Source organism: Fulvivirga marina (assembly GCF_016775155.1).
GTDB lineage: Bacteria > Bacteroidota > Bacteroidia > Cytophagales > Cyclobacteriaceae > Fulvivirga > Fulvivirga marina.
The window spans coordinates 306,419-360,732 of the sequence record NZ_JAEUGD010000058.1 but is presented as its reverse complement, the minus strand read 5'-3'; the positions used below and the strand labels follow the sequence as shown (position 1 = coordinate 360,732).

The following is a 54,314-nucleotide window of genomic DNA, read 5'->3' as shown; positions in this document are numbered from 1 at the left end:
TGTTGAAATACCACCCTTCATTTACGTGATGCCTAATCCCAACCATGGGAGACATTGTTTGGTGGGTAGTTTGACTGGGGTGGTCGCCTCCAAAAGAGTAACGGAGGCTTCCAAAGGTTCCCTCAGCACGCTTGGTAACCGTGCGAAGAGCGCAATAGCATAAGGGAGCTTGACTGTGAGGCCAACAAGCCGAGCAGGGACGAAAGTCGGGTATAGTGATCCGGTGGTTCCGCATGGAAGGGCCATCGCTCAAAGGATAAAAGGTACTCTGGGGATAACAGGCTGATCTCCCCCAAGAGCTCACATCGACGGGGAGGTTTGGCACCTCGATGTCGGCTCGTCACATCCTGGGGCTGGAGAAGGTCCCAAGGGTTGGGCTGTTCGCCCATTAAAGTGGCACGCGAGCTGGGTTCAGAACGTCGTGAGACAGTTCGGTCCCTATCTGTTGTGGGCGTAAGAAATTTGAGAGGATCTGTCCTTAGTACGAGAGGACCGGGATGGACTGACCTCTGGTGTACCGGTTGTAGTGCCCACTGCACCGCCGGGTAGCTATGTCAGGAAGGGATAAGCGCTGAAAGCATCTAAGCACGAAACCCACCTCAAGATGAGATTTCTTTATAAGGAACGTTATAGACGATGACGTTGATAGGCTGCAGGTGTAAAGACAGAGATGTCAAAGCTGAGCAGTACTAATTACCCGTAAACTTTCTCTAGGGCCTATGCCCGTCATTCTTTCACAACAATATGTCAAGATATTAAACTGGTTATAAAGTAGCCGGTAAAGATTTTATGGTGACTACAGCGTAGGGGTCCACCTCTTTCCATTCCGAACAGAGAAGTTAAGCCCTACAGCGCCGATGGTACTGCAATAACATGTGGGAGAGTAGGTCGTCGCCAGATTTTATCAATGAAACCCTGTTCATTATGAACAGGGTTTTTTGTTTTATAGACCTTACATATATTTCTCTTCTGCTTTTAAGGCATTTTATATTACTTTGCGGAAAACAACAAATTTTGTGAGAAAAACAGCATTAGTAATAACCATCGGAATAGTCTTATTTATAGCAGGTTATCTCTTCTATGAGAAATGGTATGGCAGTGAATCTACAAGTTTATGGAATAATGTGCCTAACAATGCAGTGTTAGTGTTTGAGTCTAAAAACGTGGTAGAGTCTTGGAATGATCTGCTTGAAACTTCGTTATGGAATTCGTTGAAATCAATAGAGTCATTTGAAAATATTAAAAATGATCTTATAATTCTTGACAGTATTGAATCTGGTAGTGTTGCAAGCCTTTTGCAGCAGAATAGTCTAATATCAATGCATGTTACAAAGAAAAATGATTTTGATTTTATTTTTTACATAGATTTTAGTCTGGAAAAAAATCAAAGAGTAGCCACTAAATTGTTAGACTACTTTAAGGATAATACGGATGTTCGGTTTTCAGAAAGAATTTATCAGGACTATAATATCTCTGAGCTAACGCTTGATAACCATACCTTCACTTATTTTATTAATAAAAATGTTTTCATTGGAAGTTTTACATCTTTTTTGGTCGAGGATGTCGTGCGTTTGGTGAACGACGGATATAAGAGTGGTTTTAAAGCAAATAATGTTCAGCTGTACGACATGCCTAAACTGGCCAATGATGATGGTAACATTTATATTAATATGGAAACCGCTTCGCTGTGGCTGAGTTCTTTTATGAGCGCCGAGCACAGAAAATCACTTAAGGAGTTGGGAGTTTTTGGGCAAGCTTCTTTTTTTGACTTAGATATTTCTGACACAGGGGTTTTGTTGAATGGGTTCACTAGTTATGATACTAAGTCTGATTTTTTATCTACATTCAACACACAAATACCTGTAAGGGGAGATCTTAAATATTATATACCCAATAGAGCTTCGGCTGTTTATCGCTTTGGAATTTCTGATGGAGGTAAGTGGAATAATGAACTTGTTAATTATTGGAAGAACAATAAGCCTGGCTTTTTATCAAGGCGGAGTAAGTTTGAGCAGCAGTATGGTTTCACTTTTTCAAAACTGTATAGTTGGATTGAAAATAACCTCGCTTTGGTTAAACTCGAAGCTTTTAGAGGCACTGGTGAGGAGAAACTGGTCTTTATACAGGCGAGCGATGCTCAAGAGGCATTAAATCAATTCAATACTTTTTCAGAATCCCTTGCTGAGGCTAATGGAGACTCTGTATATGTGGAGCGCTTTTCGACTTATGAAATTAGGGAGCTTCAGGTTAGTGACTTTCCTAAATTTACTTTTGGCCCACTATTCGGTGGGTTTGAAGAATGTTACTTCATGCTTTTGGGCGACTACATTGTTATAGGTAACAGTATGTTAACTCTAAAGAGTCTTATAGAGGATATTGAAAATGAAAATACATGGGGACGCTCAGTAGTATTCAATAAATTTTTAGAAAGTAATCTGGAAGAATCAAATGTGTCCGTTACTTTCAATACCAGACGTATTTGGGAAAATCTTATTAACGAGTTAGATCCGGAATGGAAGAATTTTGCACTTAAATACGCGAATCAAATTAAAGGATTTGACCTGGGGTCTATCCAGTTTAGTAAATTGGATGAAAGCTTTTATACGAGTGTGGCTATTCAATACGAAGAGCAGCTTGTTATTAAGGAGAAGCAATCATATGAGGCACTTAAAAGTGCGACATTGAATAATAAAGTCATTACGAAGCCCTATGTGGTGAAAAATCATGTGAATGGAAACCTCGAGGTTGCCGTACAAGATTCTGCTTATAACTTTACATTAATCTCCCAGGATGGAAGTGTGCAGTGGAGCGATTCATTGGGACAACCCATGATATCAGATATTGAGCAAATTGATTACTATAAAAACGGAAAGCTTCAGTATTTCTTTGCGACAAGATCTGCTTTGCATATCATAGACAGGTTGGGAAATTATATTGATGGATACCCGGTGGCAGTTGACGCCAATCTTAAGTTTGCATCAGTGGTTGATTATGACAAGAGTAAAAGGTACAGGTTTTTCCTTGCAGATGAGCGTGGAAATCTTTTTCTGTATAATAAGGAAGGTGTAAGTCTGGAAGGTTGGAACCCTAGAGTACTTACAGGTAAATTGGCCTCAGCACCTTTTCACATCCGGGTTAGGGGAAAGGATTGTATGGTGGCTATTCAGCAAGATGGTATAGTAAATGCCATGAATCGAAGAGGGGAGATGATGCCAGGATTTCCTCTACAACTTGATGCTCGTATTAAGACCAGCCCTTTTATTAATATGGGATCAGATCTTGATAAAACTGTAATTACTATACTTAGTAGGGAGGGAAGGCTAATACATTTTAATCTGAATGGAAAAGTTCTAAGTACGGAGCAACTTTACAAGCCTACAAAGGATACAAGGTTTCAACTTATTCCTGATGCATTGGGTAAGCACTATATAATCTCAAGGCAGGATATGGCCAGGCTTGTTTTGCTTGCACCTGACAACGAGGAGATTTTGGCCAAAGATTACCTAAGCTCAGACCACTTGAATGTTCAGTACTATGACTTAAGTTCAGATCACAAAATTTACGCTGTAACAGATGTAACGCAGAGCTTCACTTATATTTATAACAAAGAGGGACAACTAGTTAACTCAAGGCCTTTTGATAGTGAACAGGAGATAGCACTTATTTATTTTGATTCTACCAAAAAGTATCATGTATATACTATTTCCGGAGATACATTTAAATTGATAACATTCTAACCATCTGAGATGAAAATTTCGACTACTTTTTGCTTATTGATTTTTCTTGTTTTTAATTCAGTGTATGCTCAAAAAGGCTCCACTGATACCCTAGAGTATAGCTTAGCCACTCCCTATCATACGATCCTTACACACTTAGGCTATCTACAAGATGATAACTATCATGCAGCTATAGCAGCTAGATCACTTCACCCTGAACATGTGGAAGGAGACAGGGCTGAGGACTTGGCTATCATGCTTAAACAGGTATTGGATGGTAGGGGGATTATGATCAATTTGGATGAAGTTCCCAGGAAGAGTGACTATGTGGATACGGTTACAAATAAGCGGCGATATTATTTAACGAAGCAGTATCCTGATCTTTATGTTGAAAAAGTAGGTAAGAGATGGTACTTCTCAGGTAAAACCATTAAAAATATACCCAAATGGCATAAAGAGGTGTACCCTTTTGGTACGGATAAGCTTTTGAAGCTCTTACCTTCACTGGGTACAACTAAGGTCTTAGGACTTTATGTCTGGCAGCTAATAGGTGTACTTATTCTAATTCTTTTGTCATTCCTGCTGCATAAGTTATTTACCTTCATTTTTGAAAAGCTAATTATACAACTGCTCTTGAAGTTAGGTTACCAAAAGCTGGCAGATGAAGTGGTCATACCTATTGCTAAACCTATTAGCTTTTTAGTGATATTTCCATTCCTTATTATTTTAGTGCCGGTTTTACAGCTGCCGATCACTATGAGTGAGTATGTTATACTCACGCTGAGGGCGGTTTGGCCGGTCTTTGCTATTGTGTTTTTTTATAGGCTTGTAGATATAATAAGTATCTACCTGAGTAAACTGGCAGATAAGACAGAGAGTACCCTTGATGATCAACTTGTACCCTTGTTGAGGAAAGTGTTGAAGACCTTTGTAGTTGTGGTAGGGGGGTTATTTATTCTTGATAATCTAGAATTTGATATAACGGGATTGATAGCTGGGTTATCTATTGGTGGTTTAGCGTTTGCATTGGCCGCTCAAGATACGATAAAGAACTTCTTCGGATCATTGATGATATTTGTGGATAGACCCTTTCAGGTTGGTGATTGGATAACTTCAGGAGATGTGGACGGATCTGTTGAAGAAGTTGGCTTTCGTTCAACTAGAATAAGAACATTCAGAAATTCTTTAATGTATATTCCTAATGGAGTCATTACTAATCAGATGATTGATAACCATGGTTTGCGTGTATACCGCAGGTTTATGACAACAATTGCTTTAACCTATGATACACCTCCTGACCTTATTGAGATATTCGTTGATGGTCTAAAACAAATAGTAAAAAACCACCCATTTACGAGAAAGGATTATTATGAAATCCATTTGAATGATATGGGAGACTCATCGTTGAATGTATTGTTTTACATATTTTTTCAGGTACCTACGTGGACTGAAGAACTGAGAGCAAGACATGAGATACTACTTGATATCATCAGGTTGGCGGAACGAATAGGAGTGAATTTTGCATTCCCAACTCAAACGTTGCACGTAGAGACTTTTCCTGAGAAAAAGGGGAATTCACCTGAGTATACTAAGAGTACTACTGAGCTTAAAAAGACAGTTGAGGACTTTTTGACTTCTAAAAAATCAAAAAGCTAAAGAGAAGTAAAAAACTCTTCAATTGCAGCATAAACTTTTTCGAGCTCGTCATTGCTTATAACATAGGGAGGAATAATATAAATAAGGTTGCCTAGAGGTCTTAGCAATATATTTCGTTCCAGAAAGAACGGGTATAACTGATTCCTCATTTCGCTGAAATAAGAGCTGTCATTCTCAGTCTCAAATTCAATGGCCAATATGGTTCCTAAGGAACGTATGTCTTTTAACTTAGACGTATGTTCATGTTTTTGCTTAAAACGTTCATGTTGGCTTGTAATACGCTGGATATTATCCTGACATTCTTGCTTCATCAGAAGTTCAAAGCTGGCATTTGCAGAGGCACAGGCAATTGGATTGGCTGTAAAAGAGTGGCCATGCAGGAATGTTTTATACAAGTCTTTAGACATATAAGCATCAACAATTGCATTGGTACATGATGTTACACCAAGAGCCATAGTTCCTCCGGTTAGTCCTTTGGAAAGGCAGATGATATCCGGCTTATATTTTAAATAATCTGAAGCGAATAACTTTCCTGTTCTTCCAAAACCAGTCATCACTTCGTCCGCAATACATATTACACTGTTGTTCTGCGCGTACTGTATCATTTGGTCAAGAAGAGTGGCGTCATAAATACGCATCCCGGAGGCTCCCTGTATGATAGGTTCAAAGATGAATGAGGCAAACTCATTTGAGTCTATCAAATTTTTGAACCTTTCAAGTACCGAAGCTTTATTTGCTTCTGTAGGAAAGTCCACAAACTCTACTTCAAAAAGGTGTTCAGTAAACGGTTTGGTGAAATCACTTCGTTCTCCTACAGACATGGAGCCGAATGTATCTCCGTGATAAGCTCCATCAATGGCAATTACTCTTTTTTTATTAAGCCCTTGGTTATACCAAAACTGAAAAGCCATCTTTAATGCAACTTCAATTGAAGTACTGCCATTGTCTGAATAGAAGATTTTTGACTGATTTTTAGGTAAAATAGATAGAAGGTTTTCGGCAAGGCTTATGGCTGGTTTATGAGTGAAACCTGCAAAAATTACATGTTCTAGTGTCTTGGCCTGCTCAGAAACTTTTTCCGCAATAAATGGGTGAGCATGGCCGTGGATATTGACCCACCAGGAAGAATTAGCATCGATGATTTTCCTGCCATCCTCGGTGTGGAGATACACGCCGCTGGCTGATGTTACGCAGAGGGGATCTGCAACGCCAAGTAAAGGCGTGAAAGGGTGCCAAATGTACTCTTTATCTTTATCCAGCCAATTCATTCCAATTTGCCTTAAGTTCTTTTGCGTATTCATTAACAATTTCTTTGGTGATCTTTTTTTCATTTTTAATATGCAGAATACATTTTACTCCAGCATAATTCTCAATGATCCTTTGAGTTTCCAGGTTTTCAGGACCATTAAAAATTATCCCCTTCAGTGGGTAGCCCCGTGATTTTATAAACTCCAAGGATAGCAGGCTGTGGTTAATACTTCCCAGATAGATATTGCTTACCAAAACTATCTCAGCCCTAAAGTGCGGGATCATGTCAGCTACCATTTCGTTATCGTTAATAGGCACCATAAGACCCCCGGCGCCTTCAATAATAAGAGGTTGATTTGTGTTGGGTAAACTTAATTGATCTATGTGGATATCTACCCCATCAATTTTAGCTGCTGCATGGGGTGACATGGGTGATTTTAAAAAATACTGCTCAGGGTGGATTACTTTCTCAGAAGAAACCAACCCTTTAACGGTATTGCTGTCTGTTGGCCTTCCTGCCTGAATAGGTTTCCAGTAATCAGCATCCAGAGCTTCTACCAAAATAGCTGAGGCCAGTGTTTTTCCGCTGTCAGTTCCAATAGCTGTTACAAAATATTTCATATCAGAGCTGCTAAGCTATGGATCAATCCTGAAATATCATCGTCAGAATTGAAAGTATGAAGACATATCCTCAATCTTTCTTCGCCAGACTTTACAGTAGGAGATAAAATAGGGCGTACATCATATCCTGATGATTGAAGATTGCTAGCAGCCGCTTTAACCCTGTCAATACCGGGAATGATTATGGCCTGAATTGGGTGGTTGCAGGCAGGTCTTTTTAATTGGTCGCCTATCTCTGCTGTAAATAACTTATTGAATAGTTGAATGCGATTTTCAGCTGTTTTTTGAAGATCCTCATGTTTTGCTAAATAGGTAAATGCACCGCTGATGGACAATATGCTATGGGGTGATAGTGCAGTAGTATAAATAAATGGCCTTGAAAAATTTATCAGGTATTCGGCTAAATATGAGTTGCAAACTACGCAAGCTCCATGTATACCCATGGCTTTGCCGAAGGTGTAAATACGTATTAAAATATCCTTTTCCAGACCAAGTTTTACAGCAAGACCACTACCAGATTTTCCTATCAACCCAGTGGTGTGTGCTTCATCAAGAATAATGTGCGAGCCGTACTTCTCTGCTATACCTACAAGTTCTTCCAACGGGCAAAAGTCACCATCCATAGAATATACTGATTCTACAACTATAAAGACATTACCTTCAGAAGAGCGTACCTTTAGCTCTAGGTCTTCAAGATTATTATGTTTGAAGCTTAATCTTTTGGCCAGACTCAGTCTCGCTCCATCTTTGATACTGGCATGAGAAAGTTCATCATAAATGATGGTATCACCACGTTGTGGAATACTTGATAATGCTGCGATATTTGCATTATATCCTGAATTGAAGATTAAAGCTTTTTCTGATCTAAATATCGTACATAGCTGTGTTTCGGTTGTTTCTATCAGAACGGAATTGCCAGACAGCAAACGCGACCCTGTAGACCCGTTTCGATGGGCATTTTCATTTAGAGAATTTATTAATAAAGCCAATTCTCCTGATCTTGCAAGTCCCAGGTAGTCATTGGAGGTAAAGTCAGTAAGATTTCCGGTTAAGGAAAGGGCTCTGTAGGATAAACTTTGTTTTCTTATCTCAAGCTGTCTGTTAAGCCTGTCTTTTAAATTCATACAAACTTTAAATTAACACCTAAGTGTATAGAATTTTATAGCATGTTGAGGTTAAAGTCACTAATATATATTAGAAATTACCCAAATAAAGAAGTAATTAATATACTAGAGGATTGAAATGTGGTGTATATGGAAGTACTATAAACTAATCTTTGTCGAAGTTTTTAAGGAGACACTTTACTGAACTTTTAACAGGCTAGTAAAGTGCCTTGTGTAATTCCTCTATTTCGAAAGTGTTATTTTTTGCTTCTCATTTTTTCAAGTTGATCCCACATTTCATTGGGTACTTCTTCTAACGTATTGAATTCGCCAGCTCCTTTGATCCATTCACCCCCATCAATAGTCACTACTTCTCCATTGACATATGACGAGTAATCCGACATGAGATAGGCTGCAAGGTTAGCAAGTTCCTGATGTTCTCCGAAGCGGCCAAGAGGGATTCTTTTTAAAGGATCAATCTTTTCAGCAACTTCACCAGGGAAAAGCCTTTTCCATGCACCTTCCGTTGGGAATGGTCCAGGAGCAATGGCATTTGAGCGGATCTTGTATTTTGCCCATTCAGCAGCAAGAGAGCGAGTCAGTGCCAATACACCAGCTTTAGCACATGAAGAAGGAACTACAAAGCCTGAGCCTGTCCAGGCATACGTGGTTACTATATTCAGGAAAGTTCCAGGTTGTTTCTTATTGATCCAGTTTTTGCCAGTAGCAAGTGTGAAATTGTAAGTTCCCCTTAGTACTATATCCACCACAATATCAAAAGCTCGGTGAGAAAGCCTTTCAGTAGGGCTAATGAAATTTCCTGCAGCATTATTCAATACGCCATGAACTTGCCCAAATTCTTTTTCAGCTATTTGCAGTACATCTTCAATTTCTTCATACTTCCTGATATCACATGCAATGGGTAAGACCTTACCTCCAGTTTCCTGTTCAAGTTCTTTAGCAGCTTTTTCAAGTACATCCATTTTTCTGCTGGATATCACCAAGTTAGCCCCCAGCTCAAGAAAATATTTACCCATAGATCGTCCTAGACCTGTTCCTCCTCCGGTTACTATTATTGTTTTACCCTTTAAAGCATTTTCTTTGAGCATTCCTTCCATAGCATATATATTTTTGATAAGATCTTAAAGATAGAGATTCCTGAAAAAATATAAATAGATTTGAAATTATATCCTCAGATTATTTGAGCTAACAGAAATATAGTAAACAATGATGAAATATTTAGTAGCATTTTTTATTCTGATTATGGTCTCAGCCTGTGTAACTCAGAAGAAATATGACGACTTGCTGTCGGAGAAGATTCAACTCGAATCGGATTTGGCCAATTGTAAAGATAGTCTTGAATCTGCCGATGGCTCTTTGAAGAGGTTAGATAAAAGTGTTAATAAACTAAGGACAGATACAACAGTACTTGGGCAGAAAATTAGACAAACTGAAAGTGTTTTATCTGGTTTGAACAGGGAGCATGATCAGCTGGAAACATATTATAACAATCTATTAAACAACAGTGGTAAATTGACCCGAGATCTGGCACAACAGCAGGAACGCTTACTTGCTTTGAAGGAAAACCTTGAGCAAACCAAAAGGGTTAATGAAAGCTTGAGTACAGACTTGTCAGAAAGAGAACGAAAAGTAAAAGAACTGGAATCAATTCTGAAAAATAAGGATAAAGCGGTTCAGGAGCTAAAAAAGAAAATTACCAGTGCACTCTTAAGCTTTAAAGAAAATGACCTTACAGTAGAGGTTAAAAATGGGAAAGTATATGTTTCGCTGGCTGAACAATTATTGTTCCAGTCAGGAAGTACCGTTATAGATAAGAAAGGAGTGATGGCGCTTCAGCAGCTAGCTAAAGCATTAAAAGATCAGAACGATATACATATTATGGTAGAAGGACATACTGATGATGTTCCTATCTCCAGAACAAGTCAGTATATGAAGGATAATTGGGATTTAAGTGTTTTGAGGGCTACATCGATAATTAGAATTTTAACTGAGGCGGGAGTGGCATCAAATCAGGTAACAGCAGCAGGAAGAGGTGAGTTTTCACCTGTAGGAATTAATGATGATGCTCAAGGAAGACAAAAGAATCGCCGGACTGAAATAATTATAACTCCTGATCTTGATGAGCTCTTTAGGATATTGGAAACTAACTAGGTTAATAAAAGAGGGGCAATTTGAGCCCCTCTATTTTTTAATTGTTTCGTCTTACAAAAGTACCGTTGTTATGGCTACGTCCATGCTCAGATCTGCCGTTATATTTTCTATGTCCATTACCGTGCCCGCGTTCGTTGTAGCTCTTTTCTTCGTGATAGGAGCCTCTTCTTTCTCTGTAGTGATCATTATTTGATCGGGAGTCGTATCGTCCAGAACGGTAATTTTCGTGCTTGTGATATGAATCGCCTTTGTATACAACATGAGTTTTATGTTTATGACTCTTTCCGTGCCCGTGCCCATGTCCGTGTCCATGCCCATGCCCATGCCCATTAGGACGGTTTACATATACTACGTGATTGTGTCCATGGTGACTGTGGCTATTACAGTTTCTGTAATGCGAGCGATAGTAACTGTTATGATATCCGCAATGGTTACTGCAAACATGTTCGTACAAAGGGTAGTAGTCATGATGGGCACTTCTAATGATGTGCCCATCATGCCTTACATTAACCTCAACAAAGATATCACCTCTTTGGAGAATAACATCGAAGAATAACCCGCCACCTCTTCTTATCTGGGTTGCGTGTACTACATCGTACCCGTAATAATCATGACTGATAACTCTTGTTACGCGAACGGGTACATCCCAGCTATGAGTAACTCCAAACGATGCTGTAAAGTGTTGTGCCTCGCCCTTCAATGAAACCACAACAATGAATGTTAAAATTAGTAATATCTTTTTCATGGCACTTAATTTTTGGTTATGTCAGTGAATTATCAAGGATAGTGCCAATTTTTAGTTAATGATTATAAATTACTGATAATCAATTAATTGATGGTGTGTTTTTAAGGATGATTAATTTTTGAGTTCGAAGAGTTTCATTATTACTGATTTGAAGAAAATAAACTCCAGCGGGAATTCCATAGGTGTCGAGTATGGTTTTTCTCGTTTCACTTTTAGGGATGTAGTACTTTCTAACTGTTTTGCCTGAAGTATTTGTAAGCATAAGGCTGGATGCATCGCTTTTACTTTCGTAAATAAAGTAATTGCCGGTGATTGGGTTTGGGTATACCTTGGAGTCGCAGTTGCTCCTTATATTCTTTAGAGTGATGATTTTAGATGGATCCTGTTTGCCGTCAAGATCAATACTTTGCAATTGATAATATAGTTTGCCACAAGGTGCATTTTCAATAGTATAGCTATAATAATTAACCTCTTGTTGTTTTAATTTTTTTGGTACTTCACCTATTTTGTACATAGACTTGGTACTACCTATTCCTTGATAGATTTCAAAATGGCTGTTGTTAATTTCTTCAGATGTTTCCCAATAAAGAGTAACTCTGTCATTTGCCATGGAAGCAGTGAAGTCAAGTAAATTGATAGGCAATGGACCATTAGAGTAGATTAATGTGATTTCATAGGATATGCCTTGGTCAAGTTCATTCCTGTCCCCATAAGCTGTAGCAGTTACCGTATGTTCTCCAAGGGTGGGGACATATGATTTGTGGTTATTATTTCCTATTGAGTAATTGGTGTTTATTTTATCCTCATTTAGGGAGATGAAGTTGTGGTTGTCATTAAGGCTGAACCTTACACTTGCTCTTGAGTTTAGATTACTTGTGGTTGCAACTATATCCAGAAGGGTGGCATCGTAGCTATCAAGATTTACCACTTGGTTATTAGTTATTGGTCCCAGGTCCGTATTTCCATTGTATAGCCGGAGTTCAGTGATTGAAGGAGAAGACCCAATACTACTGAGCACAGTATACTGCACCTGATCACTATTTATATTACCTTCATCATCTGTTACCGTGAGTTCAATAGTGTAGATGCCAGGGGAACTGAAGTTTGCGGTAATATCAGGTTGTCCGCTATTAAGCGTTGGGACAGGACCACTAATGTCCCAGTTGTACGTTTCTATGGTCCCGTTTGGATCATAGGCAAAGCTTCTTATGGTTAAGGAGTGTGATGGACTTACAAACGTTTTGTTGGGTCCAATATGAACTAATGGAGTATAATCAGTAGATATATTCCTTTTTAATGCCAGTAACCATTCATAAATGTTGTAGCCACTAGTAAGGTTGTAAACCTGGTCCCAACCATTGTGTCCTTTCGATGTGAGGATGGTTATGTGTGCAGGAATATATGGCTTATCATTACAACTATTCATCTCATCTATAATAGTTTGAGAGCCTTTGCGGTCAGTTCCCCCTGTAGGAGGGATCGTTCCGTCTACCTCACCATGGAAGGCCCATACTGCTAGCTCATCAAGTGTACAGATGTTTTCTATAGGAGCATTGCCACTAAAGGGTACAATACCAGCCATCCTGTCTGGGTAGGCCAATACGTAGTCCCATAAACCTTTAGCGCCAAGGCTTATGCCGCTACCAAATATCCTACTTTCATCTATATTGTAGTTGCTGATGATATGATCAATAACATTATTGATCATATCTGTATTCCATTCATACTCATTATTATCTGAATTACTACAGCTCCCCTCCTTTTTTACATGTGGAGCAACTATGATCATAGGAATGTCATTAAAAAAATTGTTATCTCTTATAGCACCCGGCAACCCTTTCCCCCGGGAACAAGATATATCCGGGCCGATGGCCTGAGCTCCGTGCAGGTATACCAAAAGTGGATAAGCCTGAGAATCATTATAGCTAGGGGGAGTGAAGATGAGGTATTCTACTGTGTCTGCAGACCCAACACCCATAGTTATGGCATAGGACGAAATGTATGCCAGGGTTAATAGTATGGTTAATTTAACAAATAACTGCATAATCGTAGTTGATTCATTTTTATAGGTTGATTATGCCAATGTTTAAGTAAGGTTGTTGAAAGTTTACCTGCTATAAGGTTAGTAAATGTAACTAATTTAATATGAAAAAAAGGTTTTATTTCGGGTTATCGCTTTGCGTTAAATGCATTTTTGCTTTTAAATATATACTAAAATAATTTTTGTGATTATTTAGAAATAACTTATATGATTGAGCTTTTGTTCCATATTTTTGAGGAATGTATCTTCTTCATTTATAGTATGTTATTGGTGTTGTATTAGTTGTGCGATATAGATTCTATGAGCATTTGATATAAATGAGAAGAAAAGAGTAGAGAAAGAGAATTTAGAGAGATAAAATATATATTGCACCTCTTGAATTTAATAAGTGTAGTTATTGTAATATTTTTGATAAAAAATGAATAAAATCTAATGACTTTAGATTTTTCACGTATTTTCTTGAATAAATATTCAGAACTAAGCACAACCTTTTTTATATTTAAAATAGCGCTAACCTTTGTGCAGAGTTGGTTTTTTTGTTCGATGAAGAGACTTATCATTATTATAGCCCTTTCTTTGTCATCCATTCCCAGCGTGGTTGGTCAGAATATTTCACAAATTGACAGTCTCTATTCTGCACTAAAAAGAGTAAAGGGAGTTGAACAAATAGATATCTATAATGCCCTTGCCTGGGAGTATAGAAAGTCGCACCCGGATAGCACCGTTTACTTCAGCAATAAAGCTATTGGTTTAACTAAAATATTAAAGTTTGAAGGGAAAATAGCTAAGTCTCTTAACTACATCGGTGTAGCTTACCATTACAAAGGAGATCAAGTTAAATCTTTCGATTATTACAACCTTGCAGTAGAGGCTGCCATCAGACATAATGATTCATCGCAATATGCGCACTCACTCAATAACCTTGGTCGCTTGTTTTCAACCCAAGGTGATTTTGTTAAATCATATGATTATTATTTTACTGCTCTCGAAATATTCGAAAGACTAAATGATAAGGAGGGGCTAAGTTATTGTTATAAGAGTTTGTCAGAGCTTTATCAGACGCAGAATAACTATAAAAAAGCATTGGAAATGTCGCAGAAGGCACTTGAAATAAGGCTTGGGACAGATAATATTCCCGGACAGGTTTCCATGTTGTTGGAGATGGCTCAAATTCAAGAGCATAATAAAAATTACGAAAAAGCTTTTGATTATTACCTTCAGGCAAAGGTAAAAGCAGAGTCCATTGATGACTTTATAAATATTGCCAATATAAACATTGGGATATCTCATCTTTATTACATTCAACATAAGTTTCCGGAAGCTTTAATTTTTGCCCAAAAGGCTTCAAATATGGCAGGGAATACAGGTAACCTTAACCTTTTGAGTAGAATTGATACCCAGCTTGGTAAAGTATATTTTATTGAAGAGAATTTCGACAAGGCAAGGCATTACTTTAGCAAGGTGCTGGAAACGGCTTCAAGATCCCGGGAACTGATGATTCAATTGGATGCTTATTATTACCTGGCGGAGATTTGTGAACAAAAGGGTGACGTTAATTGCGCCTATGAAAATTTTCAGCGGTATGCAGAAGTAAAGCAGGCATTGAATAATGCAGAGATGGCTCGCGCAATAGAGCGGTCAGAAGCGAGGCTGGAAATAGAGAAAAGGGATAAGGAGAATGAGTTATTACTTGCCAATCAGGCAAGGGATCAGGCAGTGATTGACCGGCAGCGAACTTATAATGTAACACTGGTAGTAATCGTTGTTGCTATCTTTGCTCTTGTCATCAATTTATGGGTTACAAGTAGAAAGAGACGGAGGGCTAATGAGAAGTTGCATCAAAAAAATATTCATATAGCCAGGCAGCAAGAGGAGATCCGCGAGCAGAATGATATGATTAATGCTCAAAACAAAGTTTTGCATAAGCATAATCAGGATTTGGCTGAGCTTAATAATGAGAAAGATACATTGATGAATATTGTGGCTCATGACCTTAAATCTCCATTTAATAGAATTAAGGGAATAGGAGAGTTGCTTTTACTTTCAGGTCTTACTGCGGAGCAAAGAAATTATGTGAAATTGTTAAAGAGTATTTCGCAGAGCGGTATTGATCTGATAAGAGATTTGCTTGATGTTAATGCTTTTGAGTTTGATAAACGAAAACCGGAGATATCAAAAGTTGATATATATAGCCTTCTTCTGGATAAGGTGAAAGGTTTTTATGCCGATGCTAAGTCAAAGCAGATAGAACTGCGCCTGGAAGGTGGTGAATCGCAAATATTCATCAATTCAGATAAAGTTTATTTGTCAAGAGTTCTGGATAACTTGATCTCCAATGCTATTAAATTTTCGGACCCGGGTAACCCTGTTATTTTAAGTGTGGGTAGAACTGAAAATTATACATTTATTTCTGTTAAGGATTTTGGGCAGGGGTTTACCGAGGAAGATAAACAGAATATTTATAAGAAATTCACAAAGCTTAGCGCTCAACCTACTGCAGGGGAAAGTTCCAATGGCCTTGGACTTGCGATTGTAAAAACCTTGGTTGATAGACTGGAGGCAGAAATTGAGTTAAAAACTGAAATAGATAAGGGGAGCGAGTTTATCATAAAATTTCCTTCAAAAATTACTGTTCCTTTAGATAAGATTACTTTATAATTTTTTAAGCCTTGTTAAACCTTTTTGCTTTCTAAGCATCAAAGGAATATTAACTTAAATGTTACAATTATGAAAAAAGTAATTTTATTCTCCTCAGTATTTATGCTGTTTCATTTTGCCGTTATTGCTCAAACTAGTACAGGTAGAGTGAATAACAGGCAGATGGTTCAACAAACAAGAATAGCTGAAGGAAGAGCTTCAGGTGAGTTAACAAGGGGAGAAGTTAGAACTCTTAAGGCAGAACAACGGCATATTAGGAAGGTGGAGAGGCGAGTAAAGGCAGATGGAGTAGTAACCACTGAAGAGAAGCTAAGACTTCATAGTATGCAAAATAGGGCTAACCGTAACATACGCAAACAGAAGAATGATTCTCAAGGTAGACTAGACTAGATACTTATTGAGTTAGTAAAAACTCTCTTAACCTCTTCAATACGGTTAAGAGAGTTTTTAAGTAATAACTACTTTTCTAAGGCAGCTTTGAGGTCGGCAATAAGGTCATCAGCATCTTCAATACCAACACTCAACCTAATTAGCGAATCGAGCAATCCGATTTTGATCCTTTCTTCTCTCGGAATACTTGCATGAGTCATGGTAGCAGGGTGGTTAACCAATGATTCTACTCCTCCCAAAGATTCTGCAAGAGTAAAGTAATGAAAGCTTTCCAGGATTTTAAACGCCTCTTCTTTACTGTCTCCTTTTAGCGTGAAAGAAATCATCCCTCCAAAATCGCGCATTTGTTCTTTTGCTATTTGGTGATTAGGATGATTTTCCAAACCGGGCCAGTAAAGCTTATCTACTCGGGGGTGATCTTTTAAGAAATCAGCGATTTTTCGACCATTTTCTGAATGTCTCTGCATTCTAAGGTGCAAAGTTTTTATTCCGCGAAGTACAAGGAAACAATCCTGAGGGCCGGGAGTTGCTCCACTACTGTTCTGGATAAAGGCCAGATCGTCATTTAATTTTTGATCTTTAACTACAAGAGCTCCCATAACTACGTCAGAGTGGCCACCCAGATACTTTGTTACTGAATGCATAACAATATCAGCACCTAAATCTAATGGATTTTGTAAATAAGGTGTTGCGAAAGTATTATCAACTGCCAGTAATGTGTTGTGCTTTTTTGCAATTTCAGAGGCACCCTTTATATCAATGATATTCATCATTGGGTTGGTAGGTGTTTCCAGCCAAATCAATTTTGTGTTACTATTGATGTGTTCTTCAATTTCACTAACATTTTCCATACCTACGAAATGGAATTTTATTCCAAACTTGGAAAATATCTTTGTGAATAACCTGTAGGTTCCTCCATAAAGGTCATTAGCAGCGACAACTTCATCACCTGGGTTTAATAGCTTTATAACTGCGTCAATCGCAGCAAGACCAGAGGAAAAACATAGGCCGTATTTTCCGTTTTCCAACTCTGCAAGACTTTTTTGTAGGGCATCACGTGTTGGGTTTTGTGTTCTTGAATACTCATAGCCTTTGTGATCTCCCGGGGAGGCTTGAACATAAGTTGAGGTTTGATAAACCGGTGTCATAATAGCGCCAGTTGTAGGGTCCGGCTCTACTCCGGCGTGTATGGCTTTGGTTCCAAATTTCATATGAATAGTGATTTTAGGTTTTCTAAACTTAGTATTTATAATGTATTGGGTTGCTAAAATAGGTCATTAATAGGACAAGCTATTCCTATACAGCATAAATTTTCAGGATTGTAAGGGCAGGACGAAAATGGTTATTTAGTTTGCCAGTAATTCTTTATATTCTCTTTCCAGTTAGCTTTGTCATTAATATAAAGCAATGTATTAATAAGCATTTTATCTTCAGCGGTCGAGTGTTCCAGGCTTTCAAGAGCCTTGCGAATGATCTCATAGAGAGAGGGCCTGAAAGTATCACCTTCTTTGTTGGCAAGAGCATGTAGTTCTGCAATAATATCCTCTTTTGAGACTTGCTCTTTCATTGCTTTTAACGCGGGTTTAGCAGTCGGGGATTCTTCTTCTTGTTTATCAGAATCTTTCTTTCTTTTTTTTGGGCTGATCTCTTCAGGGTTGACAAAAGAAGTGGATTCCTGCTTAAGAAATGCATCAATATCCTTCAAAGGGTTTTTTCTCTTTGCCATTTTATAGTTGTTTTATTATCGCATTGGCTATTTTAAGATACTCTTTTTCTGCCAAAATTGTACTGAAATTGACGAATAGATTCTTTTGAGGAACAGCAATTTCCAATATATGTGCATCCAGGTTGTTCAAAGCCTCTTGTATAGTCTTGTGTTTTGTTAGGCTATGGATCCGGTTAGGAAGTACCATTATCTTCAGGTTCTTGTTAAGTTCTTTTGCAGGAGAAAGGTCAGCCACTGTTTGATAGGTTACTAACAGGTCATTTTGAGTTAAACTTGTAGGCACTATCACTGCGTCACTTACCAGGCAAAGCTTTTTGATGCCCTCGTCTGTAGGTTTACCAGCACTGTCTACAATAATGTAATCGAAGTCATTTTGGGAACGTAACGTTTCAATTTCTTCCGCGATACGGTAATCTTCAGAGCCCATAAGCTCAAATAATGATTTTTCTTTGGCCCCGGCTTTGTAAACCTCCATTTTACGTAAAGTATTCAGAGTGTAGTTTGTGTCGGTTTCAACCAGAGCAGTCTTGTGGCCCAGGCTATGGAGCATTGTTGATAAATTAATGGCATTTGTGGTTTTGCCGGTACCCCCTTTTCTGCTGATAAATGATATTACTTTTGTCATCGCATTAAAAATATAAATAGCGTATCTCAAAAACAAATCATCACTCTTAATAGCAGCAGGATTACTGCTGGTTTATGGAAATTTGTATATTGGTGCCCCCTAAACAAGGTATTATGAAAGTAGTAAAATATATTTTTGGCGTACTTGCCAGTTTAATCGTACTTATTGCAGTTTTTCTTTTGTTTTACTTCAATCACCAAAAGCCTGAATATCAAGGTGAATATGAGTTTGAAGCATTGGAGAAACCCGTTAAGGTTTATTTTGATACATATGGTACCCCACATATTTATGCAGCTAATAATAGGGATGCTTATAAAGCTTTAGGCTATGTACATGCGCAGGATCGCCTTTGGCAAATGGAATTGATGAGGAGAGTAGCTTCAGGGAGACTTGCCGAGATTTTTGGTAAAAAACTGCTTGAAACAGACAAGTTTTTTCGTACGGTAGGGATCCATGAGTACTCCAAGAAAAATGTGGCAGAACTAAAAGAGAGGAAAGGTAAAATATTACCCCTGGCTGAGGCTTACCTTGAGGGAATCAATGAATTTCTTGAAGGAGGAAAAACTCCCATAGAGTTTGCCGTTTTAGGAATCGATAAAGTTCCTTTTACGCTTGAAGATATCTATAATATTGCTGGTTATATGTCCTTTAGTTTTGCTAATGCACAGAAAACGGATCCGGTAGTAACAGCATTTGCTAATATGGGGGTGTCATATCTAAAAGCATTTGATCTTGATTCCACGGTTGACTCAGAGAAAATTAAAAGTTATACAGGCGGCTCTGATTATGTGGCTATTGCAGGTCATGTAAATGATGTGCTCAATCAAATGCCTCTGGCTCCATTTATAGGGAGTAATAGTTGGGTGTTATCCCCAGAAAAGTCAGAAACTGGTAGGGTTGTGTTAAGTAATGATCCGCATATTGGATTTTCACAGCCAGCCGTATGGTATGAGGCCCATCTTTCAACACCAGATATTAATTATTTTGGATATCACATTGCTGGGGTACCATTTGCATTCCTTATTCACAATGATTCTGTCGCTAATGGGTTGACGATGTTTGAAAATGATGACATGGATTTTTATAGGGAAAGGGTAAATAAAGAGCAGAGTGACCAATATTGGGCAATTGATCATTGGGAAAACTTTGAGGTACGAAAAGAACTCATAAAGGTTAAGGATACAATCGATATGGAAATAGAAGTGAGGAGTTCAAGGCATGGGCCGGTGATTAATGATGTAGTGGCTGGAGTATCGAAAGATCAACCAATTGCAATGTGGTGGGTTTACTATCAGTTTTCTAATCATCTGCTAGATGCAGCTCACGAAATGGCCATTGCAAAGAATATTGATGATATGCGAGCTGCTGGTGCTAAGATACATGCTCCAGGTCTTAACTTAATGTATGGGGATGCCCAGGGAAATATAGCTTGGTGGGCAGTGGGGCGATTACCTAAGCGCCCTGCGCATGTGAATTCCAAAACTATTCTAGATGGTTCTACAGGTAAGGATGACCCGCTGGGGTACTATAATTTTGAAGCAAATCCTCAAGCTGAAAACCCACCATGGGGTTATGTGTATAGTGCTAATAACCAATCTATAATGAATGTTAAAGGAAGGAATATATTATACCCTGGTTATTATCTTCCTGATACACGTGCAGCCAGAATTGTGGAAGTGTTAGAGGGCGAAAGAAGAATTTCCAGAAGTGAGCTGAAGTCCTTGTTTATGGATTCTAAATATATGGGTATACAACCCATGAAAGAGTTGTTGGTGAGCGAGTTGATTCAGTCGGATTTTAATGAAAAGGAAAGAGAGGCGCTAGAGCATTTTTCGAGCTGGAGTGGTTATCATGATCTCGAAACACTAGGAGCTGCTATTTTTTATCCTTGGATGATTAATATCTATGAGCTGGCAATGAAAGATGATTTGGAAAAGGCTTTTGAAGGTCGAGGTGACAAACTGTTTAATTCATTTATGTCAACTTATCTGATGAAAAGAAGCATGCCGGTTTTTATTTCGGCTAAAGAATCTCCCTGGTGGGATAATGCTCTTACTGAAGACGTGGTTGAAGATAGAAAAGATGTAGTGACGGTTGCATTTAGGGAGACGGTAAAGTATCTGTCAGAGAGGTTCGGTGATAAGCCTGAAAATTGGACATGGGGTCAGGTTCATACTGTAGAACATAATCATCCTTTAGGAGCTGTTAATCTACTGAAGCCTATTTTTAATGTGGGTCCGTTTCATCTTAGTGGGTCTGAAATGGTTGTGAATAACTTGGGATTCCCTTATAATAAGGAGAAATTATTTAACACAAGTTTTGGTCCCTCAACACGAAGAATAATCGATTTTTCGGAGATAGATAATAGTGAAAGTATATTGCCAACAGGACAGTCGGGGGTGCCTTTTAGTAAGTATTACGACGATCAGACTCAAATGTACATTGAAGGTAAATGGAGACCTGTATACTTGTCGGAAGAGAAGATTAAAGCCAACTCAACAGTTTTGATACTGAGACCTAAGAAAAAATAAACGAGGAGAATAAATATAAATAAAGGAATGACGAAAAAAGTATATTACCTCTCTACTTGTGATACATGTAAACGTATAATCAAAGAGTTAGGTATAGGTGAAGATTTTGAATATCAGGATATAAAAAAAGAAAAAATCACGGAAGCGCAGATTGAAGAAATGAAGGTTCTATCAGGCTCTTATGAGTCATTGTTTAGTAAGGTAGCCAGAAAGTATAAAGAGTTGAATTTAAAAGAAAAGAGCTTGCGTGAAGATGATTACAAGCAATATATTCTGGATGAGTATACATTTCTGAAAAGACCTGTCTTCATCATAGGTGATCATATTTTTGTTGGCAATTCAAAAAAGAATGTGGAGGCGGTGAAAGCCCATATTTCAGGCGACCAAAAATAGTGAAGAAAAAGAGGTTGTATCAAAGGAATAAACGTATTCGGGGGCTATCTGAGAAAAATCTCATATACAAAAAAAATGAGGCCGTTTAAATTACTTTTGAAACGGCCTCAGTTTTTTGGAATATCCAGCTAAAGCTTATATGCTAGCGTCCATATCAAATTTCTCAAGATAGTCAGCAACTCTTCTTACCACCATGCCTCCCAGAGAACCATCAACCACTCTGTGATCATAGCTATGAGACAAGAACATCTTGTGTCTTATTGCAATAGCATCACCATTAGGAGTTTCAATTACGGCAGGTTTTTTTACGATAGCACCTAATGCCATAATACCCACCTGAGGCTGCATGATTATTGGCGTACCCATTACATTGCCAAATGAACCAACGTTCGATATCGTAAATGTTCCACCAGATAATTCATCAGGAGTAAGCTTGTTTTCACGTGCTCTTCGAGCAAGGTCATTTACCTTCTTAGCAAGTCCTGTAATATTATATTGATCCGCATTCCTGATTACCGGTACAATCAGGTTGCCACTTGGTAGTGCTACAGCCATACCAATGTTAATATCCCTCTTTTTAATAATCCTGTCACCGTCAACCTGAACGTTGATCATAGGATAATCTTTAATTGCTTTAGCAACGGCTTCAATGAAGATTGGAGTAAAAGTGAGGTTGTCGCCCTCTCTTTGTTTGAATTCGTTTTTCTTTCTGTTTCTCCAGAACACAACGTTTGTTACATCGGCTTCAACAAATGAGGTGACATGGGGCGATATGCGTTTGGAATCAACCATTCGGTCGGCAATCATTTTACGCATGCGGTCCATCTCAATGATCTCGTCGCCAGCACTAATGGAAACATTGACTTTTTGAGGAGGCCTTGAAGTTGCTGTTTCAGCGACAGTCTGAACTTGAGTCTGCTCTTGCTGAGCAGGCTCTGACCCTCTGGTTTTAACGTAAGAAAGGATGTCGTTTTTTGTGACCCTTCCTTCTTTACCAGTACCAGGAACTCTTTCAAGTTCAGTCATCGTAATACCCTCTTCTTTAGCGATATTTTTAACAAGTGGAGAATAGAACCTGCCGGAAACAGGTTCCGCCATTTTTATAGCACCATTGGATGAGTGCGAATCAGCAGTAACGGGTTCAGCTTTAGGTTTTTCCTCTTTGGTTGCAGGAGCGGATTCTGATGGTGCAGATTCGTCACCTTCTGTTGCAATAATGGCAATAGGTTTACCTACCTCTACAACATCACCATCCTTTGCCAAAATTTCTTTAAGCACACCGGCATGAGTTGATGGTACTTCAGTATCTACTTTATCAGTAGCTACTTCAAGTACGGATTCATCTTGTTCAATGGTGTCACCTTCCTGCTTGAGCCATGTAAGCACAGTGGCTTCCATAATACTTTCGCCCATTTTGGGCATAATTAGTTCTACTAGTGCCATTTATCTTGTTAGGTTTCGACTTTCCGTCCTTAAAATTAACCGCAAATTTAGCATTTTACTGCTTTATCTCAATCGATTTCGATAAACTTATCCTGATCAGGTTTAATAATGCCACTGCAGTAGCCTGTATGTTGATTTCTCTGTCTTTCCATAACTGTAATTTACGAGTTATTGTTTGTTCCCCATCAGCATAAGCGATCCAGACTGTACCTACTGGTTTATCTGGAGAACCACCTCCCGGACCAGCTATTCCACTAGTGGCAACCCCTATATCGGCATTAAACTTTTTTCGTACTAGGTTAGCCATTTCGTATACCGTTTGCTCACTTACCGCTCCATGATCCAGTAGGGTCTGTTCGCTTACTCCTAAGATGTTAATTTTTAAACTATTGTGATATGGAACAACTGAGCCTTGATAATACTCAGAGCTGCCAGCTACGCGGGTGATCTTGTGAGACACATAGCCACCCGTACAGCTTTCTGCAAGGGCAATTGTTTTGCTTTGATCGAAAAGCATTTTGCCAACAACTTCTTCAATTTGATCATTGTCATAGCCGTAGATGTATTTACCTACATATGTTCTCAAACTTTCGATTAACTCGTCAACCTCAGTTATTAATTCATCAATATTGTCCCCAATTGCAGTTAATCTTAGTTTTACCTGTCCCATGCTGGGGAGGTAGGCCAATTTTATATGGGAAGGTAGGCTGTTTTCCCAGTCCCTTATCATTTCAGCTAACCATGATTCACCAATTCCAATAGTCTTTACTATTTTGTGAAATATTATATCTGTTTGAAAAATTTGTTGAAGTTGAGGGATAACGGTATCAACCATCATTTTTTTCATCTCGTGAGGTACTCCTGGCATAGATACAAAGACCTTCCCATTTCTTTCAAACCACATCCCGGGAGCTGAACCCAGTTTATTGCTTATCATATCGCAGCATACAGGTAAAGCGGCTTGCATTTTATTAACTTCTGTTAACTCCAGTCCCTTGCTCTTGAAAAGGCTAGATACTTCTTGAAGAGCAGCTTCGTTCATGGCTATTTCGCAACTGAAGTGTTCTGCTAAACACGGTTTGGTTAGATCATCATTCGTAGGGCCCAGACCTCCGGTTATCAGTACAATGTCCGCTCTGGCTTCTGCTTCTTTTAATGCAGTTAAAATGTCTTCTCTGGAGTCACTGACTGTAGTCTTTCTAATGGTTTTAATTCCAACTTTATCGAGCTCAGCACTCATCCATTGAGAGTTTGTGTCCAGTAGTTGACCATAAAGTATCTCATCTCCAATGGTCAGTATCTCAGCTTTTGATTTACTCATAAAGTGTTTAACGGGAGTTTGCTTATTTGTTTACTAAAATAGGTAAAAATGAATGAAGGGGTTGCGAAAGCTGGGCATGTTAGCATTTTATTAACGAATATCTTTTCTTAAATTGGGTTTAAAACTAACTAAAACCACATTGAAAAAATTTATAATAACTACCGTTCTGGCTGCAATGTTCGTGGCTTGTACTTCGTCCCAAATAAATAAAACGATTGGAGATATAAATAAGGCCTTGGGAGAGGAGTCACTCTCTACAGATCAGGTTGTGGCTGGTCTTAAGGAAGCCTTGATAAAAGGAATAACTACGGGTTCATCAGAAGCTTCTAAAGTTGATGGCTATTTTAAAAACCCTAAGATCAAAATCCCTTTCCCTCCGGATGTGCAACGGGTCGAAGAAAAACTCCGACAGATTGGTTTAGGGAGTGAGGTGGATAAGTTTGTTATGACGCTGAATAGAGGGGCTGAGGATGCTGCTAAGGAAGCTAAACCAATCTTTGTAAACGCCATAAAATCAATGACCATCCAGGATGCATGGGGGATATTAAAAGGGGAGGAAAATGCTGCCACACAGTATTTAATCAGAACTACATCATCTCAGTTGAAAGCAAAATTTAAGCCTGTCATTAAAAACTCACTGGATAAAGTAAATGCAACCAAGTATTATGGAGATATAGTAACTACCTATAATAAAGTGCCTTTCGTTGAAAAGGTAAATCCGGACCTTGATGACTACGCTACCGATAAAGCCATAGAAGGGTTATTCTTACTTATAGCCCAGGAAGAGGGGAAGATCCGTAAGGATCCATTGTCGAGAACTACTGAGTTGTTGAAAAAAGTTTTTGCTGCTCAGGATTAAGTCGTAATTACACTTGTAAAACAAACGTACCTAGGGAATAGGCTGGTGTACGTTTGATATATCACATCGCGTACTATTTATATTTTTGTTAATAATATTAATATAATATTACGTCCTGTCTTTTGTTATTGATATTGCTTATTGCTCTGATTTTTAGCGTGTTAAGTAATTACTGTGCTGAGTTTTTGGACGCTAGAGGCATTTTGAGGGAGCTTACGTGGGGTTACCTTTGAAGTGTTAAGGCTTATAAAATGTATGGAATTAAGTTGATACTCTTATATCAAAATAAATTCCATAATAAAATTATTACATTTGTTTTTCAGGAAAACCGACTGAAACCCATGCAGATTGCTTTTGAAAAGATCAATAAAAATTCATTGGTGGCTTTAACCTTAATTTATTGTAATTTCCTAATGCAGTGATGATGGAGGTTAGAAATCTAACGCATCTATTACAAGCGTAGGTTTGTCAAAGGGCGATAGGTATGGGGACGGTGCCGTAGTTTCTGATAATCTTTTAATGCTATAGAATCATATCCCTGAAGGGAAAATAGCAACAAACGTTCAATTAATTAAGAAATAAAGAAATGATAAAATTTTCATTGCTCTTGAGTTTTTGCTTTTTAATTTTTTTTAAAGCCTTTGCAGGTGCGCCAGTTGTAAGTTCAACGACACCATCGGAGGGAGCGAAAATACCGGTAAGAGCAAATGAAATAACAATAACCTATGATCAGTTCCTGAGGAACTTGGACGATAGTGATCTTGATGATAATAATGTTGATGCTTTGATCACAGTAACTCGTAATGGGCAGGTTATTAATTCTGGGTTTGATGTGACAATTACTTCTAAAAAAGTGTTTTCTATATCCTTCACCGGGCTTCTCTCTCCAAATGCAAATTATAGCATAACAGTTGATCCGGTGGAAAATGGTTCTGATGAGGCTAGTGCAGTTTTTGCACTCGATTTTACTACAGGGGGCTTAGCTAGTATAGACAATATTACTGCGTCCAACAAAGTATGTGTGGGGGGGACGGCTAATTTGGGTACTATTGTAATCAGGGAAGGGTTTGAAGGAAATTTTTATGGTGAAAACGGACAAAACTCACATCAGGATTTAAAATTGACTTTGCCCAATGGGTTCAGCTTTGATTCGAGTAGTGGTAGTATAACTGTTAATGATGGGGGGGCTTCGAATATAGTTGTTGATGGTACTTCTTTTGGTTATGAAAATTTTGGTGGAGTGGATGTTTTATTTATTGGCTTCAAGCATGGTGATGTTTCAGGCTCTGACTTTTTAGATATAATTAAACTATCAGGAATTAAAGTGAATGTTGCGGGAAATGTTGCTCCTGGTACTTATGATATTACATTAGCGAATGTTGACTTCTCATACCCTGGTCTGGCTGTTAATGACGTTGTCGGTACCATTACGGTTAGAGCGAATGAAACAATAAGTCTCAGTCATAATGGCGCCGGTAATGCATCATCAGTAACCATATGCTCTGGTGATGAAGTGGTTTTTATGCCATCTGGAGGGAATGCACCATATAAGTTTTATAAAGAGGGCAGTGTGACCGAGTTAGCTACTGGGACATCGTATAATACTACTACTTTACAGGATGGAGATAAGATATATGTAGTATCCTCAGGTAGTAATACTACATGTCCGGGCACCAGTTCTAGTGTTACAGTCACTGTTACTTCAAGTACACCTCCTGTTATAACCTTGACTGATCTTGTAACTAGCCAAACCAGTACTGTTCAAGATGGTCAAACATTTGCTATACCAGTTACAGCAGTTGGGATGGGGCTGTCTTCAAATCAGACAGGTGTTTTTTCTGGTATTGGGGTGAGTTCTAATGAGTTTTTGACCAATAATGTAAATAAAAAGCCGGGCCTTTATCAGGTAACTTTTACAAATCAGCAAGACTGCAAACCTGATGTTGTGTTTACTTTTGAGGTTTTTGATAACTCAAGAAACCAAATTTTAGGTCTTCAAAATAATGGGATTTGCTACGATGCAATGAACCCTATTTCAATTGGATGGTTAGGGGAAGGTGTTGAAGGTAATTTGGTGAGTATTAGTTCATTCCCAAATATTCTTACAGGAACTTTAAATGCTGATTATAACGGAGGGCTGTCTAGTGGTTATTTTATTGACCCGAATATGGTCCGTAATGTACTGCAGGTTGGAGACCCAGTAGTAATGAATATTGTGTATCAGGATAATGGTGGTATTAATCAGAGTGTGGAACAAACTATTGATGTTCAAGGGATTCCTGAACTGGAAATTGTGTTGGCCGGAGAGTTGCCTTTGGAAGAAAGTTATTGTGAAAATGCATCTTCTATTAAAATTGTGGGAAACCCTTTAGGTACCAATGATGTAGTAAAAACTTTTAGTATTTTGGACTTAAGCCAATCTACGAATATTAGTGATGCAGTAACTCTAACAGATCTCACTTTATTTTTTAATCCTTCAGATGCACCGAACGGAACATCAGCACAGAATATTCTTACACATAACAATAATAAAGGATACGTACTTGTATATGAATATGTGAGTGAGTATGGTTGTGTTGCAGAGATGACTGATACAATACAAGTTGTGCCTTTGCCTGAGCCTCTTTCACCCAATCCTTTACAATTTGATTTTTGCATGGGTGATGATATGGGGTTTATAAAAGTGGCTAAACCCGATACGGTAGACATTGCCTGGTATAATAGCCAGGGTTTTTTGTTGGCAGTTGCCGACAGCCTGAACCCAGGGGTTAATACTTCGTTTCCTGATGTTTTTGATTTTTCCGTAAGGCCACAAAACGCTGATATTGGGTGTGTTGGGCCACCCACTGATCTTTCGGTTAGGGTTGGGGAATTTCCTACAGCCGATTTTACATCTTTTAGTAATTGTTCGGTGGATAATAAAGTAACTTTTAATAGTTCGAAGTCCCTTGGGGGATCTGCACTTAAAGATAGCATACAAAGTATTTATTGGAACTTTCATGATCCAGACGTTTTTAACCAGGTTGATGAGGATGAAATAAGTCATGAATTTCCGGGAGGTGGTGTGTATGAGGTATCGCTGGTAGTGGAAACGGCTTTGGGATGTACTGATAGTGTAAGTCAATTTGTGTCTGTATTTGAAATCATGGATGCTGCTATTAATAATAAAGTTTATTTAGAAACATTTAACCTTGGTGGAGGAGGCTGGATATCTACCAGCGAAAACAATAACGCTAATGGGGCAGCGATTAATAGTAGTTGGCAGCTAACCCAGGTAAATGGTAGTCAAGGCTGGGTAACAGCCAATGATTCAACAGGTGTCTTTAACGATAACGAGGATTCTTGGGTTGAAAGCCCATGTTTCAATTTAGATAATTGGGACAAACCTAAAATAGATATGGATATTCGTTATTTTACGGATAGGTTTGAAGGGACGACTTTACAATATACTATTAGTGATAGTGCAGTGGCAAGTCAGGAAATTCAATGGCAGACCTTAGGTCAAATCGATGGAGGGATAAATTGGTTCAATTCAGCAGGAATAGCTGCTGCACCAGGCGGTCAGACTATTGGATGGGAAGGTGGTACCGGAGAATGGAAAAAATCAATAATATCTTTGGATGCTGTTAAGGAAAAAGCTGGGGGTAAGCCAGTGAGGTTTCGTATGGCGTTTGCAAGTTTGGAGCTAGGGGATGGACGGGAGAATAATTATGATGGCTTCGCCTTTGATAATTTTGCTATCTGGGAAAGGAATAGAGTTGTTGTTTTAGAACATTTTACCAATGTAAACGCAGTAGGTAATGAATCAGAGAATCATTATATAAATGATTTTGCAAATGCTCGTCCCTTAGATGCGGTGAAAATTGAATATCATACTTCTTACCCAGCCTCGGATCCCATTTATTTATTGAATAAATCTGATCACAGTGCTCATGCTCTTGAGTACGGAGTGAATGATGTTCCTCGGACCGTCATGGATGGTATATATGGGGTGAAATTTAGAAATGATCCATTCAGTGTAGATGAATGGGGGAAGGCAGAATATGCTAAACGTACTATTATTGATGCACCCTTTAATCTGGTAATTTCAGATACCTTAATTGCCACTGGTTCTAGCCAGGGAAGAGATGATGGAGGTTTGAAAATTGATGTTGAGATCACTAAAAATCCAACGTCCGATACTATTTCTGCTCCACTTGTCTTGGAAATCGGGATACTTCAAAAAAATCTTGAAGCTAATGGTAACACATATCATAATGTGTTAAGAAAGCTTCTGCCGGATGCTTCAGGCACTTACCTTTATGGAGAGTGGTTACCTAATGATTTATCTCGTACAGAAACAGTCACGGAATATTGGACTCCTGATTTTACGTACAATACAACGGATACATTTTTGATCGTGGCTTACATTCATGATACTCACCTATCGAAGACCAGAACTAAAGAGATTTATCAGGGCGCATACAAGCAAATTAAAATATTGCCGCCTAGTGCTGCCATTACAGGTTTGAATGATAATGTGAATGGCCAATTTAAAATTTATCCAAACCCTTCAGAAGGTGATGTGACAATTGAGCTTAGTGAGGCTTTAATTCAGGATAGTCCAATAAAAGTGTATTCTTCTTCTGGATCGCTGGTGTATGAAGGTAATATGATGAAAGGGCTTAGTGCTTATAAAATTCCTTTGGATGGGTACCCTGATGGTCTATACATTGTTTCGTTTTATACTGAAGGGCAAATGATCAAGCGAACCTTGATTTTGCGGTAGGACGAATACGTGTTTTGGGCTAAGGGGGGAATTTTTTTAAAAAAACTAGTCTCACCTAAGCGAAGAAAGAGGTGGTTACCCCTTCACAACCTTCCTGTAAAAAGTACTGCTTTTTGTCTGTACCTTGATGAGGTATGTTCCGTTTGGTAACCCTTTAAGGTCTATGTAGTTTTTGTAAGACGGTACTTTGAGCAGTAATTGACCGCCTGTAGTTAATACTTCTATTTCTGTATCACCTCTATTAGAAATGTTTAAAAGACCAGTTGTGGGATTGGGATAAATTTTAAACTGGCTGGTCAGGTGATCATCAATGACACCACTAATAACCTCCAGTCGTACTGAGTGAGAAACGGAATCCTGGCAACCAAGATTATCTTTTGCGTAAAGCTCCAGCTTATAGTCACCAGATTGGTTTATGTTGATGTCTGGAATAGCTTCCATACTTATCGTGTCACCAGAAATTACCCAGACATAAGAAGTAGCTCCAGTGGTTTCATTAGTGATGATAGTTGATCTCATTTCTGGAATATAAACAGCGTTAAATTTTGCTTTCAGATCACTGACATTGATTTTAATTTCTGCCGCAGTACTTTCCTTCAAGCTATCTATATTCGTTATGTATAAAGAGGTATCAGTCATTATATTCACAATTTCAATTGAAGAGCCCTTATATTGAAGGGTATTAAGGCCTGGGTCACTATAGAAGTAGAAAATCTGGCCATTTTGAGGTGCGATAAGCACTTTGTCCCCTTTGCAAATATCATAAGTCTGGTTTGCAGGACTGGGGTTTCCCGTTGGCGTAATTATCTCCGCCAAGGAATCCAGACAGCTGTTGGAATCCTCGGCTATTAACATTACCTCAAAAGAGTTATACCCGCTGTAATCAAACATAAGATCTCCACTAACTTTTGCAAGACTATTGTCTATTAACCAATAGTATAAGACCTCATGCTCACTCTGACTGGTAAAATGTAACAAGTTTTTCTGGCTTAGATCTAGCGTATCGATGGAGTAGGAGAAGTCAGCTTTGACATCACTTATGTTAACACTTACTATTGTGGGGTTGCTTTCATATAGGGAGTCGGCGCTGGTAATGTAAAATATCGTGTCGTTATAAATACTCCCACTAGCGAAGTTTGTTCCACTGAATATTTCCTGACTAAGAAGGACATCATCATATACCCTTAGCTGGGTGGCATTGGTTGCTGATAAGTTTATACTTTCGCCTTTGCAAATATGCTGATCATTAATGTTTGGTTTGTTGCTTCTATTGGCTACTTCCAGATTTTTCGAGGTCATCTCAATACACCCTAAGTCATTGGTGGCGGTTAGTTGAACAGTATAAGTACCTTTTTTTGTGTAATTCATTATAGGGTTTTCAACCGTTGCGGTATAGCCATTATCAAAGTCCCAATGCCAGGCCACTGCATCCTTGCTTTTATCAGTCATGCTAACTGTTGTTTTTCCTGTTTCGTCGAGAAGTAAAGGCGAAGGAGATATTGAAAAATTAGTATTGACATGCTTTGGCACTGCAATTACCCGAACCAGATCCCCGTCATAAGCTTCATCTTTATTCATAGCATAATATGTTTGTGTGGAGCTAACAATAGGAGTAGTATATGAACTTCCGGTAGTGAGCAGGTTGCTGAGGTTTATATCACTATAGAACTCATAGATGTCGCCCTGAGGAGGATCTATTGTGGTGGGTGTTCCCGGGCAGGTATAGGCAGTATAAAGAAGTGGAGGTGAGTTCTGATATTCCTGGTATCTGGATTGAGCCTGAAGTATGGAGTTTTGTAAATCAACCAAAGAGTTGCCAACCACAACTGCAATAACCAATTTCTCACTTTTATTGGTATTTAGGTTGAGGATAGAACCTCCCAGTACATGTGAAACATCATTGCCATTATTAACGTCACCCGAGCTGGTGTGACCAATACCTTGAGATACAAGGCTATATTTTTTACTGTCACTAATAGAGATAGAAATGTCAGCAATATTACCATTGAAATTTTTGTTGTTTATGGCATAATAAATAGGAGCTTGATCACTCAAAAGTGCTAGGCCCGCATATAATGTGTCACTAGCAGGATCGTGAACATACCCAAGTTTATGGGAGGCATCCCAATTGGCTTTGTTAAAGTCTTTGTTGTTCAGGTTCCAATCAGCAAATATGGCGGCATGAAGGTTCGAGATGGTATTATTTCCGGTATTGGTTATTCTGTACTCTAATATCTTATAGTTACTTTCAGTTGGGCCTTCCCATGCCAGTGTTTTTTGTTCAACCATTATATCAAGGTCGCTGGATGAGTGATTAAAAGTATTTCTTATATCCAAATCAGCCTCAGAGTTATTGTAGAACTTAATATTTTGTTGAGTAGTGAAATCTTTTGATCGCTCGTGCACAGCCAGGTAGACAGGCGCATTGTCAGCTACTGTAGTTGAGTTGATGGCATTAATCAGGCCAATATTCTCTAATATTTTTGTGCCTTTGAAGGTTATCCCAATGCCGTTAAGTGTACCGTCTTTGTTGTAGCCAAGGTTACCATTGCTGCCTACCGTAATACCCATATTGCCACTATTCAGTGTAATATAATCAGGAGAGCTTTGGATCTTGAAATATTGAAAATCCTCATAAACACCGTCTTTGAAGTCGACCCGGAAATAAATATCTTCATCAGGAGGGAGGTCGTTATGTAACAAAACCTTGAATGGTGAGTTAGTATTTGTTTTAGTACCCAAAGTTTGGATGCTGCCAAACTCAAATTTCTCGTCAAGTATGGTGACGTATGGAGAAGGGCTCGACAGGGTGGAGGTTGCGGAAGTCGTGGTTTTGGAAAGGAAGTTAGTCAGTTCGGTGGTTATTGTCAAAGTATCACCATAAAAGGCATAGTGGCCGATTCCATTGTCGTAATCAATTTGGGTTATTCTTACTGAAGGGGAAAGGTTATCTGTAAGCGCGTTGAGCATGTTTAACCGACCTTTACCCATTTGTCCTTTGAAAGGTTGATTGGCGGGTTTGTCATAAATATCATCGGCAGTTACACGAACCCGTTCCATAATCTGCAGTGCTGTTAAGTTTGGGAAGCGGGCTCTTAAAAGAGCTAAAGTGCCAGCCACCAAAGGGGTGGAAAGTGAAGTGCCAAGACTGAAGCCATACGAATTACCCTTTCGAGTGCTATAAATGTCCTGTCCTGGAGCTACAATATCAATGTTATAACTATAGGTTGACCAGGTAGGTTTTTCATCAAAAATGGTAGTTGCACCAACAGATATTACATTGTCAAACGATGCTGGATAAAAGTCAAGGAAGTCATTGGTGTTGCCCGCTGCCGCTACAACGGCTGCGTCTTTTTCAAGTACAGCATAGTTGATAATATCCTGACCAAATTTAGAGTAGGAATTTGCGCTACCCCATGATAAGTTTATTACTTTGCAACCCAGATCTGCAGCTAGGGCTATTGCTTCATAACCATTCCTGAAAGACCCATAGCCACTTAGGAATATCTTTATAGGCATTATCCGAGATCTATAGCCGGTTCCCGCTATGCCTATTTCATTATTTGTTGATGCTCCCGAAAGGCCACTGACAAGCAAGCCATGTTCGTCAGTATCGGCTTCAGGAATGTTGTCGTTGTTTGCAATGTCCCAACCTTGAAAATTGTCGATAAGACCATCACCATCATCATCCACCCCATTAATAGGATCTTGATAGTTGTAGCTTATGTTATCTTTGATATCTTCATGGTTGAGTTCAGTGCCTGTATCGAGGATAGCTATTACTACTGTGGTGTCCCCTTGCTCAATAGTCCAGGCATCATAAGCATTGATTAAACTGAGGTAGGTTTGACGGCCTACATCGGGTTTGGCCTCAGGGTCGTTAGGAGTTAGCAAAGGCTTATGCTCGAAGTAGGGTTCTGCGTAAATTACCTCATCATGAGCCAGGAGGTTATTGATTACGTCTATGACTTTCTCATCAGGCTTGATGGTAAGCTTGTAGATATTGGCTAAAGGGTGAGGTTTTTCTCCTGACCGTGCAGCTTCATTGATATCTTTGATGTATGAAAGGGCAGGTTCAATATTAGAGATTTTTACCTTGCTGAAAACCGGGAGTGATTTTAGTGAAGTCTCTCCACCTTTTGCCCTGGCTATTGAGGCTGGCTTCAATTTTACAATGATGATAGAGGGGTTGTACTCCTGCTGCTTGGACAAAGTGTACTTTCTTTGTTGACAAAAAGAGTAAAAAGAGATGGATAAATATAAAAATAAGAATAAATAAGACTTCAATTTGTTGGCTTATTGATTTTACTATTAATATGCTAAAAAATACTAAGGTAAACCAGAAAAGTTTGGTTCCTGTTGTTGGGAAATCATTTAAAAAATAGGTCAATAAAGCTTATATTCGCTGCATAATCATTGCAAAAGCTTAACAAAACAACTTCAATAATCAATACCATGAGTTTATTCGAAAAGCATAAAGATATTCTAAATAAATCAATTGAAGCGCTTCATAAGAGAGCCTTTTTTGCGGCATACCCTGAACATCCCTCTCCCAAGATCTACGGGGAAACAGCCGATGAAGATGGGCGTAAGAAGTTTCAAGGGGCAATGGGTAGGAAGTTTGAAGAACTTCTGCAAGGTGATGCTGAAAGCTGGATAGGTGTAGAGGAGTCACCTTACCTGCAGGATGCGTTGAATATTCAATATCCGGCATATAGCACTGAAACCCTAATTGAAAATGCGAAAAAAGCTTTTCATCAGTGGAGGAAGGTAGATGTGGAGGATAGGACAGGCATATTGATAGAATCGCTGGACAGAATAAAAGAACGCTTCTTTGAGATTGCCTATGCTACTATGCATACAACAGGGCAAGGTTATATGATGGCCTTTCAAGCTTCTGGTCCACATGCTGCTGACCGGGCACTTGAGGCCATTGCTGTCGGCTATGAAGAGTTGAAAAGGTTCCCTAGTGGTGTTATCTGGGATAAGCCAATGGGTAAATATAATATTAAACTTGATAAGGAGTGGAGAGCAGTACCTAAGGGCATAGGTCTTGTTATTGGTTGCTCAACGTTTCCTACTTGGAATTCTGTGCCTGGAATATATGCTAGCTTGATAACAGGTAATCCGGTACTGGTGAAGCCGCATCCAGGAGCCGTTCTTCCTATAGCTATTTTTGTGGCAGAAATTCAAAAAGTACTTCAAGAGAATGGTCTTGACCCTAACATTTGTCAGTTGGCAGTGGACAGCTATGACAAAATGATCTCTAAAGACCTCGCTGAGCATAAGGATGTGAAGGTGATCGATTTTACAGGTAACTCAGCGTTTGGAAGTTACCTTGAAAAACTTGATGGTAAGGCGGTATTTACCGAAAAGACAGGTGTTAACTCGGCTATTATAGACTCTGTTGACGATGTGGATAAGGTAGCAGCAAATCTGGCTTTCTCCTTGACCCTTTATTCGGGACAAATGTGTACTGCACCTCAGAATTTTTATATTCCAAAGGATGGTATTAACACTCCTAACGGTAAAGTAAGCTTTGATGAGTTTGCCCAAAAGTTGGTCGACAATATTAATGGGTTGGTAGATAACCCTAAGGCGGGACCTTTTGTACTGGGAACAATACAAAATAAGAATACTTGTTCCAGAGTTGATGAAGCTAAAAATATAGGAGGCAAAGTATGGCTTGAATCACGAAGCATAGAAAACCCAATGTTTAAGAATGCAAGGATCTCAACACCAGTATTGGTTGAAGTTGATGCTGCCGATAAAGAAAAATTTAGCAAAGAACTATTTGGGCCTATTGGTTTGCTTATTAAAACAAATGATACGGATCACTCTATAGCCTTGGCTAAGGAGATGGCATTAAAACATGGAGCAATATCATGTGGGGCATATACTAATGACCCGCAAATAAAAGAGAAAATAGCTGATGAAATGGCTCTTGCAGCTACACCAGTATCATTTAACTTGGTGGGAGGTATTTACATGAACCAAAATGCAGGATTCAGTGATTTTCATGTTACCGGAGGAAACCCGGCAGGTAATGCCTCTTTTACAAACCCTGAATATGTAGTTAAAAGATTTACTTGGGTAGGTCACAGAGAGCCTGCAAAAGCCTAAGTAATTAATCATAACTTTTTGTATAAGCCGAGTGATCAATTCACTCGGCTTTTTGCGTTTTGCAGTGGCGAGTGGCCTCTTATTATCTTAGTTCCTGTTCCTTAGTTCATCACTATTCGTATCTTTAAGGCCGTTAAAAAACAAGCTTAAGAGACCATGAGCAAACTAGTAATAAGTAGTTTTGAAGAATTTGAAAAATACTTGGGGCAGGAGTTGGGCGTGTCGGATTACCTTAAAATAACTCAGGACCAGATCAATAAATTTGCCGAAGCGACACTTGATCCACAATGGATTCATATTGACCCTGAAAGGGCAGCCGTAGAAAGTCCTTTTAAAAGTACTATTGCACACGGGTACTTGACTCTTGCTGTAGCTCCCTATCTATGGAAACAGATAGCAGAGTTTAAGAATGTTAAAATGATGATTAACTACGGTATTGAAAAGTTGAAATTTAATCAAGCGGTTTTGGTTGACAGTGAAGTTAGGCTTAAAGCCAAACTTCAGTCGTTGCTTAACCTTCGGGGGGTTACCAAGGCACAACTGGATATTGAACTGGAAATCAAGGACAGTAAAAAGCCTGCTTTTACAGGATCATTGATCTTTTTATATCATTTTGAATAGTATAATATAGCTTTAACCTCTAATAACACGAGTAGAGATGAGGAAATAATACAGCTGTCCGGCACCACGAAAAGCCAATAAGCTTTTGAGGTGCTGGTTCCTTTGTTTAAAAGAACCACAACTTTATGGATAGTGCAATGACCATTACTACCAGGAATCTTTTAATCCATCTGTCACCTGTTCTAACGGACCACCGGCTGCCTATCCATGCACCTGCGGAATTTCCAATAGCCAGAGTAAGACCATAATACCAGTCAATCACTCCTTCCATAATGAATACGCCAAGTGAGGAAAGTGTATAAATAAACACAATAAGCACTTTGGCGCTGTTTGTTTTTACAAGGGTAAACTTGTTGATACTGCTCAGGGCAGCCATAATCAAAAAGCCAACGCCAGCTTGAATAAAACCTCCGTAGATACCTACAAAGAAGAAGACTATGATACCAATTACGGTGGACTTAATATCTGTTTTCTCCAAACTTGCTCCAACAACCGTCTTTTTGCTAAATACAGTGACTATAACCACCAGTACCATGATTATGGCTATGATCTTATTGAAAAGGTCATCATCAAGGTTGACAGAAATTTTAGCACCTATTATTGCTCCAAAAAAAGCTGAGATACCCAGATAAAGACTATAAGGGTAAGCAGAAACCCCCTTGGATTTAAAACCTAGTACACCGAAAATATTCTGAGAGAAAATGGCTACACGATTTGAGGCATTGGCTACAGCAGGAGGCAGCCCCATAAAGATTAAAACGGGTAGGCTTAGTAAAGAACCTCCGCCGGCTACAGTGTTAATAAAACCTGCAACCAGACCTGTGCTAATAAGAAGAATGAAGTCAAGTGTGCTCATGGTTTAAAATTTATACACTGCTAAGCTAATTAGATTCCTGAATAAACAAGAATGAACTGCACTTAACAATAAAATAGTCAATAGTTGAAAGAAAAAGCTTGATCCATTGAACCTTTTTTAGATTTGATTGTTTAGTATTGCAATTAGTGATGATAGTATTACTTTCAAAAATATAAGTAATTGTATGACGGTTTTAAAACTCCATATGAGCAGTAATTTGTATCTGCGCGACCCTCAGGAAACTGAGTTAGGCAGAAAGATATTGGAAGTGAGTATTGAAATGATTGATGAACTGGGCTTTGAAAAATTCACTTTTAGAAAGTTGGCAGCCAAGATAGAATCAGCCGAACCTTCAATTTATCGCTATTTTGAAAATAAGCATCGTTTATTGGTTTATCTGATAGCATGGTATTGGAACTGGCTCGAATATCGCATCGACTTTAGTACGCAAAATATAGCCAAACCAGAGAAACAACTTAAAATAGCTATTGATGTATTAACACAAAAAAAGGAAAAAGATCTTTTGTTTCCGTCAATTGATGAGGCGGCCCTTTATAGGATTGTAATTGCGGAATCGGATAAGACATATTTGACTAAGCAGGTGGATGATGATAATAAAGAGGGACTTTTTCTAGGTTTCAAATCTTTATGCAAAAAGATAGCCGGATATGTCCGTCTTGTTAACCCTAAATATGAGTTTCCTCATGCGTTGGTAAGTACATTAATGCAGATGGCTCACCAACAGTTATTTTTTTCAGACCATCTACCCTCTCTGACTGAAATAGGGACAACTAATGAAAACGTATATGATATGAATCGTCGGTTTTTGACCGACATGGTGTTTAAGACCATTGATAATTGATCCGTTCAATTTCATTTGGATAGACTAATATGAATAATCAACATATTTTAAATACACTTCAGAAATCGGCTGCTCTGTTAAAGCAGGATTTTGATGAAAGCAGTCTTCATGAGTTTAGTAACGCATATCGTGACTACGAAAGCGTTGATATTCATGATTTTAAACGAGATCTCATTGAGGCGGGTAATGGGCTGCGGATAATCTATCTCGATAATAGCTTGCCCGAAGACTCTTTTGTAGATTTTATAAATGACGTGGAGATTCCTATTGTAGCTTTCTTGGTTAGAGAGGAAGAAAAATATCCAGTCATTTTTTATAAAAAAAAGAGACGAACGTACTATGAAGTTATAGGGGCGAAAAGAGAGGACCCTGTGCCCCTAACGGGTAAAAGCCTACCCGAATTATATAGAGATGAGGTAGGGAAGATAGTTTTTTTGGGTGTTTTTTCCTATAAAAGTCTGGTTAGTGATGATCCTGATGAAGGGGAAAGTATAAAGTCCTTTACGCCATTCAAAAGGTTGATGAGACTGCTGTCAGCGGAGAAAAAGGATATCTCTTACATATATGTCTATGCCATATTTATAGGGCTTATCAGCTTAACACTTCCTATTGGTATCCAAGCGGTCGTCTCTTTAATTTCAGGAGGCGTTTTCTTTAGTTCTGTATATGTCTTGATATCATTAGTGATCATTGGAGTCTTGGCAGGTGGTGGTCTCCAAGTTATGCAGGTAACCCTGGTTGAATACCTTCAGCGCAGGGTGTTTATCAAAGCTGCTTTTGAATTTGCTTTTCGGGTACCACGAATTAAAGCAGAAGCACTTTTAAAACACCATGCTCCTGAGTTAATGAATAGGTTTTTTGATGTACTTACTATACAAAAAGGATTACCCAAGCTGCTAATTGATCTTTCTTCAGGAGTTATTCAAATCATTTTTGGATTGCTTTTACTGTCATTTTATCACCCATTCTTTGTTTTCTTTGGCTTGTTTCTTTTGGCAACCTTGGGGGGTATTTTTTACCTGACCGGAGGCAAAGGGTTGGCGTCGTCGATTAAAGAGTCTAAATACAAATATCAGGTTGTGCATTGGCTTGAGGAGCTGGCCCGCACCATAAATAGTTTTAAACTCTCGGGAAATACCAGTCTGCCCATGAAACGAACCGATGCTAGCGCCAATAATTACCTAAAGTATCGAAAAGCTCATTTTAATACTTTGGTACAGCAGTATTCATTTATAGTAATCTTTAAGGCATTGGTTACAGGTGGTGTGCTGATTATAGGTACCATATTGGTGGTGCAGCGAGAGATAACCCTTGGTCAGTTTGTTGCTTCAGAGGTAATAATTATTCTGATCGTTAGTAGCGTAGAAAAAATCATTATGTATATGGATGTGGTTTATGATGTTCTTACCGCAGTTGATAAGATATCGCAGGTTACCGATTTGCCTCTGGAGCGTAGCGGAGGACTAACGTTTCCCAAAGGCTTTGATACGGGCTTTGAAATTAAGGTTAAAGGTCTATCGTACAAATTCCCGGATAACCATGATTATACATTGAGAGATATTGACCTCTTTGTGAAGAAAAGCGAAAGGGTGTGTATTGCAGGTTCTGGAGGTTCGGGAAAGACAGTATTAACGAATGTCATATCCGGCCTGCTAACGGAGTTCCATGGAGCGGTTACAATTAATAATTTTTCAGTGCGAGACCTTGATTTAAATAACCTTAGAGATAGGGTAGGTAAAAACGTTTCCCAGGAGGACATTTTTGAAGGCACCATACTTGATAACGTGTTGCTGGCGAAACCTTATGCCAAGCCGGAAGATGCGATATGGGCTCTTGAGAAAGTAGGGGCATTGGATGATGTCAATGCTATGCCTCAAGGGTTGGATACCCCTGTTATCAGTGGAGGCAAGGGATTACCTAGTAGCCTTGTGAATAAACTTATACTGGCCAGATGTCTGGCAAAGCATCCATCACTTCTAATACTCAACGATTTTTTTAGTGGCTTTAGCAGACCTGAGCGAATGGCCCTGATGACTATGCTTATTCAACCAGAGAACTCCTGGACGATGTGGGTAGTTTCAAACGATCCAATTGTTATGGCTGCTTGCGACAGGGTAATTGTGTTGAAAAATGGAAAGCTTGAAGCTCAGGGTCCTTTTGAAGAGTTGGTTAATAATGGTGAATTAAAAGATATTCTGGACTAAGATGTTAAACTTATCATCGATATCAATAAAGAAACGGGTAAAAGAGGATGAGCTATATACACTCAAGACTCTGAAAACACCTGATGCGGGCAAGGTGCTGGCGAGATGGTTGCTGGGCTTTATGTTTATGTTTATTGTGTGTCTTTTCCTACCCTGGCAGCAAAACATTAGAGGAGAAGGAAAAGTGACAGCACTAACACCAGAAAACCGTCCTCAAACTGTGGAAAGTGCCATAGCGGGAAGGATTAATGAGTGGAAGGTAATGGAAGGAGAATTTGTAGAAAGGGGGGATACTATTCTGCTACTTTCGGAAATCAAAGATAAATATTTTGACCCTAAACTTTTGGAGCGTCTTGGGGAACAACTCTTGGCAAAAGAGAATGCCCTGAAGTCTAAAAAGAACAAGGCTGAGGCACTGGGTGATCAGATTGCGGCCCTGGAGCAGGCACTTAAGGTGAAACTCAATCAGACAAAAAACAAACTATTACAGACAAAATTAAAGCTAACCAGTGATAGCGTTGATTTTCAGGCTGAAAAGGTGAGGTTTTCAAACTTTCAAAATCAATATGAGCGGAACAAAGTACTGTATGAAGCTGGGAACATTGCTCTTACAAAGTTTCAGGATATTGAATCTAAGCTGCAGGAAAGTAGAATGAAGCAGGTCTCAGCTGAGAATAAATTTCTACAAAGTAAAGCTGAGGTGATGAATGCAAGAATTGATATTACAGGTGTAACAGCGGAGTACAGAGATAAGATCAACAAGGCTGTGTCTGATCGGAATGCTACACTTTCAGAAGTATATGAATCTGAGGCTGAAATTTCGAAGCTGAAAAATGAAATTGCAAACATGCAGATCAGGAGTCAGCAATATTATCTTCAGGCTCCACAGAGCGGCTATATCGTAAAGGCATTGAAAGCAGGGATTGGTGAAACGATCAAAGAAGGGGAGCCGGTGGTTAGCATTATTCCAGAGTCTTTGGATAAGGCAGTGGAACTCTATGTTAAGGCTATGGATGTTCCACTTATTACTCAAGGAAGAAAGGTACGGATAGAGTTTGATGGATGGCCAGCCTTGCAATTTTCCGGTTGGCCAAGTGTTTCGGTAGGTTCCTTTGGGGGAATAGTGAAAGTCATAGATAGAATGGATGCTAAAAATGGAAAGTTTAGGATATTAATTACGCCGGACCCGAATGACGAAGAGTGGCCTGAGCAGGTAAGGTTGGGTTCTGGAGCCAAAGGATGGATTATGCTTGATGATGTACCGATATGGTATGAAATCTGGAGGCAACTCAACGGGTTCCCACCCAGCCTTTATGAAAGTCAAACACAACCTTCAGATGAAAAGAAGAATGATAAATAACATTATTACCGTCTTGTTTTGCCTGGTAGCAGTTTCAGGTGCTGCGCAGTCTGCAGATAGCGTTATTTTCTCTTATGCAGATTTCTATCAGTTGGTAATGAAGCATCATCCTATTATTAAACAGGCTAAACTTCTGCCGCAACAAGCAGCTCAGGAGCTTAGAATGGCTCGTGGTGGTTTTGATCCCAAAATAGAAGTGGGGTGGAATAAGAAGTCGTTTAAAGACACTGAATATTATAATGCATTTAAAGGTGCTTTAAAAATACCTGTTTGGTTTCCTGTTACTCCGGAGATAGGGGTTGAGAGAAACTATGGAGACTACCTTAACCCGGAAAAGTATATTTCTGAAAGAACGAACCACCGACAGGTTTATGGAGGAGTTTCAGTGACAGTAGGTAGAGGGTTGTTCATTGATGAGCGGAGGGCAGTTGTCAAACAAGCACTTGTCTTTCGTGAGATGGTTGACTATGAGCAGGTTAAGCTTATTAATAAGCTGTTGCTTTCGGCGACTGTAGATTATTGGGCGTGGTATTACGCTTATAATAATTATAAGTTGGCAGAGCAAGGGATAAATCTAGCTCATGATATTTTTGATCGAACTCGAATGGCATTTCAATATGGGGAAGTGGCTGCCATTGATACGGTACAAGCATTTATTACCTGGCAAAAAAGAAAGGTGGAGTTTCGGCAGGCTAATATTGAAAGGATCAATGCTACCTTAAAAGTGTCTAATCATTTATGGGAAGCCTCAGGAGCCCCTCTTGAGTTGCAGGATAATGCTATTCCGGAAAAAGTAGTGTTGACGAATGCTTCGGAAGAAGAGCTGACTCGTCTATTGGAGCTGGCCAGAAATAATCACCCCGAACTACGAAAGTTAGATCTCAAAGGTGAGGCTTTGATGATCGATCAGCGTCTTGCAAAGGAAAATTTGAAGCCCAGACTAGATTTAGGGTATTATTTGCTTGATCAGCCATTTGATGCTGAAGGAGATCAAAACAGTGTAACCCTTGAAGATAACTATAAGATCGGGTTGAACTTTTCGTTCCCTCTTTTTTTACGCAAAGAGAGAGCTAAGATAAGTCAGGTGAAGCTAAAGATTAATGATAACAGCTATGAACGCGACTTCAGGGAGAGAGAGATAATTAATGAGATCAACAGTCACTACAATGAATTGGTTAATACAATTCAAATTGTAGCAAACCAGAAGTTGATGGTGACAGGCTACAATGCTATGGTAATGGCCGAGAGGCTGAACCTGCAGAATGGAGAGAGTGATCTGTTTAAGCTCAACGTTCAGGTGGATAAGTTGATAGAGGCAAAAAGTAAATTGCTCAAGCTCAACGCAACATACAAAAAAAATGAAGCTTACCTTTACTGGTCTGCAGGGCTTAACGTTGGCGAAAACCTGTAAGTACCCCGGTACTCTACCTTACTCGGGCTTTTCTTACTACCCTTGCAAAAAGACTGGGGAAGAAGCGTTTAAGGTATACTCCATAAGTTTCCTTTCCGCCTATGTAGACTTCCTTCTTTCCTGATTCAATGGCATGGATCATTTTTCTGGCAAATAGATCTGGGGGCATGCCATTAGCTTGAGCATCATCCATTTGGTTGAGCTTTGTTCCCTTTTCTGTCAATGCATTGACAGAAACATTAGTTTTGATAAATCCGGGACAGATTATAGTAACTTTTATATTGCTCCTATGCAGTTCAGCTCTTAGTGAATCAAAAAAGCCATGTAGAGCATGTTTGGAAGCACTGTATCCTGACCGGTATGGGGTTCCGAATTTGCCCACCAGGCTGGTGACAACAATATAGTGCCCCGTCTTTCTGTCCAGGAAATGAGGCAGCAGGTGTTTTGTGATTTCGACAGTACCAAAATAATTTACTTCCATTAACTTACGATCAACCTCCATATCGGTGTCCTTTGCCAGCGAGCGCTGGCTAATGCCTCCATTATGTATTAGCATGTCGATATGGCCAAACATTTGGACAGCAGCTTCTGTAGTTAATTTCAAAGAATCTCTCTGACCAAGGTCAAGAGGAAGGATTTGTATATCCCCATCTTTTCCTTTGCAGGATGCCTTTACGCGTTCAAGCTCTTCTTTTCTTCTGGAAGAAAGAATTAGTTTGGCACCTCTTTTAGCCAATGCATAGGCAAGAGCTTCACCTATGCCAGATGAAGCACCGGTCACCCATATAACTTTGTTGTTAACATTCATATAGCTATCATGCTTTAAAGAGTTGGAGCGCAGTTACTTCTTTTTGTAAGTTACAAAATCAAATGCATATGCATGTTTTTCGTCGATACTATGAGGTATGCGCTCAATTTCTTGCCATTTTGAATGATGGAATTCGGGAAAAAAAGCATCACCTTCAAAAGAAGCTTTAATTTCAGTAAGGTACATAATATCGGCGACATCTAGTCCCAACCTGTAGATCTCTCCGCCTCCAATAATAAAAGTTTCCTCCTCCTGGTTAGATTTGGCCATGTGAAGGGCTTCGTCCAGGTTATGTACAATATGAGTACCTTCTATAATAAGTCCTTCCTGACGGGTCATAACAATGTTAGTGCGATTAGGCAATGGCCTGAATTTGTAGGGGATCGATTCATAATTCTTTCGCCCCATAATTACATGATGACCAGAGGTTTTATTCATGAAAAATCTCATGTCGTCTGGTAAACTCCAGACGAGATCATTGTCCTTACCTATAACTTTGTTCTCTGCGACCGCAGCGATCATTGATATTTTCATCCTCAAAAGTTCTTATAATTCTAAAATATAAGAAATAAATAAGGACAATAATTGTTTTGGTTAAGGTAGATGAGAAGTAAAACAGCTACGTTTTATGTATTTATACAGATTCGAAGAATTTTTTAAGTACAGCAATTCCTCGATCGTCGTCTTGTTTTTTGCCCTCAATCATGGAGATAAACACTTCCTTATCTGCCGGATCAATGCTGGTTTGGAAAGCAAGTTTGTCCAATGAAATATTCTTATATCCCATATGCCAACTTGGAAAATTCCGTTGTTTTATAGGTCCGTATGATAACATTACGACGCTTTTATGTCTGTCATCTTTTTTGATGTGGTCATATAGTCCCAGGATTTCTTTTGAATCGCCCTCCAGGTACTGGATGAATTTCTTATCTGAGTGTAAAAGTATACCTGTTATATCTTTACCTGGATTATTTTTTTTACACGCATTAAGAATGTTATCAATTTCTGAAGCATCACAATTTTCTTTACGGAGACTTGAGTAAATCAGTCGAAATAGTTGCTTATCCATTTTGTTTAATGTTTTCCTTCATATATTAAACGAAATGAATTAATAAAAGTTTAAACATTCATTGTTTTGGTAAAAAATCTCCAAACATCCAGTAGGTAAGGCAGGCTTACGGGAAGATTAGATAGTATTACCTCTTAAAAACTCCTCAATACCCATTCTGCGCTTGCCTTCGATTTGTAATTCTTTGATATCGACCCCCGCATCAGTAGTTCTGAAATGCAAATAAGTTTTATTGTCAGTAACATACTCACCGGGTTGTAAAGCTTTAAGCTCATCAGTCATTCCTTGCTTTTTGACTTTAAATAGCTTCAGGTTTTTCCCGGTGATCTCAGTCCATGCAGCGGGATATGGCGAGAGGCCACGAATAAAGTTGTAAACACGGTCCGTTGATCGACTCCAGTTTATTTTACACGTTTCCCGGAAAATTTTGGGAGCCGCTTTGAGTTCCTGGTTTTCATTTTGCTCGATTTGAGGGTAGTCCTCTTGTTGAATCGCCTGAACAGTTTTAAGCACTAACTGCGCTCCCTTTTTCATCAGTCTTTCATATAGGTCCCCTACGGTATCATCCTCATGAATTACTTCTTTTTCCTGAAAGATGATTTTTCCAGTATCTATCTCATGTTTCAAAAAGAAGGTAGATACTCCAGTTTCTCTTTCACCGTTAATAATGGCCCAGTTAATTGGGGCAGCCCCACGGTATTGAGGAAGAAGTGAAGCGTGAAGGTTAAATGTGCCTATTTTCGGCATGTTCCATACTATTTCAGGTAACATGCGAAAGGCTACTACAATTTGCAGGTTAGCATTATAGCTTTTTAGTTCTTCGATGAATTCTGGACTTTTAAGGTTGGTAGGTTGGAGTACAGGAACGCCATGCTTTACAGCACAGTCCTTAACCGGAGATGTCATCATTTTTTGCCCACGGCCCTTTGGTTTATCTGGGGCCGTAATAACAGCTACTACATTGAAATTATTCTCAAGAAGTATTTCAAGCGAGGGTACGGCAAATTCCGGGGTACCCATATATATTATTCGAAGATCCTTCATAGCTAACCAGGGTTTTTAAAGAATGTGCAAAGATTACGTCTTTTATCTTCTTTACAAATTGTTTGGCCTCAATTCACATTTTCATCAGGAGAATTGATATTTCGAAATTTGTCTTTTATTTCCGAGTTAGTATGAATATACTTTACCGTGTTTTCCTTTAAGAATTGCTTAGGCCTGAGGTTACCTGAGTTCACAAATTGGATGAGAGCTTTGTAAGAGGATGGTTCCCAGATTGTACAAAGAGGTTCTGGAAATCCATGATAGAAGCAAGTAGCCAAGGCCTTCGGGTCGCGATACCTCACAAGCATATCCAGTAATTCTTCGTCCACAAATGGCATATCACACGCCAAAACAAGCCATGCTACATCCCTGAACTTTTCTTGTGCACTTAACAAACCTGCCAGTGGACCTAGGTAATCTTTCGAATCCTCAATAAAAGGCTGGGTGACTTCTGGTGTCTGGTTAGCATTGCATGATAAAAATACCTTGTTACAGCAGCCACTTAGTAGCTCATAACTATGAGCGCGTTGGTTCTTTGAGTGATAGCTTAGCAAGCTCTTATCCTTGCCCATTCGTCGGCTTTCACCACCAATCAACACCAACCCATAAAGTTTAGGGGTAATCATTTTCTGTGAAAATCTTTTTTTCCACCAGTTTTGCTCATCAATTGGGTTGATTTTATCTCAATATCGTGAGACAGCGCTTTACACATATCATAAATTGTAAGAGCAGCGATTGATGCACCTGAAAGAGCTTCCATTTCAACACCGGTTTTAGCTGTAGTAATAGTGGTGCAGTTTATTACAATATCTTTTTCTTCGACCAATATTTCAATTTTGCAGTCATCCAGTGCTATGGGGTGGCAAAATGGTATTAGTTCTGATGTTTTTTTTGCAGCCATAACCCCGGCAATAATGCTCGTTTGAAAAACGGGCCCCTTTTTAGTGTGAATTTCGTCATTTTGCAATAAAGAAAGTATCTCATCACCTACATTAACTCTTGTTTGTGCAGTGGCTGTTCGTTTTGTGATGGATTTCTCCGAAACATCTACCATTTTTGGGTTTCCGGAAGGGTCAATATGAGTGAATTTGTTATCTTTCACGTTCTTAAAATTTGAGCTTGAAAGCATATTTCTTAAGCATAACAGAAAGGAAAGGGTGCTTTCGAAGACCGGTTTATTGTTATTTGAACTAAAGCAAAAATACTAAAATGATTTCTGTAGAGGAAGCGATTGATATAGTGATGTCCCATACTTTAGAGCCTGGAAAAGAAAAAATCTTCCTGGATAAGGCTATAGGCAGAGTGTTGAAAGAAGATATTTTAGCAGATCGTGACTTTCCGCCCTTTAATAGGGTGATGATGGACGGTATTGCGATAAACTCTCAGGCCTGGGAAGCAGGTAGAAGGGAGTATTATGTAGAAAGTATGCAAACAGCGGGCTCTCCGCAACAGACTCTTTCTGAGACTCAAAATTGTATAGAAGTTATGACTGGAGCTATGTTGCCTCAAAATGCGGATGTGGTTATACGTTATGAAGACGTAAATATTACAGGCAAAGTGGCCAATGTATCGGTTGATGCTGTTACATCGTTTCAAAATGTGCATTTGAAAGGAACCGATCGGAGGGTTGATGATATACTGATTCATAAAGATCAAAAACTATCTCCAGCAGAAATCGCAATCTTGGCTACTGTAGGTAAGCACGCAGTTGAAGTGGTTAGGCAGTTGAGAATTGCTATTGTTAGCACGGGTGACGAATTGGTAGATGTGAATGATACACCAAGCCCTTATCAAATTAGGAGATCCAATACCTATGCTCTTCAATCAGCTTTACAGGTTAACGGGCATGAGTCTAAGGGATTTCATATCAATGATGAAAAGGAAGTGCTTGGAGTAAAGCTTAGGGAGATAGTTGAGGAATACGATTTGGTCATTCTCAGTGGAGGAGTTTCTAAGGGAAAAAAAGATTATGTACCAGAGATATTAGAAAAGTTAAATGTCAGGAAATTGTTTCATGGTGTAAAGCAGCGTCCCGGCAAACCTTTTTGGTTTGGAGTACGTGAAGACGGCAGTTCTTCTACCACTATATTTGCTTTGCCGGGTAATCCGGTTTCAACATTTATGTGTTTTTATACATATACTCTTCCGTGGCTCAACAGGTGCTATGGGATCGACAATCGGGAGATTGAAGCCAGTCTGTCTGAAGATTTTGAATTTAACCCACCATTAACCTACTTTTTACAAGTAAAATTGAATTTAGATAAAGGCCAGCTACTGGCAATTCCTGTTATTGGCAAAGGATCTGGGGATTTGGCAAACTTGCTGGAAGCGGATGCATTTTTACAGTTGCCATCCGGGAGATCAGTCTTTAAGGCTGGGGAAAGTTTTCCGGTGATTTCATATCGCCAGAAGATTTAGATACAGCCTTTCTGCCGAAGTCTAACCTGAGCATTACTCCTACAGATATAGTAAATATAGGGAATTCAAATTCTGTTTCATACATGGGTATATTGAAGCCCAATTGGCTATCCATTTTGATGTTTTTACCACCTGCCCTGAAAACAACGGCAGGCTCCATGATAGTGTTGCTTATTTCTATTCCCTGAATGTTGTTGTCTTCAAACTCATAAAATTCTACACGTGCTATTCGGTAGCAGAACCCTAACTCTATATTTTCTTTTTTTAGAGCGAAGCCAGGTTGCACAAAATAGCGTTTATATTTCCCTGTAGCATATTCGGTATTGCTAGTAAAGAAAATATATTCATCTTGTGCGGAGCCTTCACCTTTGCCATAACCACCATATAATTCAAAAACTCCCCAGTCGGAGATGGGTTCGTAATACCCGGCTCCAATCCCTAGATATTCGTGCTTTTGGTAATCATCATCAGTCTCACTGGTAGAACTGTTCTTATATAGCCCGTCTGTAATTATACCAAACCTGTCCACTGGAGAGAAGGCCAGCTGACCTTCAAAACCAGTACTGCCACCTTTTACAGATGCTATTACCTCACCTCCATGATCAATAATGGGCATGTTGCGTGAATTGGGAATATAAACCGATGCGCATGAGCAGCAAAAGAGAATAGGGATGATTAGAAAACGCATTTTTTTAAAGAGTTTAAAAGTCCCAAGGTACAAAAAAACTTTAATAAATATTCGTTATTGAAGCGTAAAGCCATTTCTGGAGGTAGAGCGGTTTATTTGAAGCAAAAGATTCAATCCTTTTTCATTATAACCTATGGAATCATTAATTTTGCAGCCTATAATACTGAATAGATATGTTTGATAATTTAAGTTTTAAGTTAGAAAAGGCCTTTCAGACCTTAAAAGGGCAGGGAAGTATTACTGAGGTTAACGTAGCAACAACGGTTAAGGAAATACGAAGAGCCTTAATCGATGCCGATGTTAACTATAAAGTAGCCAAGGAAGTTACTGATGATATCAAAGCAAAAGCGCTGGGGCGTGATGTGCTTACTGCGGTATCTCCAGGACAGCTTTTAACTAAAATTACAAATGATGAGCTGACAGAGCTCATGGGGGGTACCCATCAGGATATCAAACTGGATGGAAACCCATCTGTTATCTTGATATCTGGTCTTCAGGGTTCTGGTAAAACGACCTTTTCCGGAAAACTGGCCAGTTACCTGAAAGGGCAAGGCAAACAAGTGTTGTTAACTGCATGCGATATTTATCGTCCGGCTGCGATCGACCAGTTGAAGGTTCTTGGTGAGCAAATAGGTGTTGAGGTATATGCAGAACCTGAAAATAAAGATGCTGTTAAGATTGCCAATAATGCCATCAAACATGCTAAAGATAATAGTAAGAAAATAGTCATAGTCGATACCGCTGGTCGTTTGGCCGTGGATGAGGCAATGATGGATGAGATTTCTAAGCTTAAAGAGGCACTGAACCCATCGGAGACATTATTTGTAGTGGATTCGATGACTGGTCAGGATGCGGTAAACACGGCCAAAGCATTTAACGATAGGTTGAATTTTGATGGTGTGGTACTTACCAAACTCGATGGTGATACCCGTGGTGGTGCAGCTATTTCAATCCGCAGGGTAGTAGATAAACCCATCAAGTTTATCAGTACCGGTGAGAAAATGGATGCTATTGATAAATTTCACCCGGATAGGATGGCGAACAGAGTCCTTGGTATGGGTGATGTTGTTTCATTAGTAGAGAAAGCACAGCAGACTTTTGATGAGGAGGAAGCACGCAGATTAAACAAGAAGATCCGTAAAAATCAGTTTGATTTTAATGACTTTCTGTCTCAGTTAGAGCAGATCAAAAAAATGGGTAACATCAAAGATCTGATGGGAATGATCCCAGGTATGGGGAAAGCTTTAAAAGGTATAGATGTGGACGATGACTCTTTTAAACCTATTGAGGCTATTATACGCTCCATGACGATGGAAGAGCGAGAAAGTCCTGAGCTAATTAACGGAAGCAGAAGGAAAAGAATTGCCGATGGTAGTGGCACATCAGTGCAGCAAGTAAATAACTTGCTGAAGCAATTTAATGATATGAAAAAGCTGATGAAGACCATGAATAAAATGGGAGGTGGTAAAAAAGGATTGGCTGCACTTAATCCATTTGGCAGATAAGGAATTAATTCAAGTTTAAATATAGAGGTCAGGACCAGTGGTTCTGGCCTTTTTTGTGAGATCTCGGTGAATAGATTAGGGGCGGTCTATTATGCAGATACCCTTAAATTTTGTGTAATTTCAGCTTTCTTAGAAAGGGCAATGACTATATGGGGTAGTCCTCTTTCAGTAAAGCAAACATGATTTCGTCCACCCAGTCTTTGTCAAACTCGTCGTAAAAACACTTTCTGAAATGTCCCTCCTGTGTAAAGTTTAGGCGGTTAAGTAAGGCAAGGGAGCTCTCATTTCTAGGATCTAAGCGAGCTGTTATACGGTGAACTCCATGTTCTGTGAAGAGGTGCCGGATGAGTTGGTTGACGGCTTCATGTGCATAGCCTCTACGCTGGTATGCGGGGCTAATGGCATATCCTATTTCAACAATAGAGCCATTTCTATCATGGCGTTTAATAGCGCAGTCTCCTATTAGCTGCTTTTCACTTTTTAGTTCAATGCCAAGTTGTATCCATTCATCAAGATCGTCAAGCGATTTGTGCTGCTGTTCATCGATGAAATTACGTGCAAACTCGTCATTAAGTACTTCCCAGTCCTGGTAGCGGCAAACCTCTGGGTCTGTACGGTAGTTAAGGAAGTTCTTCAGGTCATTGACCTGAAGATTCCGTATGATTAGCCTTTCGCTTTCTATAAGTAAAGCGTCAGTTTTCTTTTGCCCTTTTGGAAAACTTGATTGACCTGAAGTAGGTGTCATTAAAGTGGCAATTCAGGCTTAATTATCTGTAAAGAACTGCATTTACAGCTTCCAGTGTCCTCTTTACGCTAGGCAGTATAGCATCAATAAGTGTTGGTGCATATGGCAACGGTACGTCCATGCTATTGATGCGATGAATAGGAGCATCCAGATAGTCAAACGCATGTTTTTGCACATGGTAAGTGATTTCTGAACTAATAGCAGCTAATGGCCATGCCTCTTCTACAATTACTAATCTGTTAGTTTTCTTCACTGATTCAACTACTGTAGCATAGTCAATAGGACGAACTGTTCGTAGGTCGATTACCTCTACAGATATATCGTTTTTAGCAGCTTCTTCAGCAGCTTCCATGATCACTTTCATGATCTTACCAAAGCCAACAATGGTTACATCAGTACCCTCTCTTTTGATGTCAGCTGTACCGATTGGAATGAGGTATTCGCCCTCAGGTACCGCTGCTCTGTCACCGTACATAAGCTCAGATTCCATGAAGATCACAGGATCATTGTCACGTACAGAAGATTTGAGTAAGCCCTTGGCATCGTATGGGTTTGATGGAACAACCACCTTTAATCCCGGGCAGTTAGCATACCAGTTCTCAAAGTTTTGTGAGTGCTGAGAACTTAGCATACCTGCGTTACCGGTTGGGCCTCGAAATACAATTGGCATAGGAAATTGTCCTCCAGACATAGACATCATCTTTGCGGCACTGTTGATTACCTGGTCTATGGCTACCAGAGAGAAGTTGAATGTCATGAATTCAATAATAGGGCGAAGGCCATTCATGGCAGCACCAACACCAATACCTGCAAAACCAAGCTCAGCGATTGGTGTATCAATTATACGCTCTGGTCCGAATTCGTCAAGCATGCCCTGGCTTACTTTGTATGCGCCATTGTATTCTGCTACTTCCTCACCCATCAGGAATACCTTGTCATCTCTGCGCATTTCTTCGCTCATGGCTTCGCCTAAGGCTTCTCTAAATTGTATTTCTCTCATTTTATCGGGTTTAAAAATTGGTTTGTAAAAATAGCATTCGCAGCATTAACCACAAAACGCATTATCATAAAATAAAAAAGCCCTGAAGAAATTTCTTCAGGGCTTCCAATAATTTTAATAACCTAATCTTTATTTCAGGATATTTCTGAATTGCTCGTTAGTTACGTAAGAAGCGAATTCAAGATCTTCCAACGCTTTGCTTTTCAACTCAGGGTTAGCAGCAACTGCTTTTTCAAGATTAGCATACACATCACTTTCATTACCCAGGTGAGCACTAGCGATAGCAGCACCATAGAAAGCGATAGCCATATTACTATCTTTTTCAGTAGCTTCTTTGAAAGAGTTAAGAGCGTTTTGGTAATCTTTATTTAAAAGCTGAGCAAGACCTTTGTTAAAAAGGTTAGTTGCGTTGTCTTCTGCGTTTGAAGTAGAAGAAACAGCTTCGTTGTATTTCGCCATCATGATCTCTGCAGATCCTTGAACTCCGCTGATACCTTGAGTAAGCTCGTTGCTTGGGCTCATAGAGTTAGCTTTTTGTAAGTGAGAGTAAGCTTTGTAAGCATTACCTTTCATCATTTCAACAGTGGCTATATTAGCGTGTACCTCAGCAGCTTCTTTCTTGTTAGCAGCGATTTCCAACTGAGTCATAGCCATGTCAGCATACTTATCTTTATCACCTTCCATACCCATTGCAATGTAAACAGCAGCAAGGTTGTTGTGAGCATTCCAGCTATCAGATTTTTTAGTAGCAGCTTTGAAGATAGCTTCTTTTTCCTGAAGTGAAGGGGTTAAAGTAGCAGCGTACATTAATTCTTCTTCAGAAAGAGTATCTGCAGAAGCAGTACCATCAACTATTTGCTTAGCTAATACTGAGATTTCAGCATCTGTTTTCTTCTCTTTTACAGTAAGGATCTCTGTTTTTGCAACCCTCAATTTAGGGTACAATTCTTTGAAAACTTTCTTATAGGTAGGTAAGTTATGAAGAGCATCTTCTTGAGACTCATAAGTACCAGGACCGTTAACGATATCAAGGTAAGCTGACTTTTCTTCAGAAGTGATACCTTCATAAGTAGCTAATGAATCTTTGAATACACCCCAGTCTTCAACAACATCTTTGGCAATGAACTTGATAGAATCAGCTAATCCTTTGTAGTCGTATTTTCTCATTTCTCTTTGGTAAAAACTCTGGATAGCTTCAGCTCTTTGCTTAGCAAGCTTTGAGTTAATTCTTTCAGCACCTTCAGGAGAGTGAGTACCAGTGATAGTTACAGTTCTTGTAGCGTTTTTCTCAGCGATGTAAGCAGAAAGCTTACCACCTCGGTCACTTCTTCTCTCTGAATATTTTAGAACAGGGCTTCCTTGATCAAAGTAGAAATTTACTCTTGTGGGGATTAACTCTTCTTGGTTGTTGTAGCCATGGTCTGCATAAGCAGCGAAGTATACAGGCTCTACCAATTTAGATGTAGTGATCACACCTGGAGCAACGTCCATTCTTGGGGTTTCTTTATTTTTTCCGTTTTTAGGATCAGAAGCAACTCCCTGAACCTGAAGAGCACCAGTTTTCATCGATGGTGCATAAGCAAA

General features: G+C 39.1%; 40 protein-coding genes and 2 rRNA genes (2 of these 42 running past the window's edge). 19 read left to right on the top strand and 23 right to left on the bottom strand.

Annotation, left to right across the window (positions count from 1 at the left end; all coding sequences use genetic code 11):
- The 4 genes from JMN32_RS17895 to JMN32_RS17880 form a co-directional block, all read left to right on the top strand.
- Positions 1 to 713 (top strand): 23S ribosomal RNA (locus JMN32_RS17895); it begins 2,178 nt to the left of the window's first position.
- Positions 714 to 788: 75 nt separating this feature from the next.
- Positions 789 to 900: ribosomal RNA gene (gene rrf, locus JMN32_RS17890) — 5S ribosomal RNA — on the top strand.
- Between the two features lie 116 nt (positions 901 to 1,016).
- Positions 1,017 to 3,737, top strand: coding sequence for a hypothetical protein (locus tag JMN32_RS17885; protein WP_202857724.1), 2,721 nt, complete (start codon positions 1,017 to 1,019; stop codon positions 3,735 to 3,737).
- A 9-nt stretch (positions 3,738 to 3,746) separates the two neighbouring features.
- The gene (locus JMN32_RS17880) at positions 3,747 to 5,372 is read left to right on the top strand and encodes a mechanosensitive ion channel family protein (protein ID WP_202857723.1); all 1,626 of its coding nucleotides are present in this window, start codon (positions 3,747 to 3,749) and stop codon (positions 5,370 to 5,372) included.
- Here the strand turns inward: JMN32_RS17880 and bioA are convergent.
- The 4 genes from bioA to JMN32_RS17860 all read right to left on the bottom strand — a co-directional run bounded on the left by bioA (position 5,369) and on the right by JMN32_RS17860 (position 9,462).
- Positions 5,369 to 6,640, bottom strand: a complete 1,272-nt coding sequence (gene bioA / locus JMN32_RS17875) for an adenosylmethionine--8-amino-7-oxononanoate transaminase (protein ID WP_202857722.1) — start codon at positions 6,638 to 6,640, stop codon at positions 5,369 to 5,371. The two genes, JMN32_RS17880 and bioA, sit on opposite strands and share 4 nt — an antisense overlap.
- Positions 6,624 to 7,241, bottom strand: a complete 618-nt coding sequence (gene bioD, locus JMN32_RS17870; RefSeq protein WP_202857721.1) for a dethiobiotin synthase — start codon at positions 7,239 to 7,241, stop codon at positions 6,624 to 6,626. The genes bioA and bioD overlap by 17 nt, the downstream gene beginning before the upstream one ends.
- The gene (locus JMN32_RS17865; RefSeq protein ID WP_202857720.1) at positions 7,238 to 8,365 is read right to left on the bottom strand and encodes an aminotransferase class I/II-fold pyridoxal phosphate-dependent enzyme; all 1,128 of its coding nucleotides are present in this window, start codon (positions 8,363 to 8,365) and stop codon (positions 7,238 to 7,240) included. The genes bioD and JMN32_RS17865 overlap by 4 nt, the downstream gene beginning before the upstream one ends.
- Positions 8,366 to 8,601: 236 nt before the next feature.
- Positions 8,602 to 9,462, bottom strand: a complete 861-nt coding sequence (locus JMN32_RS17860) for an SDR family oxidoreductase (RefSeq protein ID WP_202857719.1) — start codon at positions 9,460 to 9,462, stop codon at positions 8,602 to 8,604.
- Positions 9,463 to 9,571: 109 nt separating this feature from the next.
- Between JMN32_RS17860 and JMN32_RS17855 the strand changes: the two genes are divergently transcribed.
- Positions 9,572 to 10,516 (top strand): OmpA family protein, encoded by a 945-nt coding sequence (locus JMN32_RS17855; RefSeq protein WP_238354530.1) that lies wholly within the window; start codon positions 9,572 to 9,574, stop codon positions 10,514 to 10,516.
- Positions 10,517 to 10,553: 37 nt separating this feature from the next.
- On the opposite strand, the gene JMN32_RS17850 is transcribed toward JMN32_RS17855, so the two are convergent.
- Positions 10,554 to 11,261, bottom strand: coding sequence for a hypothetical protein (locus JMN32_RS17850; RefSeq protein WP_202857718.1), 708 nt, complete (start codon positions 11,259 to 11,261; stop codon positions 10,554 to 10,556).
- A 79-nt stretch (positions 11,262 to 11,340) separates the two neighbouring features.
- Positions 11,341 to 13,305 (bottom strand): T9SS type A sorting domain-containing protein, encoded by a 1,965-nt coding sequence (locus tag JMN32_RS17845; RefSeq protein WP_202857717.1) that lies wholly within the window; start codon positions 13,303 to 13,305, stop codon positions 11,341 to 11,343.
- 540 nt (positions 13,306 to 13,845) lie between these two features.
- Here JMN32_RS17845 and JMN32_RS17840 point away from each other — a divergent pair.
- Both JMN32_RS17840 and JMN32_RS17835 read left to right on the top strand, forming a co-directional pair.
- On the top strand, positions 13,846 to 15,960 hold the full coding sequence (locus JMN32_RS17840) for an ATP-binding protein (RefSeq protein WP_202857716.1): 2,115 nt from the start codon (positions 13,846 to 13,848) through the stop codon (positions 15,958 to 15,960).
- A gap of 69 nt (positions 15,961 to 16,029) precedes the next feature.
- Positions 16,030 to 16,350 (top strand): hypothetical protein, encoded by a 321-nt coding sequence (locus JMN32_RS17835; protein WP_202857715.1) that lies wholly within the window; start codon positions 16,030 to 16,032, stop codon positions 16,348 to 16,350.
- A gap of 68 nt (positions 16,351 to 16,418) precedes the next feature.
- Here the strand turns inward: JMN32_RS17835 and JMN32_RS17830 are convergent, their stop codons facing one another.
- From JMN32_RS17830 to JMN32_RS17820, 3 genes are all read right to left on the bottom strand, one after another.
- On the bottom strand, positions 16,419 to 17,561 hold the full coding sequence (locus JMN32_RS17830) for a cystathionine gamma-synthase (RefSeq protein WP_202857714.1): 1,143 nt from the start codon (positions 17,559 to 17,561) through the stop codon (positions 16,419 to 16,421).
- Between the two features lie 131 nt (positions 17,562 to 17,692).
- Positions 17,693 to 18,076, bottom strand: a complete 384-nt coding sequence (locus JMN32_RS17825; RefSeq protein ID WP_202857713.1) for a hypothetical protein — start codon at positions 18,074 to 18,076, stop codon at positions 17,693 to 17,695.
- 1 nt (position 18,077) lies between these two features.
- Positions 18,078 to 18,701: a ParA family protein gene (locus JMN32_RS17820; RefSeq protein WP_202857712.1), complete on the bottom strand. Its 624-nt coding sequence runs from the start codon at positions 18,699 to 18,701 to the stop codon at positions 18,078 to 18,080.
- Positions 18,702 to 18,814: 113 nt separating this feature from the next.
- On the opposite strand from JMN32_RS17820, the gene JMN32_RS17815 reads away from it, so the two are divergent.
- Positions 18,815 to 21,232 carry a penicillin acylase family protein gene (locus JMN32_RS17815; protein WP_202857711.1) on the top strand — a complete coding sequence of 806 codons (2,418 nt, stop codon included), beginning with the start codon at positions 18,815 to 18,817 and terminating at the stop codon, positions 21,230 to 21,232.
- Positions 21,233 to 21,259: 27 nt separating this feature from the next.
- On the top strand, positions 21,260 to 21,625 hold the full coding sequence (locus JMN32_RS17810) for an arsenate reductase family protein (protein WP_202857710.1): 366 nt from the start codon (positions 21,260 to 21,262) through the stop codon (positions 21,623 to 21,625).
- Positions 21,626 to 21,760: 135 nt separating this feature from the next.
- Here JMN32_RS17810 and JMN32_RS17805 read toward each other — a convergent pair whose 3' ends face one another.
- The gene (locus tag JMN32_RS17805) at positions 21,761 to 23,068 is read right to left on the bottom strand and encodes a dihydrolipoamide acetyltransferase family protein (RefSeq protein WP_202857709.1); all 1,308 of its coding nucleotides are present in this window, start codon (positions 23,066 to 23,068) and stop codon (positions 21,761 to 21,763) included.
- A gap of 55 nt (positions 23,069 to 23,123) precedes the next feature.
- Entirely contained in the window at positions 23,124 to 24,389 is a 1,266-nt protein-coding gene (locus JMN32_RS17800; protein WP_202857708.1) for a competence/damage-inducible protein A, read from the bottom strand.
- Between the two features lie 139 nt (positions 24,390 to 24,528).
- On the opposite strand from JMN32_RS17800, the gene JMN32_RS17795 reads away from it, so the two are divergent.
- Both JMN32_RS17795 and JMN32_RS17790 read left to right on the top strand, forming a co-directional pair.
- Positions 24,529 to 25,248: a DUF4197 domain-containing protein gene (locus JMN32_RS17795; protein ID WP_238354529.1), complete on the top strand. Its 720-nt coding sequence runs from the start codon at positions 24,529 to 24,531 to the stop codon at positions 25,246 to 25,248.
- Positions 25,249 to 25,834: 586 nt separating this feature from the next.
- Entirely contained in the window at positions 25,835 to 30,016 is a 4,182-nt protein-coding gene (locus JMN32_RS17790) for a T9SS type A sorting domain-containing protein (RefSeq protein WP_202857707.1), read from the top strand.
- A gap of 75 nt (positions 30,017 to 30,091) precedes the next feature.
- Here the strand turns inward: JMN32_RS17790 and JMN32_RS17785 are convergent, their stop codons facing one another.
- A complete protein-coding gene (locus JMN32_RS17785) occupies positions 30,092 to 34,228 on the bottom strand; it encodes a S8 family serine peptidase (protein WP_202857706.1) in 4,137 nt (1,378 codons plus the stop codon).
- Between the two features lie 243 nt (positions 34,229 to 34,471).
- Here JMN32_RS17785 and paaN point away from each other — a divergent pair, with 243 nt between their 5' ends.
- Positions 34,472 to 36,139, top strand: a complete 1,668-nt coding sequence (gene paaN / locus JMN32_RS17780; protein ID WP_202857705.1) for a phenylacetic acid degradation protein PaaN — start codon at positions 34,472 to 34,474, stop codon at positions 36,137 to 36,139.
- Between the two features lie 156 nt (positions 36,140 to 36,295).
- Positions 36,296 to 36,760, top strand: a complete 465-nt coding sequence (locus tag JMN32_RS17775) for a MaoC family dehydratase (protein WP_202857704.1) — start codon at positions 36,296 to 36,298, stop codon at positions 36,758 to 36,760.
- Positions 36,761 to 36,866: 106 nt separating this feature from the next.
- Here JMN32_RS17775 and JMN32_RS17770 read toward each other — a convergent pair whose 3' ends face one another.
- On the bottom strand, positions 36,867 to 37,616 hold the full coding sequence (locus JMN32_RS17770) for a sulfite exporter TauE/SafE family protein (protein WP_202857703.1): 750 nt from the start codon (positions 37,614 to 37,616) through the stop codon (positions 36,867 to 36,869).
- A 205-nt stretch (positions 37,617 to 37,821) separates the two neighbouring features.
- On the opposite strand from JMN32_RS17770, the gene JMN32_RS17765 reads away from it, so the two are divergent.
- Genes JMN32_RS17765 through JMN32_RS17750 form a run of 4 tightly spaced genes read left to right on the top strand, consistent with a single transcriptional unit; the run spans position 37,822 to position 43,453 of the window.
- A complete protein-coding gene (locus JMN32_RS17765; RefSeq protein WP_202857702.1) occupies positions 37,822 to 38,478 on the top strand; it encodes a TetR/AcrR family transcriptional regulator in 657 nt (218 codons plus the stop codon).
- 29 nt (positions 38,479 to 38,507) lie between these two features.
- Complete coding sequence (locus tag JMN32_RS17760; RefSeq protein WP_202857701.1) at positions 38,508 to 40,682, top strand: peptidase domain-containing ABC transporter; 2,175 nt, start codon at positions 38,508 to 38,510, stop codon at positions 40,680 to 40,682.
- A 1-nt stretch (position 40,683) separates the two neighbouring features.
- Positions 40,684 to 42,042, top strand: coding sequence for an HlyD family secretion protein (locus JMN32_RS17755; protein ID WP_202857700.1), 1,359 nt, complete (start codon positions 40,684 to 40,686; stop codon positions 42,040 to 42,042).
- Positions 42,020 to 43,453 carry a TolC family protein gene (locus tag JMN32_RS17750; protein ID WP_202857699.1) on the top strand — a complete coding sequence of 478 codons (1,434 nt, stop codon included), beginning with the start codon at positions 42,020 to 42,022 and terminating at the stop codon, positions 43,451 to 43,453. The genes JMN32_RS17755 and JMN32_RS17750 overlap by 23 nt, the downstream gene beginning before the upstream one ends.
- 13 nt (positions 43,454 to 43,466) lie before the next feature.
- Here the strand turns inward: JMN32_RS17750 and JMN32_RS17745 are convergent, their stop codons facing one another.
- The 6 genes from JMN32_RS17745 to moaC form a co-directional block, all read right to left on the bottom strand.
- Positions 43,467 to 44,261, bottom strand: a complete 795-nt coding sequence (locus JMN32_RS17745) for an SDR family oxidoreductase (protein WP_202857698.1) — start codon at positions 44,259 to 44,261, stop codon at positions 43,467 to 43,469.
- A 33-nt stretch (positions 44,262 to 44,294) separates the two neighbouring features.
- Complete coding sequence (locus tag JMN32_RS17740) at positions 44,295 to 44,795, bottom strand: dihydrofolate reductase (protein ID WP_202857697.1); 501 nt, start codon at positions 44,793 to 44,795, stop codon at positions 44,295 to 44,297.
- A gap of 100 nt (positions 44,796 to 44,895) precedes the next feature.
- Entirely contained in the window at positions 44,896 to 45,330 is a 435-nt protein-coding gene (locus JMN32_RS17735) for a BLUF domain-containing protein (protein WP_202857696.1), read from the bottom strand.
- Between the two features lie 117 nt (positions 45,331 to 45,447).
- Complete coding sequence (gene fmt, locus JMN32_RS17730; protein ID WP_238354528.1) at positions 45,448 to 46,374, bottom strand: methionyl-tRNA formyltransferase; 927 nt, start codon at positions 46,372 to 46,374, stop codon at positions 45,448 to 45,450.
- Between the two features lie 68 nt (positions 46,375 to 46,442).
- Positions 46,443 to 47,000, bottom strand: coding sequence for an NTP transferase domain-containing protein (locus JMN32_RS17725; protein WP_202857695.1), 558 nt, complete (start codon positions 46,998 to 47,000; stop codon positions 46,443 to 46,445).
- On the bottom strand, positions 46,997 to 47,476 hold the full coding sequence (gene moaC, locus JMN32_RS17720; protein WP_317191792.1) for a cyclic pyranopterin monophosphate synthase MoaC: 480 nt from the start codon (positions 47,474 to 47,476) through the stop codon (positions 46,997 to 46,999). The genes JMN32_RS17725 and moaC overlap by 4 nt, the downstream gene beginning before the upstream one ends.
- Positions 47,477 to 47,583: 107 nt before the next feature.
- Here moaC and JMN32_RS17715 point away from each other — a divergent pair, with 107 nt between their 5' ends.
- Positions 47,584 to 48,792 carry a molybdopterin molybdotransferase MoeA gene (locus tag JMN32_RS17715; RefSeq protein ID WP_202857693.1) on the top strand — a complete coding sequence of 403 codons (1,209 nt, stop codon included), beginning with the start codon at positions 47,584 to 47,586 and terminating at the stop codon, positions 48,790 to 48,792.
- Here JMN32_RS17715 and JMN32_RS17710 read toward each other — a convergent pair.
- Positions 48,743 to 49,480 carry a hypothetical protein gene (locus tag JMN32_RS17710; RefSeq protein WP_202857692.1) on the bottom strand — a complete coding sequence of 246 codons (738 nt, stop codon included), beginning with the start codon at positions 49,478 to 49,480 and terminating at the stop codon, positions 48,743 to 48,745. The two genes, JMN32_RS17715 and JMN32_RS17710, sit on opposite strands and share 50 nt — an antisense overlap.
- 173 nt (positions 49,481 to 49,653) lie before the next feature.
- On the opposite strand from JMN32_RS17710, the gene ffh reads away from it, so the two are divergent.
- Entirely contained in the window at positions 49,654 to 50,985 is a 1,332-nt protein-coding gene (gene ffh, locus JMN32_RS17705; protein ID WP_202857691.1) for a signal recognition particle protein, read from the top strand.
- A gap of 145 nt (positions 50,986 to 51,130) precedes the next feature.
- Here the strand turns inward: ffh and JMN32_RS17700 are convergent, their stop codons facing one another.
- The 3 genes from JMN32_RS17700 to JMN32_RS17690 all read right to left on the bottom strand — a co-directional run.
- A complete protein-coding gene (locus JMN32_RS17700) occupies positions 51,131 to 51,730 on the bottom strand; it encodes a GNAT family N-acetyltransferase (RefSeq protein ID WP_202857690.1) in 600 nt (199 codons plus the stop codon).
- A gap of 22 nt (positions 51,731 to 51,752) precedes the next feature.
- On the bottom strand, positions 51,753 to 52,730 hold the full coding sequence (locus JMN32_RS17695; protein WP_202857689.1) for a pyruvate dehydrogenase complex E1 component subunit beta: 978 nt from the start codon (positions 52,728 to 52,730) through the stop codon (positions 51,753 to 51,755).
- Between the two features lie 129 nt (positions 52,731 to 52,859).
- Positions 52,860 to 54,314, bottom strand: the 3' portion of a protein-coding gene (locus tag JMN32_RS17690) for a TPR end-of-group domain-containing protein (protein ID WP_202857688.1). The gene runs 318 nt beyond the window's last position; only the last 1,455 of its 1,773 coding nucleotides appear in the window; the start codon falls outside the window, past its right edge; its stop codon occupies positions 52,860 to 52,862.

Coding starts and splice junctions, on each gene's coding strand:
- JMN32_RS17880 (WP_202857723.1), top strand. CDS start 3,747: ATGAAAATTTCGACTACTTTTTGCTTATTGATTTTTCTTGTTTTTAAT.
- bioA (WP_202857722.1), bottom strand. CDS start 6,640: ATGAATTGGCTGGATAAAGATAAAGAGTACATTTGGCACCCTTTCACG.
- bioD (WP_202857721.1), bottom strand. CDS start 7,241: ATGAAATATTTTGTAACAGCTATTGGAACTGACAGCGGAAAAACACTG.
- JMN32_RS17865 (WP_202857720.1), bottom strand. CDS start 8,365: ATGAATTTAAAAGACAGGCTTAACAGACAGCTTGAGATAAGAAAACAA.
- JMN32_RS17860 (WP_202857719.1), bottom strand. CDS start 9,462: ATGGAAGGAATGCTCAAAGAAAATGCTTTAAAGGGTAAAACAATAATA.
- JMN32_RS17855 (WP_238354530.1), top strand. CDS start 9,572: ATGATGAAATATTTAGTAGCATTTTTTATTCTGATTATGGTCTCAGCC.
- JMN32_RS17850 (WP_202857718.1), bottom strand. CDS start 11,261: ATGAAAAAGATATTACTAATTTTAACATTCATTGTTGTGGTTTCATTG.
- JMN32_RS17845 (WP_202857717.1), bottom strand. CDS start 13,305: ATGCAGTTATTTGTTAAATTAACCATACTATTAACCCTGGCATACATT.
- JMN32_RS17840 (WP_202857716.1), top strand. CDS start 13,846: ATGAAGAGACTTATCATTATTATAGCCCTTTCTTTGTCATCCATTCCC.
- JMN32_RS17835 (WP_202857715.1), top strand. CDS start 16,030: ATGAAAAAAGTAATTTTATTCTCCTCAGTATTTATGCTGTTTCATTTT.
- JMN32_RS17830 (WP_202857714.1), bottom strand. CDS start 17,561: ATGAAATTTGGAACCAAAGCCATACACGCCGGAGTAGAGCCGGACCCT.
- JMN32_RS17825 (WP_202857713.1), bottom strand. CDS start 18,076: ATGGCAAAGAGAAAAAACCCTTTGAAGGATATTGATGCATTTCTTAAG.
- JMN32_RS17820 (WP_202857712.1), bottom strand. CDS start 18,701: ATGACAAAAGTAATATCATTTATCAGCAGAAAAGGGGGTACCGGCAAA.
- JMN32_RS17815 (WP_202857711.1), top strand. CDS start 18,815: ATGAAAGTAGTAAAATATATTTTTGGCGTACTTGCCAGTTTAATCGTA.
- JMN32_RS17810 (WP_202857710.1), top strand. CDS start 21,260: ATGACGAAAAAAGTATATTACCTCTCTACTTGTGATACATGTAAACGT.
- JMN32_RS17805 (WP_202857709.1), bottom strand. CDS start 23,068: ATGGCACTAGTAGAACTAATTATGCCCAAAATGGGCGAAAGTATTATG.
- JMN32_RS17800 (WP_202857708.1), bottom strand. CDS start 24,389: ATGAGTAAATCAAAAGCTGAGATACTGACCATTGGAGATGAGATACTT.
- JMN32_RS17790 (WP_202857707.1), top strand. CDS start 25,835: ATGATAAAATTTTCATTGCTCTTGAGTTTTTGCTTTTTAATTTTTTTT.
- paaN (WP_202857705.1), top strand. CDS start 34,472: ATGAGTTTATTCGAAAAGCATAAAGATATTCTAAATAAATCAATTGAA.
- JMN32_RS17775 (WP_202857704.1), top strand. CDS start 36,296: ATGAGCAAACTAGTAATAAGTAGTTTTGAAGAATTTGAAAAATACTTG.
- JMN32_RS17770 (WP_202857703.1), bottom strand. CDS start 37,616: ATGAGCACACTTGACTTCATTCTTCTTATTAGCACAGGTCTGGTTGCA.
- JMN32_RS17765 (WP_202857702.1), top strand. CDS start 37,822: ATGAGCAGTAATTTGTATCTGCGCGACCCTCAGGAAACTGAGTTAGGC.
- JMN32_RS17760 (WP_202857701.1), top strand. CDS start 38,508: ATGAATAATCAACATATTTTAAATACACTTCAGAAATCGGCTGCTCTG.
- JMN32_RS17755 (WP_202857700.1), top strand. CDS start 40,684: ATGTTAAACTTATCATCGATATCAATAAAGAAACGGGTAAAAGAGGAT.
- JMN32_RS17750 (WP_202857699.1), top strand. CDS start 42,020: ATGAAAAGAAGAATGATAAATAACATTATTACCGTCTTGTTTTGCCTG.
- JMN32_RS17745 (WP_202857698.1), bottom strand. CDS start 44,261: ATGAATGTTAACAACAAAGTTATATGGGTGACCGGTGCTTCATCTGGC.
- JMN32_RS17740 (WP_202857697.1), bottom strand. CDS start 44,795: ATGAAAATATCAATGATCGCTGCGGTCGCAGAGAACAAAGTTATAGGT.
- JMN32_RS17735 (WP_202857696.1), bottom strand. CDS start 45,330: ATGGATAAGCAACTATTTCGACTGATTTACTCAAGTCTCCGTAAAGAA.
- fmt (WP_238354528.1), bottom strand. CDS start 46,374: ATGAAGGATCTTCGAATAATATATATGGGTACCCCGGAATTTGCCGTA.
- JMN32_RS17725 (WP_202857695.1), bottom strand. CDS start 47,000: ATGATTACCCCTAAACTTTATGGGTTGGTGTTGATTGGTGGTGAAAGC.
- JMN32_RS17715 (WP_202857693.1), top strand. CDS start 47,584: ATGATTTCTGTAGAGGAAGCGATTGATATAGTGATGTCCCATACTTTA.
- JMN32_RS17710 (WP_202857692.1), bottom strand. CDS start 49,480: ATGCGTTTTCTAATCATCCCTATTCTCTTTTGCTGCTCATGCGCATCG.
- ffh (WP_202857691.1), top strand. CDS start 49,654: ATGTTTGATAATTTAAGTTTTAAGTTAGAAAAGGCCTTTCAGACCTTA.
- JMN32_RS17700 (WP_202857690.1), bottom strand. CDS start 51,730: ATGACACCTACTTCAGGTCAATCAAGTTTTCCAAAAGGGCAAAAGAAA.
- JMN32_RS17695 (WP_202857689.1), bottom strand. CDS start 52,730: ATGAGAGAAATACAATTTAGAGAAGCCTTAGGCGAAGCCATGAGCGAA.